65 protein-coding genes and 3 pseudogenes (1 of these 68 only partly in view) are annotated in these 56,108 nt (G+C 49.1%); 15 read left to right on the forward strand and 53 right to left on the reverse strand.

What is annotated here, in order from left to right; all coding sequences use genetic code 11:
• The 4 genes from FH968_RS01790 to FH968_RS01805 all read left to right on the forward strand — a co-directional run.
• Positions 1-1,114, forward strand: partial view of a PqiB family protein gene (locus FH968_RS01790; RefSeq protein WP_139876665.1) — the 3' end only. Its footprint begins 1,520 nt before the window's first position; the window shows 1,114 of its 2,634 coding nt (coding positions 1,521-2,634); the start codon falls outside the window, past its left edge; it ends in the stop codon at positions 1,112-1,114.
• Positions 1,115-1,186: 72 nt separating this feature from the next.
• Entirely contained in the window at positions 1,187-2,629 is a 1,443-nt protein-coding gene (rsmF, locus tag FH968_RS01795) for a 16S rRNA (cytosine(1407)-C(5))-methyltransferase RsmF (RefSeq protein ID WP_139876666.1), read from the forward strand.
• A gap of 111 nt (positions 2,630-2,740) precedes the next feature.
• Positions 2,741-2,980: a YebV family protein gene (locus FH968_RS01800; protein ID WP_139876667.1), complete on the forward strand. Its 240-nt coding sequence runs from the start codon at positions 2,741-2,743 to the stop codon at positions 2,978-2,980.
• A 106-nt stretch (positions 2,981-3,086) separates the two neighbouring features.
• Complete coding sequence (locus tag FH968_RS01805; protein ID WP_139876668.1) at positions 3,087-3,278, forward strand: YebW family protein; 192 nt, start codon at positions 3,087-3,089, stop codon at positions 3,276-3,278.
• A gap of 2 nt (positions 3,279-3,280) precedes the next feature.
• Here the strand turns inward: FH968_RS01805 and FH968_RS01810 are convergent, their stop codons facing one another.
• The 4 genes and pseudogenes from FH968_RS01810 to FH968_RS24120 all read right to left on the reverse strand — a co-directional run.
• On the reverse strand, positions 3,281-3,925 hold the full coding sequence (locus FH968_RS01810; RefSeq protein ID WP_139876669.1) for a metallophosphoesterase: 645 nt from the start codon (positions 3,923-3,925) through the stop codon (positions 3,281-3,283).
• A 55-nt stretch (positions 3,926-3,980) separates the two neighbouring features.
• Entirely contained in the window at positions 3,981-4,508 is a 528-nt protein-coding gene (locus tag FH968_RS01815) for a GNAT family N-acetyltransferase (RefSeq protein WP_139876670.1), read from the reverse strand.
• A gap of 419 nt (positions 4,509-4,927) precedes the next feature.
• Positions 4,928-6,418, reverse strand: coding sequence for a SulP family inorganic anion transporter (locus FH968_RS01820; RefSeq protein WP_139876671.1), 1,491 nt, complete (start codon positions 6,416-6,418; stop codon positions 4,928-4,930).
• 148 nt (positions 6,419-6,566) lie between these two features.
• A pseudogene (locus FH968_RS24120) lies at positions 6,567-6,788 on the reverse strand (transposase); the annotation flags it as partial.
• Between the two features lie 84 nt (positions 6,789-6,872).
• Between FH968_RS24120 and FH968_RS23790 the strand changes: the two are divergent.
• Positions 6,873-7,013 (forward strand): annotated as a pseudogene (locus FH968_RS23790) (IS4 family transposase); the annotation flags it as partial.
• A gap of 46 nt (positions 7,014-7,059) precedes the next feature.
• Here FH968_RS23790 and FH968_RS01830 read toward each other — a convergent pair.
• The 3 genes from FH968_RS01830 to FH968_RS24125 form a co-directional block, all read right to left on the reverse strand.
• Positions 7,060-10,401, reverse strand: a complete 3,342-nt coding sequence (locus FH968_RS01830; RefSeq protein ID WP_139876672.1) for an autotransporter outer membrane beta-barrel domain-containing protein — start codon at positions 10,399-10,401, stop codon at positions 7,060-7,062.
• Positions 10,402-11,454: 1,053 nt separating this feature from the next.
• On the reverse strand, positions 11,455-11,643 hold the full coding sequence (locus FH968_RS23600; RefSeq protein ID WP_189388975.1) for a hypothetical protein: 189 nt from the start codon (positions 11,641-11,643) through the stop codon (positions 11,455-11,457).
• Positions 11,588-11,995, reverse strand: coding sequence for a conserved phage C-terminal domain-containing protein (locus FH968_RS24125; protein WP_139876673.1), 408 nt, complete (start codon positions 11,993-11,995; stop codon positions 11,588-11,590). The genes FH968_RS23600 and FH968_RS24125 overlap by 56 nt, the downstream gene beginning before the upstream one ends.
• A gap of 39 nt (positions 11,996-12,034) precedes the next feature.
• Between FH968_RS24125 and FH968_RS01840 the strand changes: the two are divergent.
• The 4 genes and pseudogenes from FH968_RS01840 to FH968_RS01855 form a co-directional block, all read left to right on the forward strand.
• A pseudogene (locus FH968_RS01840) lies at positions 12,035-12,322 on the forward strand (tyrosine-type recombinase/integrase); the annotation flags it as partial.
• Between the two features lie 329 nt (positions 12,323-12,651).
• Positions 12,652-13,320, forward strand: a complete 669-nt coding sequence (locus FH968_RS01845) for an SOS response-associated peptidase (protein ID WP_139876674.1) — start codon at positions 12,652-12,654, stop codon at positions 13,318-13,320.
• A 453-nt stretch (positions 13,321-13,773) separates the two neighbouring features.
• The gene (locus tag FH968_RS01850; RefSeq protein WP_139876675.1) at positions 13,774-14,547 is read left to right on the forward strand and encodes a hypothetical protein; all 774 of its coding nucleotides are present in this window, start codon (positions 13,774-13,776) and stop codon (positions 14,545-14,547) included.
• A gap of 246 nt (positions 14,548-14,793) precedes the next feature.
• Positions 14,794-15,318, forward strand: coding sequence for a hypothetical protein (locus FH968_RS01855; RefSeq protein ID WP_139876676.1), 525 nt, complete (start codon positions 14,794-14,796; stop codon positions 15,316-15,318).
• Between the two features lie 181 nt (positions 15,319-15,499).
• Here FH968_RS01855 and FH968_RS01860 read toward each other — a convergent pair whose 3' ends face one another.
• The 46 genes from FH968_RS01860 to FH968_RS02085 all read right to left on the reverse strand — a co-directional run bounded on the left by FH968_RS01860 (position 15,500) and on the right by FH968_RS02085 (position 53,634).
• Positions 15,500-16,879: a reverse transcriptase domain-containing protein gene (locus FH968_RS01860; RefSeq protein ID WP_139876677.1), complete on the reverse strand. Its 1,380-nt coding sequence runs from the start codon at positions 16,877-16,879 to the stop codon at positions 15,500-15,502.
• Positions 16,872-17,411 (reverse strand): SLATT domain-containing protein, encoded by a 540-nt coding sequence (locus FH968_RS01865; RefSeq protein ID WP_139876678.1) that lies wholly within the window; start codon positions 17,409-17,411, stop codon positions 16,872-16,874. The genes FH968_RS01860 and FH968_RS01865 overlap by 8 nt, the downstream gene beginning before the upstream one ends.
• 337 nt (positions 17,412-17,748) lie before the next feature.
• Complete coding sequence (locus FH968_RS01870; protein WP_139876679.1) at positions 17,749-19,017, reverse strand: Y-family DNA polymerase; 1,269 nt, start codon at positions 19,015-19,017, stop codon at positions 17,749-17,751.
• 2 nt (positions 19,018-19,019) lie between these two features.
• Positions 19,020-19,439: a translesion error-prone DNA polymerase V autoproteolytic subunit gene (locus FH968_RS01875; protein WP_139876680.1), complete on the reverse strand. Its 420-nt coding sequence runs from the start codon at positions 19,437-19,439 to the stop codon at positions 19,020-19,022.
• Positions 19,440-19,920: 481 nt separating this feature from the next.
• A complete protein-coding gene (locus tag FH968_RS01880; protein ID WP_139876681.1) occupies positions 19,921-20,580 on the reverse strand; it encodes a hypothetical protein in 660 nt (219 codons plus the stop codon).
• A 380-nt stretch (positions 20,581-20,960) separates the two neighbouring features.
• Positions 20,961-22,940, reverse strand: a complete 1,980-nt coding sequence (locus FH968_RS01885) for a tail fiber protein (protein ID WP_189388956.1) — start codon at positions 22,938-22,940, stop codon at positions 20,961-20,963.
• Positions 22,867-24,015, reverse strand: coding sequence for a hypothetical protein (locus FH968_RS01890; protein ID WP_139876683.1), 1,149 nt, complete (start codon positions 24,013-24,015; stop codon positions 22,867-22,869). Before FH968_RS01890 ends, FH968_RS01885 begins: the two co-directional genes overlap by 74 nt.
• A 43-nt stretch (positions 24,016-24,058) precedes the next feature.
• Positions 24,059-24,928 (reverse strand): DUF2612 domain-containing protein, encoded by an 870-nt coding sequence (locus tag FH968_RS01895; protein ID WP_139876684.1) that lies wholly within the window; start codon positions 24,926-24,928, stop codon positions 24,059-24,061.
• On the reverse strand, positions 24,921-26,126 hold the full coding sequence (locus FH968_RS01900) for a baseplate J/gp47 family protein (protein ID WP_139876685.1): 1,206 nt from the start codon (positions 26,124-26,126) through the stop codon (positions 24,921-24,923). Before FH968_RS01900 ends, FH968_RS01895 begins: the two co-directional genes overlap by 8 nt.
• Positions 26,126-26,473, reverse strand: a complete 348-nt coding sequence (locus tag FH968_RS01905; protein WP_139876686.1) for a hypothetical protein — start codon at positions 26,471-26,473, stop codon at positions 26,126-26,128. The genes FH968_RS01900 and FH968_RS01905 overlap by 1 nt, the downstream gene beginning before the upstream one ends.
• A gap of 2 nt (positions 26,474-26,475) precedes the next feature.
• Positions 26,476-27,078 (reverse strand): Gp138 family membrane-puncturing spike protein, encoded by a 603-nt coding sequence (locus FH968_RS01910; RefSeq protein WP_139876687.1) that lies wholly within the window; start codon positions 27,076-27,078, stop codon positions 26,476-26,478.
• Entirely contained in the window at positions 27,075-27,977 is a 903-nt protein-coding gene (locus tag FH968_RS01915) for a hypothetical protein (protein WP_139876688.1), read from the reverse strand. The genes FH968_RS01910 and FH968_RS01915 overlap by 4 nt, the downstream gene beginning before the upstream one ends.
• The gene (locus FH968_RS01920) at positions 27,970-28,287 is read right to left on the reverse strand and encodes a hypothetical protein (RefSeq protein WP_223271258.1); all 318 of its coding nucleotides are present in this window, start codon (positions 28,285-28,287) and stop codon (positions 27,970-27,972) included. Before FH968_RS01920 ends, FH968_RS01915 begins: the two co-directional genes overlap by 8 nt.
• Positions 28,238-28,945, reverse strand: coding sequence for a phage baseplate protein (locus tag FH968_RS01925; protein WP_139876689.1), 708 nt, complete (start codon positions 28,943-28,945; stop codon positions 28,238-28,240). The genes FH968_RS01920 and FH968_RS01925 overlap by 50 nt, the downstream gene beginning before the upstream one ends.
• The gene (locus FH968_RS01930) at positions 28,945-30,576 is read right to left on the reverse strand and encodes a glycoside hydrolase family 104 protein (protein ID WP_139876690.1); all 1,632 of its coding nucleotides are present in this window, start codon (positions 30,574-30,576) and stop codon (positions 28,945-28,947) included. The genes FH968_RS01925 and FH968_RS01930 overlap by 1 nt, the downstream gene beginning before the upstream one ends.
• 39 nt (positions 30,577-30,615) lie before the next feature.
• On the reverse strand, positions 30,616-31,035 hold the full coding sequence (locus tag FH968_RS01935) for a superinfection immunity protein (protein WP_223271259.1): 420 nt from the start codon (positions 31,033-31,035) through the stop codon (positions 30,616-30,618).
• Between the two features lie 267 nt (positions 31,036-31,302).
• Positions 31,303-31,692 (reverse strand): hypothetical protein, encoded by a 390-nt coding sequence (locus tag FH968_RS01940; RefSeq protein WP_139876691.1) that lies wholly within the window; start codon positions 31,690-31,692, stop codon positions 31,303-31,305.
• 3 nt (positions 31,693-31,695) lie between these two features.
• Positions 31,696-32,094: a hypothetical protein gene (locus FH968_RS01945; protein ID WP_223271260.1), complete on the reverse strand. Its 399-nt coding sequence runs from the start codon at positions 32,092-32,094 to the stop codon at positions 31,696-31,698.
• Between the two features lie 12 nt (positions 32,095-32,106).
• Positions 32,107-33,360 carry a DUF3383 family protein gene (locus FH968_RS01950; RefSeq protein ID WP_139876693.1) on the reverse strand — a complete coding sequence of 418 codons (1,254 nt, stop codon included), beginning with the start codon at positions 33,358-33,360 and terminating at the stop codon, positions 32,107-32,109.
• 6 nt (positions 33,361-33,366) lie between these two features.
• The gene (locus tag FH968_RS01955; protein WP_139876694.1) at positions 33,367-33,906 is read right to left on the reverse strand and encodes a hypothetical protein; all 540 of its coding nucleotides are present in this window, start codon (positions 33,904-33,906) and stop codon (positions 33,367-33,369) included.
• Positions 33,903-34,322, reverse strand: coding sequence for a hypothetical protein (locus FH968_RS01960; protein ID WP_139876697.1), 420 nt, complete (start codon positions 34,320-34,322; stop codon positions 33,903-33,905). The genes FH968_RS01955 and FH968_RS01960 overlap by 4 nt, the downstream gene beginning before the upstream one ends.
• 3 nt (positions 34,323-34,325) lie before the next feature.
• On the reverse strand, positions 34,326-34,793 hold the full coding sequence (locus FH968_RS01965; protein ID WP_139876700.1) for a hypothetical protein: 468 nt from the start codon (positions 34,791-34,793) through the stop codon (positions 34,326-34,328).
• A complete protein-coding gene (locus tag FH968_RS01970; protein ID WP_139876702.1) occupies positions 34,790-35,257 on the reverse strand; it encodes a DUF4054 domain-containing protein in 468 nt (155 codons plus the stop codon). Before FH968_RS01970 ends, FH968_RS01965 begins: the two co-directional genes overlap by 4 nt.
• A 38-nt stretch (positions 35,258-35,295) precedes the next feature.
• A complete protein-coding gene (locus FH968_RS01975; protein WP_139876704.1) occupies positions 35,296-35,616 on the reverse strand; it encodes a hypothetical protein in 321 nt (106 codons plus the stop codon).
• Position 35,617: 1 nt separating this feature from the next.
• A complete protein-coding gene (locus FH968_RS01980; RefSeq protein WP_139876707.1) occupies positions 35,618-36,580 on the reverse strand; it encodes a major capsid family protein in 963 nt (320 codons plus the stop codon).
• 25 nt (positions 36,581-36,605) lie between these two features.
• The gene (locus tag FH968_RS01985; protein ID WP_139876710.1) at positions 36,606-37,145 is read right to left on the reverse strand and encodes a hypothetical protein; all 540 of its coding nucleotides are present in this window, start codon (positions 37,143-37,145) and stop codon (positions 36,606-36,608) included.
• Positions 37,145-38,320, reverse strand: a complete 1,176-nt coding sequence (locus tag FH968_RS01990) for a DUF2213 domain-containing protein (protein WP_139876712.1) — start codon at positions 38,318-38,320, stop codon at positions 37,145-37,147. The genes FH968_RS01985 and FH968_RS01990 overlap by 1 nt, the downstream gene beginning before the upstream one ends.
• Positions 38,321-38,335: 15 nt before the next feature.
• Positions 38,336-39,226, reverse strand: coding sequence for a phage minor head protein (locus FH968_RS01995; protein WP_223271261.1), 891 nt, complete (start codon positions 39,224-39,226; stop codon positions 38,336-38,338).
• Positions 39,174-40,592: a DUF1073 domain-containing protein gene (locus FH968_RS02000; RefSeq protein ID WP_139876714.1), complete on the reverse strand. Its 1,419-nt coding sequence runs from the start codon at positions 40,590-40,592 to the stop codon at positions 39,174-39,176. The genes FH968_RS01995 and FH968_RS02000 overlap by 53 nt, the downstream gene beginning before the upstream one ends.
• A 4-nt stretch (positions 40,593-40,596) precedes the next feature.
• Positions 40,597-42,240 carry a phage terminase large subunit gene (terL, locus tag FH968_RS02005; RefSeq protein ID WP_139876717.1) on the reverse strand — a complete coding sequence of 548 codons (1,644 nt, stop codon included), beginning with the start codon at positions 42,238-42,240 and terminating at the stop codon, positions 40,597-40,599.
• Positions 42,237-43,247 carry a terminase small subunit gene (locus FH968_RS02010; RefSeq protein WP_223271262.1) on the reverse strand — a complete coding sequence of 337 codons (1,011 nt, stop codon included), beginning with the start codon at positions 43,245-43,247 and terminating at the stop codon, positions 42,237-42,239. Before FH968_RS02010 ends, terL begins: the two co-directional genes overlap by 4 nt.
• A 395-nt stretch (positions 43,248-43,642) precedes the next feature.
• Positions 43,643-43,828, reverse strand: a complete 186-nt coding sequence (locus FH968_RS02015) for a hypothetical protein (protein ID WP_139876719.1) — start codon at positions 43,826-43,828, stop codon at positions 43,643-43,645.
• On the reverse strand, positions 43,809-44,087 hold the full coding sequence (locus FH968_RS23795) for a peptidase (RefSeq protein ID WP_139876721.1): 279 nt from the start codon (positions 44,085-44,087) through the stop codon (positions 43,809-43,811). The genes FH968_RS02015 and FH968_RS23795 overlap by 20 nt, the downstream gene beginning before the upstream one ends.
• Positions 43,972-44,364 (reverse strand): DUF2570 domain-containing protein, encoded by a 393-nt coding sequence (locus FH968_RS02025; protein WP_139876723.1) that lies wholly within the window; start codon positions 44,362-44,364, stop codon positions 43,972-43,974. The genes FH968_RS23795 and FH968_RS02025 overlap by 116 nt, the downstream gene beginning before the upstream one ends.
• A complete protein-coding gene (locus FH968_RS02030) occupies positions 44,361-44,876 on the reverse strand; it encodes a lysozyme (RefSeq protein ID WP_139876726.1) in 516 nt (171 codons plus the stop codon). Before FH968_RS02030 ends, FH968_RS02025 begins: the two co-directional genes overlap by 4 nt.
• Positions 44,866-45,183 carry a hypothetical protein gene (locus FH968_RS02035; protein WP_223271263.1) on the reverse strand — a complete coding sequence of 106 codons (318 nt, stop codon included), beginning with the start codon at positions 45,181-45,183 and terminating at the stop codon, positions 44,866-44,868. The genes FH968_RS02030 and FH968_RS02035 overlap by 11 nt, the downstream gene beginning before the upstream one ends.
• Positions 45,184-45,255: 72 nt before the next feature.
• On the reverse strand, positions 45,256-46,305 hold the full coding sequence (locus tag FH968_RS02040; RefSeq protein ID WP_139876728.1) for a site-specific DNA-methyltransferase: 1,050 nt from the start codon (positions 46,303-46,305) through the stop codon (positions 45,256-45,258).
• A gap of 154 nt (positions 46,306-46,459) precedes the next feature.
• Positions 46,460-46,651 (reverse strand): TrmB family transcriptional regulator, encoded by a 192-nt coding sequence (locus FH968_RS02045; protein WP_139876730.1) that lies wholly within the window; start codon positions 46,649-46,651, stop codon positions 46,460-46,462.
• Positions 46,652-46,917: 266 nt separating this feature from the next.
• On the reverse strand, positions 46,918-48,696 hold the full coding sequence (locus FH968_RS02050; RefSeq protein ID WP_139876732.1) for a DUF4209 domain-containing protein: 1,779 nt from the start codon (positions 48,694-48,696) through the stop codon (positions 46,918-46,920).
• The gene (locus tag FH968_RS02055; RefSeq protein ID WP_223271264.1) at positions 48,696-49,385 is read right to left on the reverse strand and encodes a bacteriophage antitermination protein Q; all 690 of its coding nucleotides are present in this window, start codon (positions 49,383-49,385) and stop codon (positions 48,696-48,698) included. The genes FH968_RS02050 and FH968_RS02055 overlap by 1 nt, the downstream gene beginning before the upstream one ends.
• Complete coding sequence (locus tag FH968_RS02060) at positions 49,382-49,672, reverse strand: Ref family recombination enhancement nuclease (protein ID WP_139876734.1); 291 nt, start codon at positions 49,670-49,672, stop codon at positions 49,382-49,384. The genes FH968_RS02055 and FH968_RS02060 overlap by 4 nt, the downstream gene beginning before the upstream one ends.
• A gap of 1,233 nt (positions 49,673-50,905) precedes the next feature.
• Positions 50,906-51,622 (reverse strand): DUF1627 domain-containing protein, encoded by a 717-nt coding sequence (locus FH968_RS02065; protein ID WP_139876737.1) that lies wholly within the window; start codon positions 51,620-51,622, stop codon positions 50,906-50,908.
• Positions 51,619-52,671: a conserved phage C-terminal domain-containing protein gene (locus FH968_RS02070; protein ID WP_139876739.1), complete on the reverse strand. Its 1,053-nt coding sequence runs from the start codon at positions 52,669-52,671 to the stop codon at positions 51,619-51,621. The genes FH968_RS02065 and FH968_RS02070 overlap by 4 nt, the downstream gene beginning before the upstream one ends.
• Positions 52,672-52,693: 22 nt before the next feature.
• Positions 52,694-53,047 carry a DUF4222 domain-containing protein gene (locus FH968_RS24130; protein WP_370451452.1) on the reverse strand — a complete coding sequence of 118 codons (354 nt, stop codon included), beginning with the start codon at positions 53,045-53,047 and terminating at the stop codon, positions 52,694-52,696.
• Complete coding sequence (locus FH968_RS02080) at positions 52,947-53,378, reverse strand: toxin YdaT family protein (protein WP_139876744.1); 432 nt, start codon at positions 53,376-53,378, stop codon at positions 52,947-52,949. The genes FH968_RS24130 and FH968_RS02080 overlap by 101 nt, the downstream gene beginning before the upstream one ends.
• 10 nt (positions 53,379-53,388) lie before the next feature.
• A complete protein-coding gene (locus FH968_RS02085) occupies positions 53,389-53,634 on the reverse strand; it encodes a YdaS family helix-turn-helix protein (protein WP_139876745.1) in 246 nt (81 codons plus the stop codon).
• A 106-nt stretch (positions 53,635-53,740) separates the two neighbouring features.
• Here FH968_RS02085 and FH968_RS02090 point away from each other — a divergent pair, with 106 nt between their 5' ends.
• The 6 genes from FH968_RS02090 to FH968_RS02110 all read left to right on the forward strand — a co-directional run bounded on the left by FH968_RS02090 (position 53,741) and on the right by FH968_RS02110 (position 56,101).
• The gene (locus FH968_RS02090) at positions 53,741-54,127 is read left to right on the forward strand and encodes a helix-turn-helix domain-containing protein (protein WP_223271265.1); all 387 of its coding nucleotides are present in this window, start codon (positions 53,741-53,743) and stop codon (positions 54,125-54,127) included.
• A gap of 364 nt (positions 54,128-54,491) precedes the next feature.
• Positions 54,492-54,809, forward strand: coding sequence for a hypothetical protein (locus FH968_RS23610; RefSeq protein ID WP_189388960.1), 318 nt, complete (start codon positions 54,492-54,494; stop codon positions 54,807-54,809).
• 87 nt (positions 54,810-54,896) lie between these two features.
• Positions 54,897-55,037 (forward strand): hypothetical protein, encoded by a 141-nt coding sequence (locus FH968_RS23615; RefSeq protein ID WP_189388963.1) that lies wholly within the window; start codon positions 54,897-54,899, stop codon positions 55,035-55,037.
• A 3-nt stretch (positions 55,038-55,040) separates the two neighbouring features.
• On the forward strand, positions 55,041-55,232 hold the full coding sequence (locus FH968_RS02100) for a DUF1482 family protein (RefSeq protein ID WP_139876751.1): 192 nt from the start codon (positions 55,041-55,043) through the stop codon (positions 55,230-55,232).
• 207 nt (positions 55,233-55,439) lie between these two features.
• Positions 55,440-55,769 (forward strand): hypothetical protein, encoded by a 330-nt coding sequence (locus FH968_RS02105; RefSeq protein ID WP_139876754.1) that lies wholly within the window; start codon positions 55,440-55,442, stop codon positions 55,767-55,769.
• Between the two features lie 83 nt (positions 55,770-55,852).
• Positions 55,853-56,101 carry a hypothetical protein gene (locus FH968_RS02110; protein ID WP_139876756.1) on the forward strand — a complete coding sequence of 83 codons (249 nt, stop codon included), beginning with the start codon at positions 55,853-55,855 and terminating at the stop codon, positions 56,099-56,101.
• Positions 56,102-56,108: the final 7 nt, after the last annotated feature.

Below are 56,108 nucleotides of genomic sequence, written 5' to 3' on the forward strand. Positions count from 1 at the left end.
TAGCCTCAGTGATTTGCCAACCACAACACTCACATTAACCGCCGCCAGCTTGCCTGATATTCAAACGGGTTCCGTCGTGCTGTACCGTAAATTCCAGGTGGGTGAAATTATCAGCGTGCGTCCTCGCGCTAATAGTTTTGATATCGACGTGAATATTAAACCGGAATATCGCAACCTTCTCACCTCCAACAGCGTGTTCTGGGCGGAAGGTGGTGCGCGCGTCCAACTCAACGGTAGCGGTCTGACTGTTCAGGCCTCTCCACTATCGCGTGCCTTAAAAGGGGCGATAAGCTTTGACAACATGAGCGGCGCGAGCGTCGGCCTTAAAAACGGCGATAAGCGGATGTTGTATGCATCCGAAACTGCCGCACGAGCTGTGGGCAGCCAGATTACGCTGCACACTTTTGATGCCGGAAAGCTTTCTGCGGGTATGCCGATTCGCTATCTGGGGATTAACATCGGCCAGCTCGAATCACTCAACCTGACAGCTTCGCGCAGCGAAGTAGAAGCCAAAGCCGTGCTCTACCCTGAGTTTGTTGAAACGTTTGCTCGTATCGGCACACGTTTCTCGGTTGTCACACCAAAAATTTCAGCCTCTGGGGTCGATAACCTCGACACTATTCTCCAACCCTACATTAACGTTGAGCCGGGCCGTGGTGCACCGCGTCGCGATTTTGAATTGCAGGAATCGACCATCACCGACTCGCGCTACTCCGATGGCCTGAGTGTCGTACTGGAAGTTCCTGAAGCCGGGGCTTTGAACATCGGGACACCGGTGCTGTTCCGCGGTATCGAAGTGGGTACGGTGACAGGATTAACGCTCGGTAATCTCTCTGATCGTGTCATGGTCGGTTTGCGCATCAGCAAACGCTTCCAGCATCTGGTGCGCGACAGCTCGGTATTCTGGCTTGCATCAGGCTATAGCCTTGATTTTGGCCTGACTGGCGGAGTGGTTAAAACGGGGACCTTTAATCAGTTCATTCGTGGTGGCATCGCATTCGCAACGCCACCAGGTACACCGTTGGCACCTAAAGCTGAAACCGGTAAACATTTCCTGCTAGAGGAAAGTGAACCGAAAGAGTGGCGTCAGTGGGGTACTGCTCTACCGCGTTAACTCCCACGCCCCGGTGTCTCACCGGGGCGTTTATGCTACACTCCACCCTTCATTTTTTTCTGGACTTCCTTCGTGGCTCACTCTCAAACCGCCTTTCTCCCACAAGCCTTTCTTGATGTTGTTCGCGATGCGCTCCCGGCAGGCCAAACACTCGACAGCTTTATCGAATATTGTCAGCGCCCGCTGCGTCGTAGCCTACGCGTTAACACACTCAAGATTTCGGTCAGCGACTTTCTAACACTTGTCGCCCCTTACGACTGGCATTTGACGCCGATTCCATGGTGTGCAGAAGGGTTCTGGATTGAGCGGGATGACGAAGAAAGTCTGCCACTTGGTAGCACCGCAGAACATCTAAGCGGCCTGTTTTATATTCAGGAAGCGAGTTCCATGCTGCCGGTTGCAGCCCTGTTTGCCGACGGCAATCAACCAGAACGCATTATGGATGTTGCCGCAGCCCCGGGTTCAAAAACCACGCAAATAGCCGCCCGTATGGGTAATCACGGTGCAATCCTTGCCAATGAATATTCCGCCAGCCGGGTGAAGGTGCTGCATGCAAATATCAGCCGTTGTGGTATCAGCAACGTAGCACTAACACACTTTGATGGCCGGGTATTTGGTGCCGCATTGCCAGAATGTTTCGACGCTATTTTGCTGGATGCCCCATGTTCAGGCGAAGGCGTGGTGCGTAAAGATCCCGATGCGCTACGCAACTGGTCGCCAGAAAGTACCACTAGCATTGCGGGTACCCAGCGTGAATTGATTGCCAGCGCTTTCCATGCACTCCGTCCTGGTGGCACGTTAATTTATTCAACCTGCACCCTAAACCGTGAAGAAAATCAGCAAATTTGCCAGTGGCTGCTCGACGAATGGCCTGATGCAGTTGAAATCGCACCGCTTAACGATTTGTTCCCTGAAGCAGAGAAAGCCATTACAGCAGAAGGTTATCTGCATGTATTCCCACAGATTTATGATTGTGAAGGCTTTTTCGTTGCCCGTTTGCGTAAAACAGCATCGGTAGAAGCCCTTCCTGTGCCGGGCTATAAAGTCGGTAAATTCCCATTTGCGCCACTGCATGGCAAACAAGCGGCTGAAGTTACTGCCGCTGCTAAACAATCGGGAATAACCTGGCAAGATGACCAACAACTTTGGCAACGAGACAAGGAAATTTGGTTATTCCCAAAAGAGATTGTTTCTTTATTTGGCCAGGTTCGTTTTTCACGGATTGGATTGCGCCTGGCTGAGCAGTACAACAAAGGCTATCGTTGGCAGCACGAAGCGGTTATCGCTTTAGTGCCGGGAGATTCCCCGCTGGCGTTTGCGCTCACTGAGCTTGAAGCTGATGAATGGTATCATGGGCGTGATATTTACCCTGAGGTGACACCGTCACTTAACGAAGTTATTGTCACTTACCAAGGACAACCTCTTGGTCTGGCAAGAAAAGTAGGATCACGATTGAAAAACAGTTACCCGCGTGAGCTTGTCCGTGACGGAAAACTGTTTGCATCCAGAGGCTGATGGCCTAAAAAATAGTCGTCATGATGTTTGCAGTTTTTGTACGTTTGTCTACGCTCTAAAGTGGTGGCCTTACTGGTCATACCACATGTACGCAGACCCAAGGAGAGCTAGATGACGAGAACTAACGTACGAATAGGCATCTTCGAAATTGATGATGCTGAATTACATGGTGAGCAACAAGGGGATCGAACGTTGAGTATCCCTTGTAAATCTGACCCAGACCTGTGCATGCAACTTGATGGCTGGGATGATGAAACTAGCATTCCAGCCGTTCTTGATGGAGAACATTCAGTCCTTTACCGTCAACATTACGACCAAAAATCTGATGCCTGGGTCATGCGTCTTGCATGATTCAAATGAACCCGTCGGCCTGGCGGGTTAATTAATCTGGCCTGATTACCCTTCTTCCTGTGACTTCCCCTACAATTAAGCCAAACGGTGCAACTCAGAGGCGTCAATGTTTGCGTTGGTTTTATTTGTTTGCTACCTGGACGGTGGCTGCGAGGATATTGTGGTAGACGTGTTTAATACCGAACAACAATGTCTGGTTGGGATGGATGAGCAACGGATCCGCTATGGCGGATGCTTTCCGGTAGAGGATTTTATTGATGGCTTCTGGCGTCCGGCTCACGAGTATAGCTCGCTTTAACCTTATTGAACCTGCACCATGGTCAGCTTATTACCGAACACAGCTCCGGTATCAATGTAGTATTGATTATGAAAATGGCCGGCCTCTTTTAGTGGTGTATGCCCAAAGTAGAATTCATCTGCGCCGTCGATATCTTCGCCTCGTCCTTGTAAATTCTTGTTGAGACGGTCGCGGCTCCAGACCAGCAAATGCTCATCAACAGGCTGATTCCAGCTGTAGTGCGATGCGGGATAGTCGGCATGGGCAATAACCAGTGTCTTACCGTGCGTGTGCAATTCAATCACCAACGGCAAATCACGGCAGTGTAATATCGCTTGCTGCACGTTTTGCTGGAGTTGTTCGGGTAATTCCCGATACCAGTCACCCCCATTCATTTGCCAGAGCATTCCTTCACCTTCGTCCAGCGCTTCTAATGCCATCTCCTCGTGATTGCCCTTCACCGCTTTAAACCACTTACTGCCGAGCAACGCCAGACAACCGGGGCTGTTTGCCCCGCGATCGATAAGATCACCCACCGAAATAACCAGATCCTTGTGATAATCAAAATGTTGCAGTTTGAGTTGGCTTATAAAATCAGGAAGGCAACCGTGTAAATCCCCAACAATAAAGACATGACGCCAGTTTTCACCGTCAATTCTCTGATACATACTGCCTCCACTTTGTTTATTTATTGCTCAATTATAAACCAGTGGGAGGCAATGGTTAGCGCTGAGGTCGAATGAACATTTTTATCTGCTTACCGTGGTATTCGACATAATGCTCAAACTGGAAGCCAAATCGTTCGGCCAGGTGGATGGAACGCAGATTATCGTCATCAATAATGCAGCAAACGGGCATGGTAAATTCACAATCAGCCCATTGCAAAATGGCACTCAACGCTTCGTTTGCATAGCCTTTGCCGTGTACCGACGGAATTAACGACCACCCTGCTTCCGGGAGTTCGAGTGCCGGTGTCAATTCGCGATGTGCATCCTGAAAACCAAACGAGCCTATAAATCGCCCTGAATTTTTTTCAAATACTGCCCAATATCCGTAACCAAGTGCCTGCCAATGGCCGATATAACGCAGCAGCCTTCCCCATGTCATTTCCGCCCCTTGCGGCTGTCCACCACCAATAAATTTCACCATTTCTGGATCGGCCCAGCAGGCAGCTAAATCTGTGAAATCGTCCAGAGTAAAATGCCGGAGAATTAAACGCTCAGTTTCCAGGCGAGGTGCTGCATTAACCATGACCTTTTCCTTCAATATATTAATTACGAAACATTTTTAAGTTATTCTGCCGACATACAGACTACGACACAACACGCATAACGAGAGAAAGAACCGCAGGAGTTGGGCAGGAGAAAACAGACTGAAAAATAGAAAAGGCTGCAAATCTGCAGCCTTTAGAGAGGTGATACGAGTTATCTGGTAAATTTTTCCGCTTCTTCAAGCGATTCAATACGGCTTACACCCAAGAGTACTGCAGTAATCTTTCTACCAAGTACCCACCAGTTTACTATCGAGGATCAGTTTCAAACTTTCTGGCACCTCCGTTTCACTCTGGAACTGGTACTAATCTAGCAGCACTGATGATGCAAAAGTAACGGCAGATTCACAGTTTTGTCATCTGATGTTCAAATATGTCTTTTCATCGCCAAAGCTTGTAATCAGACCTTACCGCTTAGCCGTTCATGGAATTTACTGCTGCGCACATCCAATCCCAATATTTGCACTTTACTTTCATAACGTTGATAGCGGTTTTCGATAGCATCAAGCACCGCTACCGTCGACACATCCCATATTTGCGCCTGAGACAAATCAATAATGACGTTCTGCGGATCATCGGCATACTGGAAATGCTCAAACAAATCGTTACTACTGGCAAAGAACAGCGGCCCGACTACCTTATAATGAACTGATTTTCCGTCATCAGATAATGTTCTTTCCGCGCGTACCACGTGAGCGATTCGGCGAGCAAAGAGAATCATTGCAAAGATAACCCCACCAACCACACCAAGCGCCAAATTCCCGGTTGCGACCGTGACCGCCACTGTAGACAACATCACCAGCGTTTCCGGCAGAGGTATTCTTTTTAATGTGGCTGGCTTAACGCTATGCCAGTTAAGCGTTTTCACCGCCACTATCATCATAATTCCCGCTAAAACTACCATCGGGATCATTGCCATCAATTCACTCAAACCGGTAACTAACAGCAACAGTACCAAACTTGCGGCAAGTGTCGAAACTCGCGTGCGTCCTTTGCCAAGTTCCACATTAACCATGGTCTGACCAATCATCGCGCAACCGGCAATACCACCGTAGAAACCCGCAAAAATATTGGATAACCCTAATCCCCAGCATTCACGACGCTTGCTTGAAGGAGTGTCGGTCAACTCATCAACTAATTTGGCGGTCAATAAAGACTCCATTAGGCCAACGAATGCAATACTCAACGCACAGGGCCAGATAACCCGTAGCGTATCCAGATTCAGTGGCACTAACAGTTCCGTTAATCCTGGCAAGCCAGCAGCCATTGTCCCCGAATCCCCCACCGTCGGTACTGAAAAACCCATGCCTATGCACAAAGTGGTAATGACAATCACCGCCACCAATGGCGACGGAACAGATTTGAACACTCGCGGGAGGAACAGAACAATTGCCAGCGTCAATGCGAACAACCCCCAAACCAGTGGGTTATTTCCCCAAATATGTGGCACCTGCGCGAAGAAAATCAGAATGCCGAGTGCATTTACAAACCCGGTCATCACAGAAAGTGGTATATAGCGCATCATGCGAGCAAGCCCGCTGACACCAAACAGAATCTGTATCAACCCAGCAAGCAATACGGCAGGGAAAATGTATTCAACACCATACTGATGCACCATCGGGCCGATGACTAACGCCACTGAACCTGCGGCGGCAGTCACCATCGCAGGGCGTCCGCCAAGAAACGACATGGATAAACACAACACGATGGAAGCAATCAGACTGACTTTCGGGTCAACACCCGCGATAACTGAAAATGAAATAATCTCCGGGACTAACGCCAATGCGGTTACCACTCCAGCAAGGGTTTCCCGAGCAAACAGACGTGGGCTACGCAAAACATAGGCGAGAGAATTTTCCCGGTTATGTGCTTCAGTTTGGGTTGTGGTCATAATTATCGTCTTTGCAGGTTTATTGTTATGAATGGGGGGGCTGAACGGGCCGGACGTGATTGTACAGACAGGTTAGTAAGGATACTAACTAAAGTGATTGTCGCTTTTCATTTCTATAGCGAAGAGGGTTGAAGCATTCTTTAGCAGGTCATTGCCGCTTTGCAACTGACAAACTGCGTTTCAAGTTCCTGTGCTCGCCGTTGTTCAGGTGTGATAGCACTGACGGTCGGGGTATCCCCCTGACTTCTCCACGATACTGACGTAACCAGCCGTACAATGTTGAAAGACCAATATTCATTGTTTCAGCAGCCCAGGGCACCGAATATTTATGCGGAAGAACAAGATTGACACTTTCTTGTTTGAACTCATGGGTAAACGTTTTTTCACATTCTCACCTCGTTAGTATTGCTCATCATATCTCTAACAAAGTGACCTGTTTGATTAGACCATTACAAAGCATCGTAGGGTAATATCGTTGTTAATACTTGCGGAGAATGTATTCAGACATTCCCCGCAAATATTAACATCAGTGTCACTGGATAAAGCCCTACAAAAATTACAGCGGCTATATTCAGATATGATGCTTATCTACTGATAGTTACTGGGGATCCCTCAGGGGGAAACCCCATTCAAATTTCAATTTAGAAGCTGTACTTCACTCCAACCATCGCGGCTGCGTCGTTATAGCCTTTATCACCGACCTGAACGCCGACATTACCCCACAGATTCAGGTTATTATTAAGCTGCCCCTCAACACCGGTTTTGATTTCCCCGATATCGCGTGCACCACTCTGATAAACGCTCTCGCCATCCATTCGGGTGCCGAAGTCATTGGTGTTATGGATCCAGTTAACTTCTACAAACGGCTGGAAGGTTCGGTTTTTACCATCATCAATTTTGTTGTGGCCCTTCAGGAAAGTACGCACACCCAGACGCGTTTGGACATTACCGTCACCTTCACCATTCACACGAGTGCCGTTACTTTCACGGTGGTCATCTGCCTTAACCCCCATCCAGATAGCTTGCGCCTGAGGCTGGACATACCACTCATTCAGAGAACCCTGGCTGCCAGTATATTCACCCAGTTTGTGGGTGTAGCCCAGCTCGATGGATGCGGTGATGCCACTGGATTTGTAGGACTCACCCTGAATATCCTGGCCTTTCACATCGTTGTTGAACCAGCCGTATTGCGCCCAACTATCAACATAGGTCCCTTGATAGGTTTCGTCGTTTTCATACCAGGTGGCGTACAGGCCCGCACTGTAACCATTCACAGAACCTTTGGAATGATATCCGGTAACTTTGGAGTGAGTGTTGCTGCTGTTATTACCGTAACCCGCCATTGCCCCAAGGTGCAGACGTTGCAGACCATCGCCGCTCCACTGCGCCAGATCGCCGCCCAGTTGCACGACGTAACGGTTGCTCTGAGTGTTGAGCTGGCCGCTGCTATCTTTCCAGTTGTTATGCCCACCAACCTGGCGCAACCACAGACTGGTGACTTTCTGCTCACCGGTTAGTGCGTCGGTGTACTGAGTTTCCCCCAGACGGTCATGCAGTCGGGTGACAAACATGGTATTAGCAGCAGCAAGGTTCGCGGTATAGCTGGCCGATTCCGGACGAACGACAGGAGTACCTTGATGTCCTGACTCAGGTGTCGTTGGTTTTGATGGCTCAAGCGGAGTGAGTGGCAATTCTGTTGACGGCTCAATCGGTACAATCGGTACAATCGGTACAACCGGTACAACCGGTACAACCGGTTCGATTGGCGGTTTATCCCCCATACTAGTCAAATACCAGTTGGCCCCTTTTTGCACCAGGTTGTAATCATACGCCCCGGCAACAATACGTCCTGATTTGGTGAAAGTACCGTCAGATAGACCTTTCACATCAACAAGTTCGATGCCTTCAACTGTTTCCGCGCCATGGCCACCGATATTGCTGATCTTCATGAAGGTGTTGCCAGTGGTATCACCGTTGACCACCAGTTTATCTGTCACAGAAGCGTCATCACCCAAAACAGTGTTCATCACCAGAGTGCCGTCCTGCCCGTGCCAGTTATTGGCGGTCAGGGTGTGCCCGGCTGTCATTGGTGAAGTGGTTGGCTCAGCATAATTTATCGTACCCGCCAGGTTTACGTCGTCGACCACAGAGTCACCCGTCATGTTCCAGGTACTGGGTTTATCGATGTTTACATCGGCTGGGTCGATCTTGCCGGTTAGCGTGGCACCGTTACGCAGAGAAAGCGCGCTGTTGTCTTTGCCGATGATATTACTGGTTAACTGGGAGCCACCCTTACTGCCATCAAGCACTAACTCGCCGCCATCGATATGGGTGTCACCAGTCCAACCTGTTTTGCCGGTCAGCGTCAGGGAACCGTCACCGGTTTTAGTTAGGCTGCCTTCAGAAGTGCCATCGACAATATTTCCGGCGTAACTGGAATCATCTGCGGCTGTCACATTGTTGACGGTCAGTGTTGCACCATTCAACTGAACTTCCCCCCCGGTACCGCCAAGACGGTTCACCCGTTGGTTATTGCCGTTCAAATCAAATACGCCACCATTGATATTCACTTCATCGCTGCTGGCAATGCTATCAACTTCATCAGTACGCAGCGCACCTGCGTTGATGGTCGTTTTACCGGTATAGGTATTTGCGAAAGCTAAAATGGTGGTGCCATCGCCTTGTTGGGTCAATGAACCTGTGCCTGAAATCACACCTGAAAGCGTGGTTTCCGTTGGGTTAGTGATGACAAATGCGCTGTTGTTGAGGACGTTACCGACGATGGTGCCTGAAGTGCTGCCATCACCCAGTTGCAGAGTACCGCCGCTGATAGTGGTGCCACCGGTGTAAGTATTCGCGCCAGTCAACACAGTCGTGCCACTGAGGTTCTTCACTACTCCCTTACCTGAAACTTTCGCAGAAAGAAGGTAATTTCCTGAGGTGTCTGAGTGGTTAAACACCAGCGCATTATTTGCATTCAGCAAATCAATTTTTGGTGTTCCCAGCGTGCCTGCTGAAGTGGCAGGCGACCCTTCTTCAGCGCCGATATAAATAGTGCTGCCATCGCCCGCTACATTGATGCCATCTCCAGCTACGACGCGGCCTTGATCGGCAACGACCAACTTCCCGGTACTGTCAGCGAGGCTGCCATCCTCGGAGTTAAAACCGATGGAGAGTGTGCGATCCGTTCCAAGATCCCAGGTTGAGCCTACGCCAGTGATGGTCGCATTGCCTGTCGATCCCGCGGATGTGGCAATACCACCGCCATTACTGTTGATGGTGCCACCTGTTGAAATATTTAAGGTGCCAGTTCCGCTGCCACCCACATTCAATGGACCATCAGTAATCGTCAAATTGGAGCCATTTCCTGCGACATTCACGGTACCGTTAGCATTTGCACCATGGCCAAGAGTGGACGATGAGTTGGAGATCACTTTCCCACCGTTGGTGATGTTTAGTGTTCCAGTACCGTTGGTTCCGACGGTTATCCCGGAACTTGGGTCTACATTCACAATTAACTGAGAACCTGCGCCATCAACGTTGACCACACCGGTTCCACCATCATTCTGTCCGATGTTTATAAACTTAGCGTAAGCTTCGCCACCGTTCTTAATATCCAGCGTGCCATCACCCCCCCCGCCCACAGTTGTGGTTCCGCCGCCACCTGGAAGGTTAGAACTGGCGACACTGTCGTACCAAGTGCCACCATCAATGGTTAGTGTTCCTTTATCGCCGCGACTGTAACCCAGTACTGAACCCGAACTCTGACCCGAGGTATGCCCTGAGGCAACAGTCTCACCCTGGTTGATAATCAGCGAGCCAGTACCGCCATTACCGATAAATAAGGCATCCGGGTTTTCAGGAAAATCAGCAATGGTTTCATCTTGATTGATTGTTACGGCGTGGACTGCAGTAGTACACAGCGAGACTGCGATAAATAAACCCAGACCTTCGCGTGATACCGCTTTATAAATATACTTCATACGATTTATTATCTCGAAATCTATTATTAAAAATCTAATAGATTGGGATTCATTCCCATGTTTCTGGTTGCAATAAATGCAATTCCTAATTATATAAAAATGAGCAAAAGTCAGTATCCGAAGACACTGCTTGTTTAGTTTTCATACAACTCATTACTCATTAATGTATCATTTCAAACAGAGAGAAGGGAATTGAGTGCCAGTATTATTAATTTTAGATAAGTGTAATCATTCAAATTGGTTTAAGAAGTCAGGATAAACCCTTATCTGTTATGGTCTACATTTTTAACCAATTTCAATAAAATAACGATATTATCTTATGATCATTAATTTAATTAAGATGTTGATTTTAAATACTTTTATTTATTCATTAAACAGCAAATTATTGATGGGCAATCATCAGGTGATACTGCTAATTTTAAAACAGTTTCTCTTGGTAAAAATTTAGCCTTATTGATTTAACTTAAGCGCATCGGTGGAAGTTTTTATTTACATGCAAGTCGTAGTATTTTTAAATTATTGTTAAATGATAATCATCTCATTTCCCGTATTGACTATTTATTCTCCTTTTAATCGTATATATAGCTTAAAAACCATAATTTTATAGTGGAGTTATGGTTTGGCGGGAACAAATTTGATCATGAAATAGACAATGGTGATTAATATTGTTGTTTATTTGTTCATAGATGAGCGGGAAATAATCCCGCTTGGTTAATACCGTTTCAATGAAATAAAGAAGGGTGTCTGAGACAACACTTTTCACATTTTGGTGGAGTAAAAAGATCACAAATCTCTATGCTTGTCTCGATTTGTGGGGATGTCTCAGCGCTCCGGCGGTTTTTTAATGCTTATCTGTAACAGTCGCTAGTACCCGTTGGGCTTGATCAAACTCTGGAATGTAATGATGTTGTGAGGATTTTGCATATGACATTATCCGCAAGCTGGATACACCTCACTTTAGCTGGCTTGCTGTAGGTATAATTATTGGCAATTCTCCTACCCTGTAACCCAATATGTATTCGTCTAAGCTTTTTTCATCTGCATGATACAGCTCTAATTAACCTGCAATGCCGCTACCTGCATGGCATGGTGAGAGACATTTCGCTTTGTGCATTGCAACTTCTCCAGCGCACGCACCTTATGTGATGACAACGTTTTCTCAGACAGCATAAATTTCGCGCATAAGTCAACCACTGGTATGCCCGGAAAAACTGCTTTCAGTACTTCCAATACTGTTTTCATCATTTTCTCCAGAATCAGACGCTGGCCATGTTAATTTTTTCGTTGTCGTGGATGCGCTGGGTATTTTCTTACCAGAGCTTGTCCCAAATACGTTTGGCAGCGTCCGGGGACATATTTTTGATGTCTGCCGTGGTCGCGGAATTACGTGTTGCAATTTCAATGACGCTTTTTTCAGGATGTTTACACTTGAACCAAGAAAGCGTTTGCGAGCGAGTGGCCGATACCCCTCGAATCTTTCGAAACTGAAACGTGTCTTAGGGCAGAGGTATCGGGATATTTTGAAATCTTTAACCCAGAGTTCCGCACGGTGATCGATAACCAGGGTCAGCTCGTCAGCAACGTATTTCCCCACTGGTACGTGCCGGACAAATCACGACCATTCGTCAGCAGCCTGGCGAACCGTTGTGATTTTCTGATTAGTTCTGGCAGAAGAAAAAACAGCGTTGACGGCAGTGTCAATCTTGATGGGTTAACCAAAGGATTTGTGAAGGCAAGAAATGCTTCTGGAATTGAATTTTCTGAACAACCGCCGACCTTCCACGAGATACGGAGTCTGGTCAGTAGATTATATGAAGCGGAACACGGGAAGGAATTTACTCAGAAACTTTTAGGTCATACGACTCAAAAAATGACTGAAAAATATTTGGATTCGAGGAAAAAGGAGTTTATGTTGTTATGAGTCTATTAAGCGGAAACTCGAAAGCCCGGATATTAGTTCTCAAACCGACTCACGTAAGCAATTGTTTTAAAACATATATAAAAAAAGACCGAATACGATTCCTATTCTCGTCAAACACCATTAATATCATTTAAAATCAATGCGTTAGGAAACAAACTCACCATTCTTTTCTCTTGAAAGCATGTTAATTCATTTCAGCATAATCAAATACTTGGCATTTTTACCGTAACCTTTCGTGGAATTTTCGAGATAACTTCGCACCGATCCAACCCACCTTCTGCTCTAATAACTTTGCGTAATCTATACTTCCATTTTAATTGGAGGTGACCATGTGCGGACGTTTTTCCCAGTCCCAAACACGTGAAGATTATCTTTCCTACCTTGCAGATGAAGCTGAACGTAACATTCCCTACGACCCCGAGCCTATTGCTCGTTATAACGTCGCGCCCGGCACTCGGGTTTTATTACTTTCTGAACGCGACGAAAAGCTGCATGTTGACCCTGTTCACTGGGGTTATGCACCCGCATGGTGGGATAAAACCCCGTTAATTAATGCCCGTGTTGAAACAGCAGCTACCAGCAGAATGTTTAAACCGCTGTGGCAACATGGCCGCGCTATCGTTTTTGCTGACGGTTGGTTTGAATGGAAAAAGGATGGCGAGAAGAAACAGCCCTACTTCATTCACCGCGCCGACGGGAAGCCTATATTCATGGCCGCCATTGGCAGCACACCATTCGAACGTGGTGATGATGCAGAAGGGTTTCTGATAGTGACTACGGCTGCGGATAAGGGGCTTATTGATATTCACGACCGTAGGCCATTAGTTTTGTCACCAGAAGCTGCTCGTACGTGGATGAGACAGGATATTGGTGGGACGATATTGGAGGATCTAGTTGTACAGGGTGCTGTTGCAGCAGATAAGTTTGCCTGGTATCAAGTTACACGCGCTGTGGGGAATGTAAGGAAGCAAGGTTCCGACCTTATAAATCCTATATAATCTGAACATGTAGCCCTAAAATCGCTCAGTCACTAAAACCACTATGTTTTCTACACATTTCAAAATTTTAGTTCACCATTCCACTTCCCCATTCTACGCAATGAAACCTATTTATTGCCCCTAAAACTGTCCTTTTCACCCGTTTATAATGAATTACTGCTCCTAAAATGCCCCCGGCTTTGGCGCTTCGCTGGGCTTGAACTCATGAAAACTCTGAGCCTAGTTTTTAACAACTTTCGAAAACGATCCAGTTCTCACGAGCACCCAGACTCACTCAGACACTCTTTGCACTCTGAGTACAATCAGACCTGATAGCCAGTAGTACCATTAGCGGACATTGTTAATTCCTCACTGCATCATTCATAGGGGCTGATTAGTGGGTGCTATAAAGTTGCCAATCGACAGAACTGTGTATAGCTTATGCCTCATGAATTAAGCGACAGGCGTTATGATATGGATATTAAGGAGTTTCCACCGGGAGTCATCGAACATCTTGGCTGGTATGTATATCGTCTGATTGACCCAAGAGACGGCAGTACGTTCTACGTAGGAAAGGGAAAAGGGAATCGTGTATTTGCTCATATGCGTGGCGAGGTCATAGCGGTTGATGACGACGAGTTACTGAGTAACAAGCTCAAGCAACTTCGAGATATCAGATTAGCCGGTCTTGAGGTTATCCATGTTATCCATCGACATGGTATAGCTGACGAAAAGACCGCATACGAGGTTGAAGCTGCACTCATAGACGCCTATCCCGGTTTGACTAACATCATGAGCGGTGCTGGCAGTAATGAGTTTGGTGCTGCGCACATCAAAGAGTTAATCGCTACATATCAGCCTGAAACAATTGTATTCCAACATAAGACCCTGATGATATCCGTTAACAGGACTTCCAAAGATATTGACCTCTATGATGCCGTACGTTTTAGCTGGCGTGTCAGTGTTGAACGCGCCCGTAAGGCTGAGGTCATACTGGCGACAGTAAGGGGAATCGTGAGGGGCGTATATGTCGCTGATGAGTGGCTCAATTCAACCCGTGAGAATTTCCCAGAAATGCCTTCATGGGACGCGGAAGACGAGTTTGAAGCAACCCAAAGTTCTCGCTCTGGGTTCCGGGGTAGGCTGGCATCTCCTGAGATCACACAGCTTTATCTCGGTAAGAAGATCCCTGATGACCTCAGAAAGAAAGGCGCTATGTCTCCTGTGAGATATTCACCAGGATTTTGATTTCTGAATGGGGCAGGATTCGACTCAGAGTCACTTTTCTCTCATGACAGGCTTCTCCTGCCAGAAACGGACATTATTACCAATTTTTTGGTGTATTACTTCAATGTTTCTACGGTTTCTAGATGATTTATTTGATACGATTGAAGACTCAATAAAAATTTGCATTTATAATTCATTACAAATTAATGGGCGCACTAACAGTGCCCACTGGGAACTCCAGCCATTAATCAAATGATATAGGTCACCATGGATACTTCAGAACACTGTAAAGAAGTTTACGCATACTTTGGCCTTGCCATGTATAGGGCCCAATGTGTTGAGCAGTCAATAGTACAGTTACTAATTTTCTTTGATTTCTTTAAAGAAAATGTGCCTAAATTCCGCACCAGTGAGGAGTGGGAAAAGGACTTCGATAAGTTTGATAAGGTGTTATCAAAAAAAACAATGGGGAGTCTTTTAGGTTTAGTAAAAGATCTAGGAATGTTAGACAATGATATTGAAAATATACTTTCTTTAGCTTTACAAAAACGAAACTGGTTAGCTCATGAGTATTTTGTTGATCATGCTTTAGACTTTATAAATGAAGCTGGTAGAAATAAAATGCTTAAAGAACTTGAATGTACTATCGAGATATTTAATTTGGTTGAAGATACATTGCAACCTATTTCCAGTTCTGCTGCACTTAAGTATGGGTTAACTGACGAGGCTTTGGAGGAAATCAAGAGAGAAATGTACAAATCTGTTGAAAGTGATTTTAATGCAAACAACTAGTCTGTTTTTCATTAACAATGAGAGGTTACACCGGAAAGAAAAATAGAAATAGTTATTAATATTTATAGCCTGACGACAGGGCCACGCCAACTGCCCTGCCCAAAATTAAATACGCAAACCTAATTTTTTATACATTGGTTGCAAAACAAATATGCGAAATCCATTAATGTTCTTGAGTACATTAAGAAAAGCCAGAAATGTCCTGCTCAAGTTCTTTGACAGATGTTGAGATCTTGTAATTAAACATTCTAGTAACTGATGCATTACTTAGCTTATTAACCTCTTCTTTCCCAATCCATAAAGAGACAATCTCTCTTTGCTGTTCTATTGCTAATGAATCAAAATTGGGAATATATCGATGAGAATCTTTATCTCCACGCTGCCATTCATAGTATGTTTTGATCAAAGACTTTGGCCTGATATCCGTCTCTAACCCAAAGCGTTTAGTTAACTTTCTTATTGTGTGATTAACAGTTCTGAACTGAACGGTGTTTGATACTTGAGAAAAATAAGCCACCCAGCCCATACGTTTCCCATTAAAAATACAACCTGTAATACGCAAGTTTATCTTCCATTGACAGTACGCTATTGCTCGTTGCTTATCTCTCTTATTATTAGCTTTAGATAAAGCATGTCGATAGGCAGTAAATATTTTTGCAAGTGAGGATTCAAATCGAAGTATGCTATCCTTCTTTATTCCAATTCCTTCATTATTTACTTCATAACCTAAGAAGTTAAAGCTTTCACTCAATAACCCTACTTTTGATTTTGATTTTGATTCAACGCTATCTATTGGATGAGGAGAAAGGCCAATACTTTCCAGTTTTTTCACAATAATGTTGGCCATTTCAACTGCTCGGCCAGTCGGAGTTAATATGAGTATGTCATCAACATATCTTTTATACCAGATATCAGTAACAAGGTTAATTTCAGTATCGACATTTTGCAATGCAATTTCTGCCAATACATTAGAAATGGACAATCCCTGCGGTACACCAATGCTATTTTTAATTACGCCCTTGCTCCCTTTCGTCTCGCTTACTGTAGGGGTAGAGATAGCATTGTAAATTAATCCTCTGAACTCGGCTTTTCTGATTTTATTTTTTATGGAATCTTTAATTAATGCATGCGGAATTGAGGGGTAGAAGTTCTTAAGATCAATTTTGGCATACTCAGAGTACAGGCCAGAACTTATAGACTCTTTAAGTGACTCAATCACAACCTGAGGTAGCGAAAGCTTTGCACTCGGGAATACATTGATTAGAGCATCACATAGTGCTCGAAGAGTAATTCTATCCCGCACCGTCGGAATCGAAATCTGTCGAGGGTTTGAATGAGCGCCTTTAGAAATCAATTTTTCTTTGTAAGCAGTGAACTTATAGTTACCATCAACTACCTTTCTCACTATCAGGGCTATTTCATCCGCGCTGTTTTTTTCGAAACCACTTGGTCGTACACGATCTATACCAATTGCACCTGAGTCTTTAATCTTATCAAAAAATATTTCCTTAAGGTGTTTAGAAGTAAAATATCGTTTAAAACTACGCGCTGCACTACTCATAGAGGAACAATCCAACGATAAAAGGGGCCAGATATGCAAATGCTAACATTATATATTTAACAAAAAAGGCAGCATAAACATGTATATATTCTGTCCACTTAGGAGATCGAGATATTAACAGTGAAGAATTTTTCACGCGGAAAATTTTGTCATCCATGTCATTATGATTATCTACTTCATTTAAAAGTTCGTCATATTTTGTAATATCGGTATCCATTACCGATCCCCTAGAATTTATTACATTATAAAGATGCTGCAATGCCAAGTAATTATTACGCATATTCATTGCGCGACCACGGAAATTTCTGTTTGTAACAGATAATGACACACCGAGTAATGCAATTGACAAAATTGCGCTAAAAATATCAGTATCGCTACCCAATAAATTTGGGTAACGAATTACAACCACAGCCAAAGCAACCCCTAAAACAGCGTACCAAACGAGAAGAAATTGGGAGTGTGTATCCATCCACTCTAATCGATGATATGCATGAATTCGCGCCTTATAGGTGAACCATATTTTGTCCTTCATGAACATCTCCGTATGAAAAGAGAGAAGAGAGACAGGGAAAATTGGAAACTATTGAACATCCCGAAGGGATCAGTGAGCCGAAGCTCAACAGCTTACGCTGTTCTTTATCAGAGCCGCCCTTACCATAAGTAAGAGGAAGAACCTGCCTCTCTTCCGTCATTTATAACACTGATGAATAGTATTAATCAACATAATATCAAAGCTTTAATCTATTATTTATTAATTTAGTTGGGATAGTTTAATGGGATCTTTTTTGTAGCATTACTAATAAACTGCAAGGTAGATTTAACGTCTGCTTCTCGCTCTTAGCTGACTTTCAGTTCTAAGTTAATGCAAGCTAACGAACTACCAGCAAATCCGCATAGCGTGTTGTGTATCGCGGCGACAACATTTTTCTTTTCATCTGCCACGGTTGCTGTATGCCCTGCCCCGCAAAGTACAGCGTGCAACGACCCTCTTTACGGTTGAGCTGATCCAGTACCTTCATGAGTGGCTCGCTGTTCTTTCGCGGGGCGTTGTCATCAAACAGATTCAACTGAGCAATCCCCTGACTGAAGAAATCACCGAGCATGATGCCCGCCTTCTGGTAACGGTGGCCATCCTTCCAGATAGCATCGAGGCAGCGCGTCGCGGCGGCAATAATATCCCGGCTGTCCTGCGTGGGTGTCAGCAACGTTACAGCCACCTGATTACCATAATAGGGCTCGTTAAGTGCAAAGGGGCTCGTCTTAACGAATGCTGAGATGTGCCGACAGAACTGGTGTTCACTCCGGAGTTTCTCAGCTGCACGCGAGGCATAACTGCAAATCGCCTGGCGCATCTGTTCATACTCCGTGATCCGTTCACCAAAGGAACGGGAACAGACTATTTCCTGTTTTGTAGGCGCAAATTCTTCAAGCCCCAGGCAAGGCTCGCCGCGCAGCTCGCGCACGGTACGTTCGAGCACGACATTGAAGTGTTTACGGATAAAACGGACATCAGTATCCGCCAGCTGGAGCACGGTTTTAATCCCCATCGCCTCGAGCTTCTTCGTTATTCGCCGCCCCACTCCCCAGACTTCATCAACCGGCAACGCTGCCATCAGTTTGCGTTGCTTATCAATATTCGACAAATCAACGACCCCACCAGACTCGGTTTGCCATATCTTTGCTGCGTGGTTCGCGAGCTTGGCCAGCGTTTTGGTTTGCGCAATGCCTACACCTACAGTCAGGTGGGTTCGCTTCAATACGGTTGCGCGTATCTCCTTGCCAAATTCCCGCAGGTTCCGGCAATTACGCACGCCCGTCAGGTCGCAGAAGGCTTCATCAATTGAGTATATTTCGCAGCGCGGGGACATTTCCTCCAGCGTGGTCATCACCCTGTCGGACATGTCAGCATACAGTTCATAATTACTGCTGAAGCAGACAACACCATACCGGCGGAACAAATCCTTTTGTTTGAAGAAAGGCTCCCCCATTTTGATATCCAGTTTTTTGGCTTCAGCACTGCGCGCGATAACGCAGCCGTCATTATTCGAGAGGACAACAACAGGACGGCCTTTCAGGTCAGGCCTGAATGCCGTCTCGCAGCTGGCATAGAAAGAGTTAACATCGCAGAGGGCAAACATATTCAGCGCGCGGATTTAACGATGAACGTGACCACGCCGAATATCTCCAGCTCTTCTTCACTACCAATAATGATAGGGCTGTAGGCGCTGTTTTGAGGATTAAGCTGAACGGTCGGGCGCAGCTGTAATGTTTTGGCCGTAAACTCTCCGCCCACTGCCGCAATAACGATATCGCCATGCTCGGCGGTGCGGGAACTGTCGACCACCAGCAAATCCCCGTCGCTGATCCCACCATCTGTCATTGAGTCACCTGCCGCTTTGACGAAATAGGTCGCGCTCGGGTGTTGGACCATCAGCTCATTGAGATCGATACGTTGCTCTACGTAATCCTGAGCCGGTGACGGAAAACCGCACTGTACCAAATCACTGAATAATGGAAGCATTGCTACTGGGCGCAATTCAGCAGGTTTATAAATTTGCATAATAAGTAACCACTGGACGATAACTGTATTTATATACAGTATTAATATCCTATCCCCAAATCAAGCTCGATCCCGGTGTAAACTCAGTCAAGATGGGGGTTACAGCACAAACTTGATTACCAATGAAGGGCTTACGGGCTTGTAAATATTTCATCCATGCCTGGCAACTTACATCAGTGTTCACCCCACTCTGAAAAGCCAAGTGCAAAGGACTCGTGAGTGAAAAGACCTGCAGAACTGAGTAACACGACTTACAAGGCTACGGTAAGGATCCATGTCAGCTATGAGCGAGGAGCTGACGTCATATGTAATTTATAGGAGCGGTTATAGGCTGACCTGAGCAGTGGGAAACGGATACAGCAGCACCTGATGTCCCAGATGAATCTGGGACATCAGGTATGTAAAAAAGAGATGGGGATCTAGGGGGGCCGTAGGTTTAAATCAGATGAAAACCTGCATGAGGCGCGAATAAACCAAAGGGTTAGTCAGAAAAAAGCCGAGCATAATTAATAACCCTCGACATAGTCATCTGCTGACCATTATCTCCATTTGCTTTTGGAGCCTGATCATCTGGTTTCTTCTGCGGCTGTCCCGCTTTAGAGAGCGAGGCTGCCGGATTGAGCTGGGCATTCTGTCTCATATTCATTATCTCTAAGTACCTGTTATGGATTATCTTTAATGTTTCTTGTAAATTTAAGCAGTATCGATTCTTAGCAAAATCATTAACCAAGGGAATGTTATTGAATTCCATTCCGTTGCGACCCCAAGTTGCTCTATACACTTTTCCGCCAGATAACGGATCTCGCCTGTATGCATATTGTATAGCACTTGAGACTTTACACCTAACCGATGACGCTGAAAACCCTTTATAACGTCTCTTTTTCCTGAGTTTTTTTTCAGTATAGTAGATGCATTCAGCAGCAAACATCCCTCCAGACGAACCTAAATCATAGGCGACCGACTTACGTCTGACCTGAACCATGGGGGGCGTGTACATACCTAGCATGATACTACCTGTACTTTTCTCAAGGACGACCGTACCGAAGAAAAAATCATCCACATCCATATACAAACTCATCAGGCTGGCGTATTGATCGCCAGTTATCACTTTCAGCTGAAGCGCTTGCATAAGTGCTATCATGGGATGATCTCCACACATAAAAGAGACAGCCTCGTGCCCCTTGAAGTTGATGTGGATTGCCTTCTTTTCAAGAACATCCCTTCGCTGACGCCCATCAGAAGACCATTTCCCATCACATGCGGCAAATTCGTATTCACGGTATATCGTTGTTGTCATAAGAAAAGCTGGATTATTTGAAATCGCTGGAAATATAACACAGTTAATGTACCTTCAGCCAATGAGACCTAGAATAAAACGCACTGAGGAATCTATCAATGCTCGCACCAGCATAAGTGAGTTCGTCGGACGTCTACGCTACTACGTTGGCTAATACACCTAGGGGCTAAACTTCCACTTCTGGTACACAAGCAACATTCAGGTTTCAATCCAGCCCCCTCACATCAATACTCACCCCATGCTGAAAACTCCAACGGCTCCCCAAATGCAAAGCGCCGGTATTCTTTGTCAGAGTTGTATGGCCAGTAGAACTGTCGACATGCACCTTCATCCACGCCCGTCCCCACAACACGTAGCGCACCGGCAACCTCTTCCGGATAGTTGAGCTCTGCCGTGGCGCTGCTGCTGACGTTCTGAAAGTAGTCACCCGGTACCGTCAGGCTGTTCAAATCTGTCTCTGCCGGTAGTGAATCTTTCGCCTGTGGCACCGCGCCAACGTCTGCGGCTTCCAGCGAATCCTTTGTGGCCAGTTTCCCCAGACCCAGATTGTCCCGCGCCTCTTGCTGGTCCTCTTCACCTGCGTCTGCAATCTCAGAAAGATTGGCATCAATGCGTAAATACTCCTCAACCACTTCAACCGGCAGCACCTTTATGGTTTTAGAGGCCACCACCCCTGAATACACCCCTGTCACCGAAATCGTGGCGGTACCGGCTCCCCTTGCCTCAACGTCCCCTTCTATGAAGGTTAAAACAGACGAGTCGGACGAGCTGTACTGAACGCTCTCGGTATAGTTGGTTGGCGTGAACGTTAAACCTGCTGTAATGCTCTCCCCTTCGTTCATTTTGTCAGGCACGACGAGCCCGATTTTTGTCAGCCAGATATTCTGTGTGACGATGGCGGTGCCGGTGACGGTTCCATTATCTGTTTTCACCGTCGCAATAACGGTCTGCTCACCGGCTTCTCCCGCGGTTGACGTATACATGCCCGATGCGTCAATACTACCCAGCGTCGCATCCGCAATGCTCCAGGTGATGACATACCCCCCGGCAATCGATGCGGGCAAAATGGTCCCGGTGAATTTTCGTAGTGAACCGGCCTGTATGGTTCCGGTGGCAGGCGACACCACGATAGCGGTCGGGTACTCAGCGCCGTCCTGTTCTTCCGCCTGGTCCGTTTTAATGATGTACATCGCCGCGATATTTCGTGGGCGTGTTTCGGCAGCACCTTCCTCCGATGTACCCGCATTCGTGGTGATACGCGTGTACTTCCCCGGCCAGTAAACCCCGCGGATAACCTGCGGACCGGTCAGACCATCGTTTGAGCGTTCCAGTGGTGCGGAGTGGCTATGTTTTTCAAACGCGCTGAATTGCTCACTGCCAATCCCACGTCCCCCATCCGGATCAACGCCTGCGCCATTATCCCAGGCACGAACAAAGCGGCCTCGCCAGTCAGGCACCTGTCCTGCCGGGTAAAGTTTAAAGAGTTCGGGGTTGTCCGCCGTATTAAACGCCTGGCCATTGACCTCGATCCACCCGTCAGGCGGCACCGTTGCCCCCCACATCACAATTGCCCCCACGGGCAGGATAAAAGGCGTGACGGAAGTATTGATCGACTCCTCAATTTTATCCTGAAGCTCATCGGTCACTTTCTTCAGGCGGCGCGGGGTAATAATCAGCACCCCACTCTGGCCTGTCGCTGTGTCAGCATCGCTCGCTTCCGCGTAAATAAACTCCTGCCACTGGGTGGTATCACCCCCCGGAACGGCGGTGTTCCCGTCGACCAGAGAGACATAACTTTTAAAGGCCACGTCAGCGGTTACCCGGTAGCGCACCACGGTGCCCACACCATAAGCAAAAGCGGCCCCGCCATTATCAGCCGCGGTAATAAACTCAGGGAAGGCTCCGGTCTGGTACTGACGCAGCGCGACAGTGATAGCGTTGAGAATGCCGTTCATCGCATCACGCTCTACCGCTTTGGCATGAGCGTCAGCATCCATATCTTTTTCGTAATCCAGCCCCCAGCCTTCGTTAAAGCTGACTGTGCCATCCGGATTATTGGTTTCTGATATTGCAGCTTTATCCCCATTTGCTGCCCAGGGCGTTCTGAAAAAGTGTTGTTCCATATGATGATTAATCCATGCCGTTTTGTGTGAGGGTTGTTCCAACCACCATTTGAATGACAACCCTGAACGGTAAGATTGCATTAGGCTCCAGGATGACTTCCTGTCCATCTTCGAGGTTAAACACACGTTTAGGGGGGCCACTCATAATGACGGCAAAGGTGACTGTGGCGGTCGTGGCCGTAAATTTTAAGTGGGTCTCAAAGATTTGATAAGAGATGTATTTGTCGTTCACATCGAAATAATAATTCTCAGGTTTAAACCTTAACAGACTATAAAGCCCGACCCCTCCCAGCGCGGTCATCCCCACAGGGTTATTGAGGGTTAATTCAAACGTATAACGTTCAGCCCCACCGGGTAAGAGTGTGCTCTTGTCCAGCAAGTCGGTTAACGATGCCGTACTCACTTTGGGGATGACAGGGTGGGCACCATTTACAAATAATCCATCACGGTTCTGCTTAATAATATTCCTGTCGGCGGGGTCAAGAACAACGGATGCATTGCCTTTAAGCCATTCAAGAAAATCCTCCTCAGTCCCTTCATGACCCGCATCAAGCCAAATCTGGAACGCAGATTTTCCGTCATCGCCACCTTCACCATCTTTTCCTGGTTTGCCCTGCATGTAAGCCAGATATGCGGTTTCACTGGTGTCGGCCCCTTCCGGTTGCGCCGCAGCCCATACGTCATATGCAGATGCCCCGGTATCACCGTCTTTCCCTGTTTCTCCTGGCTTCCCTTGCTGAAACTCAAGATAGGCTTTCTCAGACGTATCAGCGCCCCCGGGTTGTGCTGCGGCCCAGATGACATAGGCGGATTTTCCAGGGTCACCCGCATCCCCGTCTTTACCGTCAGTCCCTTCTTTTCCCTTCTGGAACGCGATATAAGCGGCTTCGGAGGTATCCGTTTCGTCGGGCTGGGCATCGACCCAAAATTGATATGCAGACTGGCCATCAATACCGGAGGGGATAAGATCTCTTATTTGCTCAATCGTCGCGTGCCGGGTTTCATTACTTTGCACTACCGGGAATAATTCAGAGCCTGAGAGTTTTTCTGCCGGTGTCAGATTGGATATTTCGACACCATCATCACCAACGCGACAAATAGCGGAAATACCTGCAGGCAAAACGCGTAAAGGTTTGCGCTTTCTTTTTCTTTCCATTAATTAAGTCCAACCTGAATGTAGATTGTTAAAACACCGGAAATTACGGTGATAATTTAATGCTGAGAGGTTCTGATTCCAGTTCCAGCGCCTGGCAGTCGAACTGAATCAACATGACTCGGGCAACCGCTGTCACCGGCGCGACAATATCCCTGACGCTGAAAGCGCCTTCTGCATCAGATACGACATGTTTAACGGACTGGCTACCGTCTGCCGTGGTGAGAATGACCGCCACGTCCTGATCGCCAACGCTGAGGTCATTAACGATAATCTGGCCACTCAATACGCCTCCCGCCCAGGCCAGCGTTATCGACCCGTAGTAATACTGCGGAGGTGTGCCGTCGCCATACCAGAACGGCGCACGGCCAAAATTGTTGTTGAACCGGCCAAAGCCAAAGGGTTTACGCTTAATCACCCGGTGCTTCAGCATCCCAACCCCCTGTGGTCGGGGTATCAGGTCGTAATCTTCCACCAGCTGCTGCACGGCGATGCTGACCGTGTCTTCGTGCCACACCAGGCGCATTGTCATGTCCTGCGCATCGAGGACGATGGCCTGAACATCGAGAATGTAATCCGCTGCAGCCTTCACATCATCGATGGTGGCGATCCCGTTGTTCTTGCAGATTTTGGCCTTAATCATTTTCCGGTACAGCGCATCATCCACTTCTGCCATGACACACCCGGGATAAAAACGTCCCACCGGCCTCTTACGGTACCCGGCGATACGCCCACAAATATTCAGCTGTTCCCCCTCGGCACTGTCGATATGAAGAATGCGCCGTACCTTATCCAGCTGCGCCGCAAGGTCAGACTGAATGATGTCCGGAAGCGTCAGTATCCACTGCAGGAGTTTGGGGGCGTTTCTGTACTGCAGGTAAATTCGGGACGTGGCTTTCTTGCGGTAATCAAACATAGTTAACCTGGATATTTTCCGGGCTGAAGACACCGAGCTGATTGAACGCGGCTGCAATCACCCCTTTGGTAATATCGTCAGGGCTGGTACCGATAAGGATACTGCTGACGTAATCATTACCCGCCACATAATGGTTAACCGGCGTATAGAGACGCCCGGCAGCCAGCGCCTCACCAATACGAAAGCCCTGCTTTGCAAAACCGCTGGTTTCGTCGAAGCCGACCAGCGTGTAGTCCACCAGGTCCCCTTTGATTTTCTCCTTCTCATCCTCACCCAGCGTGCGGGTGCTGATATTCACCTGCACATAGACAGTGACGTATTCCGGGCGGAAAAACGTAATATTCACCGGCTGCTTTTGAGGGGTGAACGCGTCGATGCTGGTTTTGTTCGGGAAGGTGTTATGGCGATTCAGGCCGCAGCCCGGGTTTTTGTGGGTCGCCATGGCCAGCACAATATCTTCCATTTCACCGCCATCGATGAACACCGCCATGCTGTGGCCATAAACTCCATGCTGGTCGATTTCTGAATCCGGATTCTCGTAAACCAGCGACTGCTTTACGCCGGTGACGTTATCCAGTGCAGCACGCATGTTGTCGATTTGGTTGTTGCCGGGCAGCGCAACAGAGTAATTGCGGCGTACCCGGAAGGCATTGTCACTTTCTTCGGCCCGACCCAGACTGGCGCCACTGGTGTTGATTACCGAACGAATGCGGGCGACCGGTGAGGCAATGATGGTCAGCGTGCCGGGGTTTGCCCCCTCAGCGCCCGCTGTCGTACACGTCACGCTCACGGTGGCCTTACCATTGCTGTGAGTTATCACTGCAGAATCGGTTCTCCACAGCGTGCTGCTGACGCGGTGACGAACCAGGGTACCGGCAGGGATTTCGATAAGACCATCCCCTTCAAACTCCACCACGTCCGTTGAAAAGCTTTCAGGCTTACGGTGCAGACCGGCAAAAGCAGCAATCTGATCGAGCTGCTGCCCGACCGCTGAGTTGGGGTCCGTCGAGTGATAGGCGTTCACCACTTCCTCGTCGACGTTCGCCAGCGCTTCTGACCACGCAGCAATCGCCAGGCCGTCCGGAGTTTCCGGGTCGATATTCCAGGCACGGTCTACCGCCAGATACTTCTGGCTCACCTCTTCTTTGTACTCCTGCAGGGTTTTACCGGTGACCCCATACTTCGTAATTTCGGCCATCACACATCCTTTTCAAACAGGAATTCGAACTGCTCGTGATTGATATCCGTCAGGCTGGCCAGCACGGTGAATTTGCGCTTTTTGGTGTCGCTGTTCATCTGGAAGACATTGATGGCCATCACCCCGCGGGTGGATAAAATGCGCTGCTTGATATTCGCCTCCGCAATGTCCCGGGAGGTTTTGCCGAGGATGCTTTGAAACCACGGCGTGCCGTCGGTCGCATCCAGAAAGTACTCCCCCAGAAAAAGACGAAGCCTGCAAATGCAGGCCTGTTGAGTTTCGGTTTTGCCGGTGACGAAGGGGTTGCCACTGGTGGCGATATCGCCGTCCTGAAAATTTCGGATCATGTTTACTCCGGTGTATTGGTTTTACTCCCGCCCGATTCAACGCCGCCATGCTTGTGTGTGCTGCCAACATTCACACCGTTATGTTTTAACCCTCCTGCTCCCAGTTCGAGTGTCTGACCACCGGCTGACATTTTTATGCCCCAGCTGGTCAACTGCAGCTGTACTGAACCATCGGCATGACTCAGGCCAATACCTTCAGTTGGTAGCCCGGCAATACAGGTGGCGCGTGAGCGATAGCCCGGGGCAAAGAATGCATCTGATGCATCAAACATCCGTGCATCGAGAGGACGCACCGGCCCGCCCTGTTCAAGCCAGTAATCAACGGAACGGTGCGAAAAGTGGATATAGCCTTCAGTACCTTCAGGTAGCTCATGAAACACAGACCACTGCGCAGTGCCAGCGAACTGCACGGGAACATGCTCGATGTGCGGCAGGGATTTAAAATCCCCCTTGCCTTCATGCCGTTGAATACCGCATTCCACAACAGCACGCTGCAGGTCGGGGTCATAGCTGATAACTTTGCCCGGGAGGCCAATCATCATGTCCCACAGCATTGCTGGCTTGAGCTCTTTCAGTAGTGTGGTAAAGGGATTTGAGTCATTCATCCACTAATCTCCTGCCGCCACTGACAGATAACGGTGGTTTTCCAGTTGTTGCCCCATAGCGCACCTTCATGCAGCGTGCGCAACACGGTGAACTTGCCAGTTTTTCTCTGCTTATCTGACAGGTCCTGTAAATCGGTGAAATACGCACCGCTGAAGCTCAACGTCCAGAAGCTGGATGTCACATTCACTACATCTCCCGGTTGGATCTCGTGATTGAGTTTTATATCGACTTCCATGGAACTGGCATACCAGCGAGGTATCCCCTCCATGCCATTCAACGCACTGATTTCATGTTCAACCCAGTCACGGGCAGCACCCTCACGTGAAATGACGGTTTTAGTTGGGGTGTGGAGCCAGGAGAAATGGAAGAAGTTCTTAATCTGATCAAGCAGTTCACGGCACAACTTGCCCCCGCCGTTATAACCGATAAGCAAAACCGGCAGATCGCTAAAATCACCAATAAACTCCACCGGCGCACCAAACCCAGCGGCCAGGTCGCGGATCACGTCTTTGTAAGGCGTATTCTCACCCCATGCCTGAAAAGATAACGCGCTCCACTGCTCTGATGCGGAATTGCAATACAGCGATATGCAGGTACTGACACCATCCTTAGAAACCTGCACGCTGTTTATTCGCCCGGTGAATATCATCCCTGCATTTTCTTCATACCCTGCCACGAGCTCGACATGGCCGTAATTGTTACCCATGTCGTTCCGGGTCTGTATTAGCTCTCGGGCTTTCGGTGAGATGCCAAAGATGCTGATCTTCGCCGTGGCATTGGTATGTTGCGGGAAATTATCGACCACGTACCTCACCTCCATCGGCGGAGCATAGGTCAACACCTCGCCGCTGGTTGTCGTTATTGTCAGTAAAAAACTGCGCCCAAAGAACTTACTCATTCGGGATCCACTCCAGTTTATTGTCCACCCCAAGATTACTGATGGTGGGGGTCGCGCCGCGTAGCACCAGCTTTCCCAGGTTGTTATTCAATCCCGCCAACAAATCCACGCCCGGATGCAGCGCGCGACCGCACGCCACCGGTTGCCCTTGTTCATGGATATCCACGCAGAAATAGCCGTAGAGCGTCAGCCAGCGAAGGCGAATGACCAGATAATGGTCGCCAAGTTGAATACGGAATCGGCAGTAAGCGCTACCGCGGCTAAGGGGAATTGACTTGAATGTTGTCCGGGTATGGGGGGACGGATTCACTTAGTACCTCCTCAGGTATAACTTCTCCTGCTGATATCTCTTTTTGCCCCTGGGTTGTTGCTGAGTCGCTCCACGGTAGATTGGCGTTCGTTTCCGCTACGCTGTCGTGGATGATAGTGAGCTGCAGCATATCGACCACGATGATCAACCCACCTTCGGTTTCCTTATCGGTTTCTGTCCGGGTATTGGTGATGATGCAATTTTTGTAGGACGCACCACGGCTTGCCACCAGATCAAAGGTTTCATGATTGCGCTGGATGGTACGCAGCTGTTCGAGTAGAGACTGAGAACGTGTTGTTCCCTGCCCATTTTGGTATACAGCCAACCCAACGCTGGCCGCGATACCAGTCAGTGCAGCCAGTCGCCCTGAAAGCAAACTTGCCGCCATGCCAGCTGTCAGGCCTCCACCGATATCCAGGAGTGGTTGCGCCATTTCTTCCTGTTGAGCAATCAGTCCGCGGTACCAGTTATCAGAAACACCAATCTCCATCGAGAGGGTCAGTGAGCGCGTCACCGCATTGTCATGTGCCGTAGCCGCCGTTTCGAGAGGGAACTCACTGACATCCGTCCTGAGTTCGGTACTCTCTTTCAGCAAGGCATCGAAATAGATGTTCCCGATTTTGGGTCGGTTACGGGTAAACATTCCGGTTATGGCCATCAGAATTTATCCGTTTTATGGAGTGCGAGGGCCTGGCTCAGATCGGTCGTGGTTTTCTGGTCCATTCGGCGCACCACTTCGTCGGCGTCAGCGCCGCCTGCCTGCACCGTGTTGTGATTAACCTGGTGAATAGTGACTTGTGAACCACCAGCAGACGACATGTCAGGTACCGAATTCGCCGTAGATTGGTACCCCGCCAGCATGTCCGGTGCCTGATTATTCCGTAGCCCCGTCCAGACATTTTTGAGATTGCTCGTCGCGGCCTGATAGTTACCGCTTTTGATATTGTCACCCTGTCCGGCACGCTCAGCCAACCAGAGTGCCGCTTTGTCCTGATTTGCAGGTGAGAAATCCTGAAGCCCAAGGGCCTGCCGGGCATCGTCCCAGGAGGATGCGGTAATCTGGTAACGACCGGCAGCCGAAGTACGCGAGCCGTTATGTTCAAAGTATTGCCGTGGGTGATCGTTGAAATCGCTGAACTGATTGCCACCATAGAGGGTCTGGTAACCATTATTCGCCTTACTCGCCGTCCCTTCGGCCCTGGAGATAATATCCAGATACCCCTTTTCGTTTGCCGACATGCCCCCGTTCTCAAGCTGGTCCATATAAGCCGTCTTCCAGTCCTTCACACCTGCTGGTAGTTCTTTTCCGGGATTGTTCTTTTGCCAGTTCTTGATGGGGTCGCTCATGGCCTGAGCATCTTCTTTCTCAACGAAAGCATTCCCGGGAGCAATAATACCGAGGATGGTGGCAATCACAGGATTAGCCAATAGTCCCGCTCCAAACGTAGATGCAGCCTGTCGGCCAAACAGTGACGCCGTTATTTTCCAGGCACCGCCCGCAGCACCCGCCCCCATGAGATAAGCCACAAGTTTGGTCTGATCCGGAAATTTCTCCATAAGATCGTTAATAACCTGAATGATACTTATCAATGGGCCCAGCAAGTCCTCGCCAATCCCTTTCCGGAGATTTTCAAAATTCTGCGATAGATCGGCAAGTTCACTATTTAAGATGGCTGAGTTTTTGATTAACTCCGGGCTGGTTTCTTTGTACAGTTTTTCAAACTGCTCATTGATATCTTTAAAGCTACTGCCCCCAACCTCCATGAGTCGCGTAAGCGGGTCGTTATCCCCGGCACCTAATCCCCCTCTCAGGGTCCTCTGCTGGTCGTTGTTCATCTTTGAGTATGACTCGACCAGATACTGAACGGCATCCTGACCATTTAAACTGGCGAATTCGGTAGGGTTGAACGCCCCGTTCCAGTACGCCTGGTTATTCAGTCGTCCTTCTCTGGCTGCCTGCTGTATAGACGGGATTTTCTGCGCAATGCTGTAGGCGGCCCCGTCATCAGTCACACCCACTTTTTTCAACGCAAATTGCAGACCCTCAACCTGCTTTGCAGTGAAATTGGTGATGCGACCAAGACGTTGGATTTCGTTAATTTTGGTACTTAAACCGAAAGTAGCCGAGTTGAAGCCCAGCCCGACACCAGCAGCAGCCCCTAACTGGAGAAAACTCGACTTCAGACCGTTGATTGTGTCGGTTGCCGTTCGGAAGCTTTTGGCATCAACATCTAGCCCAAGTGATACCAGTAAGCTGTCCACAACATCCGTTGCGCTGCCCTGTGCCATAATTCCCTCCATAAAAAAACCGCCGAAGCGGTCTTGTATTTACGTCTTGGTTAAGTCGCTATTACAGTATCGACATTTTATTGCATCGATTTTTATTTCCTCAGAACAAAAAGGACATATCTTAGTCGTCCATGTTAATGCGGATTTCTCCTTAACTTTATTCTTCCCCGTAAATGACCAGATAAGCGCAATTATCCACCCTAAGGCAGTCCACCCCAGAAACACGTTTAAAACCCATATAGCCTTGCTGTCTTTGTGGCCACGATTGGATGCATTTATTGCCGGGTAAAGATAAGCAGCCAACATAAAAATTAAAATTAATACGCTCATTATATTCCCGTCAAAGTACTTATTCAGTACATCACGGAAAGGAAATATAACCAGTGAAAAACAGTAGGCCAGAACCAGAAATAGAAACACACCAAATAAAAATCGAAGTGCCATTTTAAGGTTATTCATATACCCTCCATGTAAAAATATCATTTTCCAACTTTTTAACATCGAAAGTATAAATATAGTGTTAATGAGATATGGATTTACCATGTTGACATTAATTACTGACCTATTTCCCATTTTTGCTCTCGATGGTTGTCAGTATTTCATCAAGGGCATCGTTCATCTCCTGAACATCCTCAATGCTATAAGTCCCGTCCAGCATTTCGGACCAGGTGGCCAGCGGGGGACATATCTGCCCTAACCCTGTACAAGGACGCCACAGGAACCAGTTCAGCGTTGATTTGCTGTCTTCTGGTTTCCCCCTCCTTTTTCTTCCGGTTTGAGCTGCCAGAAAGGGCCAATGTTTTCTTCCACCACGCGTCCCAGTAACACAAGAAAGAGATGGATCTCATCCTGGAACATGTTCTCTGCTACCGGAACGGTATCGGTACTACGAATGATCCCCCCTTTCCCGATTGCCAGTTCTGTCAGCCGTTGAGTCGCGCCCATGTTTAGAGTGGATAACGTGGCCGCAATAGTCATGTCACCGACTTTTTTATCCATCAACGGTAAAAGACTATTCTGGCTGATGATATTCAGGATCTCGAGCTGGTCGCGGGCCGGTGCTGTGTCGCCGGTGTAGAGAACATTGTTTACTGTAATTTCAATTTTTCGTGCCATAAATCAGGTTTCCTCGCTGTCTGCAAATTCAAAGGTAAAGGTTTCGTCACTGGCGCTGGTCTTGCCGCCACGGGTCATACTGCCGCGTTGTGTCATCACGCCGTCAAAGGCCGCGACATACTCATCCGTTCCGCGCTGGCGGAAGGTAAAGAAGAAATCCACACCGGACTTTTCTATCGCCAGTAGCTGGCGCACCTGAACACATCCCGGCATCAGGCTGATGGAGAGGCGTTTCGGACGGGTTGGGCCGTCGAGACGCACCGAGGTTCGCCCAATACCGCGTTTTAATGTTGCACGGGCATCAATATCTTCAATGGTGACCGGCGGGTCCGTATCCCCAAACTCATCAATTGGCAGGCCGTTGATGGTCAGGTCAGCGTGGCTGGCGCCGTAGTTCTTCATTGCCATAATCCGTTACTCCACGGTGACGTTCATTTCCGCGACATGACCGGCACGGGCCAGAATGACGAGGATGGAGGTGGGCGGGAATTCACGTTTCTTGCGCTGCGCACTGGAGAGTTTCAGCACGTCCTCCGCTTTTGAGAGAATGACAAAACCGAAGTTTGTCGTTTTCTCATCACCGGTGGCTTCATCGATAAACGATCCCTGTCCCAGCACGCCGTTGTTATAGAAGCGCTTGAGGGTATTCGTGACGACGTTAAGCAACCCTTCGTAGCCTTTCGGTGTCAGAGGGCGCTTGGTGCCCACGTTGGCGATGTAGTTATAGCCATCCACCTGCAGGTGATTCTTCAGCACGTCCAGGTTAATCACATCATCGATAAACTCCCCATACGAGGACATCGACTGGCTGTTGATCACCCGGCAGGAATCCATTTCCCCGGCCAGCTCAACGGGTGTGAAGAACACACCCTTTTTCGCTTTCAGCGCGTTGTAGCCGCTGGTTTTCAGCTCATCCCCATCGATGCCGGGCAATATCTGGTATTCCGCGGTAATGGCCGTGTTCAGGCCGTTGGGCCGGAATTTGTTGAATGCCGCAGCAACCTGCACCATGGAATAGGCCTGAGAGGGGTCTTCGTCGATAGCATCCTGCGCACGCCAGCCCGCGAACATATGACGATTGCCTTTGGCTTTAAGCCGGGACAGCACATCGCTTTTGCTCATCGGGTCCAGTGCGGCTTCCTCGCTGGTTGTGAACCAGACCGGATGACTGGTCGCATCACTCCAGTCACTGAGCGCAATCACCGCCTCGGTCAGCATGTCGGCATTTTTGAAGAAGTAGTGATAACGCCAGGCCTCTTCATCGGCTTTACTGGCGGTGGCCACCAGGCTCTGATCGTCAGGGTTTTTCATCCATACGCTGAGTGTCGCCGGTCGGGGGATTTGAGCAAAGTAGCGCGTGGCGATGAGGTACACGTCACTGTCGGTAGAAAAGTCCGCGCCCAGTTCAGTGACACCGGAGTAATCACGCCAGCTGTCGAAGGGAAACGCCTCGCCACGTAATGTCATCGGTGACTCGAGGACGAGAACCTTATCCGCCTTTGTTTTCAGTTTTTTGCCGTTCTCCGCCAGCAGTGGCGTTTTACTGGGGTCAGATAACAGATCCGCCGCATCCGCAAACACGAAAGCACTGGAGAAATCTGCGTATCCAAGCCCGGTGGCGGTCAGGATGATATTGACCGGGATAATGTTGTCTACCGAATAAGCCATCCGGCATTACTCCTCTGTAATGAGTTCAAGCGAGAAGCCGGCTGCGCGTAAAACCTGGCTGCTGACTTCCTGATTAATGAACATGAAAATGTCGGCCTGCCAGCGTGGCTGGATACCGGCCTGAAAGTGGGTGCTTAAGTTGCGGGGGTTGCTGACGTAGCGAAAGCCGAGCTGATTGAGGAAAAGGTAATCGCTGACCGGTGAGCGGAAATTGGCGTTATGCAGCAACATAGCTGCCTGAGATGCGCCCTCGTTATAAAAGTTTACCGAGATCATAAACTCCATCGAGGTGGCGGTGATTTCCTCCAGGTCTTTCCAGTTCTCACCCAGCGCAGGGTCAAACGCCTCCAGCGCATCGATATCCTCCAGCCACTGCGAAGGTTGCCCGTAAGCACGAACCGGTATCGGGTTATAGGTGGCGTAGAGACTGTTTCCTGCCGGTGGTGCACGGCCCTGATCGGCCAGCACGATCCTCTCTGTTCTGATACCCGAGCATATCGACACCAGCTCCTGCAGCAGACAATGCAGCTCGCGGATATCTCTCATGGCACCGGCACCCTGATTATCTCCACCACAGCACGGCAGAAGTTGCGCCACGGGCGATTATCCGCAGACATCACCCGCCAGCGCCTCACCGCCACCCCGTCGTTAAACTCCAGCTGGTCCCGATACTCACCGCTTTCATCCGGCATCAGATAGTTCACGCCATCGTTAATGTGAATGGAGCGGAAATCAGACAGCGCAGCGACGCCCCCCTGACCCACTAATAACGTAATCTCGCGCCACTTTGCGGGCTGGACGTTCACGCGTTTCAACTCGGTACGCTCACCCTCCTGTTCCTGCCAGGTTCCTCCGGGGCCAGTGTAAGCACCGTCCATGTGGATGAGGAATATCCCGCCCTTTAATTTGGATTTAAACGTGGAATCGACATGGCCACGCATATCCAGACCATTTCCGAACATGGTTTAGTCCTCCACGACGTGGGTGATTTTGCTTCTCAGAATGCCTTTATCAATCAGTGGCGTGGCACTGCCCTTACGTTTGATGGTTGATGGCGCATTAGGTGGCGCAATACCGGTTTCGATAGCCTCCTGGCAGTAACCCACTGCGCGGGCGCCCATCTGGTCCAGCATCTGGAACGCAGATATCTCCCCCCGGACAACCTGCCGGGATAGCGCCGCGAATCCCTTTTTGATGTTGTCCGTATTCTGGCGAAGGGGTACCCGCAGGAATGAGCGCTCCGGGACGCGTCCATTGGCCGACCCGAACTCCTGCACCGCGCCGATGACCACGATGGGAACGCCATCGTCATAATTACCGGTGCCTGCAGGTAGCCCAATCAGCACACGCTTCTTGCTGGTCAGCCGGTCCTGGATCTGCTTGAGTTTCTTCGCGAGCTTTTCCCCACCGCGAACCTCAGTATTAATATTCATACGATGGATGGCCCCGCACTGGCACGACTGCGCAGACGAAGGAACTCAACGCCGTACTGAGTCATGGGTAAATCACCGTCACGCGTCAGGTCATTGGCCGTCACTGACGGCACAGCGAAGGACGTCGATTCATCCCCCACACTTTTAGACGACACGGCGTAGAGTGCCCCGGCGTCTTCTTCCTCTTCAGCCCGCTTCCACATGATTAACCTGTGAGCCGCATACGCGTACATGCCCCGCGCCTTAATGGTGGCTGGTTTAGCCCGGTACACTTTCCAGCGCGGCCCGGTTTCAGCGTCGGCTTCCTCCAGCGCCCGGACAATCAAATCATCTGGCCAGCGTGTGGAGTCGGCAAACGCCGGGTAGTAAGCGCGGAAGTTCGCCACAATCTCGGGGGTTATCTCGACAGAGTTACGCCCCGTACGTGGGGAAATGGCGTGCGGGGGGAAAAATGGGTTAAACATTTTCTTTCTCCCAACAAAAAGCCCACCGGGTGGTGGGCTTAGTCTGCCTGGTGTTGCCACTCATCTATTTTTTTGAGCAGCGTCGCTTTACTGGTGTTGGCATGGGGCTTCTCACCGAAAATGTTCTGATAGCGAAGTCTTACGGCATCAATATCGTCTTCATCGTCATGCTGGCCACCCACTCCCCCGGTATCCTTCATGCCGGTCCCGCCGATTTCCAGATAGCCGTTTTTAACCCAGGGATGCTCCGTCAGGTCACCATTAAACGACAGCGATTTGCCCGGTCGCAGCGTGATGCGCTTTTCATCATCGTCGGTCAGTACCACCGGTGATTTGGTCCAGTTAATGATTGTCTGCATATCAGAGCCCATCCACATAGTGAGCCGCGGAAGGAATACGCCATTCAGTGCCACCTGAACGCGTAATGGCCGGGACTTTGAAATTGACGTTATCGGCGGTCGCCGGTGCCAGGAATTGCAGGGGCATCACATCGTGACCTTTGACCACTTCCATATCCTTACAGTAGGTCATCATGCGGTCGTCTTTCAGTGGCGTGTCCTGCGGGTTGCCACTGTCATCGAGTAGCGAGGCCGACAGCAGGATATCGTCGGTAAACGCCATGTCTTTGAAGTTCTCACGCAGGAACTGCAGCAGCGTGTAGTTCGAGGCGTTGTGGGTGGACAACATGGTGCGCTGCAGGAGCTGCATCTGCTCCGGAGGCAACACAAAATCAGACGGGCGATAAACGGTTCGGGTGTTATGCAGATACACCTGGTTATAGGCATTACCGAAGAAGTCGATGATCGGCTGAGTCCCGTTCTTCGGAATATCTGCCACCAGGGCTTTCAGCGTGGCTTTTGCCGCCTCACGGGTCACGTTAGCACTGGTATACAGTCCTTCCCCCACACCACGGCCCCAGAGATAGGTTTTATTCAGACCCTGCTCGGTCACATCACGCACCGCGGTCGCCCGGCGCGCATCGAGGGGGACATCGTATAACTGAGCACGACCAATTTCTTCGAGCGTATAGGTGTAACCCAGCGCAGCGGTTTTGATACCGTGCCAGCCCTGACTGGTGGCGATATCCACGGTCGGAACATCAGTGGAGTTCGGACCAAAGAACTGCAGCTCACCACGAGCATCGGTGGACTGGAACATGACCACTTCCACCCAGTCTGCCGCAGAGTTGTCGAGCGGGACCAGTTCGGTGTATTTCAGCTGCGGGTATTTCTTTTCGTAGACGTGCGATTCAATGTGCGCCGCCTGTTGCACCAGAAAGCCCAGTGCAGCGGTCGGGGACATATCCATAAAATTACGTGGCATGGTGTTCTTCCTCTTCTTTTAAATTTTACTGTTCTGGTGGCGGCGGTGGAGTAGCGCCGGCTTCGACCGACAGCAGACCGTGGACGCGAATTTCCCCCACAGAACCGGCTTCAACGTCATCCACCCAGCGCACCATGTTCAGCTCGACGCCCTTACCTCCGGCAGTCAGTCGGCCCAGGTTATCGTCTTTGGCATTCACAATGACTTCCACCACGTCACCGGCGAGCGCACCATCCACGCACAACATCTTGATGGGTCCGTCCTCAATGACGGAGGCAACAAAATCGACGCTGTAACCGCTGGCATAAATGGCCTGCTCGTTGGGCATCGTCGGGCTGGCCTGCGCCTGGCTGCGTACCGTGAAACCGATAATGTCGCTGGCGACTGTTTTCGCCGTCACCGGCGCGCAGCTGCGACGACCGGCACCACGAATGACTGCCCGGCCAAACGGAATAAAATCGCCCTCAACCATGCGGGAGATGATTTTGCACACCTCAATGGTGGCCACCTGCCCCTCAAAGGCGTTACTGCGGAAAATATCAAAGCTGTCCTGAGCAATAGCCATTACTTGTCTCCTGCTTTCTTGCCGTAGCGCTCATCCAGGAAATTCTGACGGGCGTTGACGCGCTGCTGATTTGCATCACCGGTGTTGCGGGTCATGGCGTTAGTCATGTCTTTTGCAAAACGGCGATGTGAGTCGTGGGTCTTGTTGTCGTTGTCGTCCGGATCTTCGTCCTCTTCCTTGCGCTCTTCTTCAGCATCGAACCAGGCCGACACATAAACATCCGGTGCTTTTTGCCAGCTGTCGTATTTACGGCATGTGATACCCGCCTCATCCAGCGCACGGCGTTTAATCACCATCGGGTTCATCGAGTCGCAGGCGAACTTCTTACCGATAATTCGGCTGGCACCGGTGAGCGCATCGACCACCTGGTCGACACGCGCCTGAATGGCAGCATCGGAGGTTTTTTCTTTTTCCTCCTCCAGTTCGTCGTCTTTTTTCTCCAGCTCAACGTCCAGACTGGCGACCTTTTTCTCCAGGTCCTCTTTTTCTTCATCGCGGGTGCGGATACGGCTGACCAGACTGTCCAGCGTGGTCTGAATAAGCGTGGCCGTCGCCTGGTCTGCGACGTCTACGCGAGCGCCGCTATCAAGGGTGATGTGTGGCATTGGGGGGTTCTCCTGTGGTGTTGAATCAAACAAACGCGCCATACGGCCAGCGCGGGCGCTGTCACATAACGCGATATGGTTGATGGTGATATCGGTCTGGATAAATTCGTAAGGGGTGCCGTCCGGCGCGATCCCCGTTTGCGGGAGGTACTCAGAGCTGTAGCCTGCCGAGAGTTCGGCGGTACCGGCATTAACCGCGTCAATCGCGTCCTGTGCCTTAATCAGCATGTCGACCACGACATACTCCCCGGACTGCCGCCCTGTGGACGTTGCATGACCTACCGACACATCTTTAAATGTGCTGGAATCAACAAAATCATCAGGGTGATGGACGGTGATATCTGCGTTGTCATAGCTGGCGAGACTACCCGCCTTAAAAACTTCCTCCGGAGGGCGGTAGACATTAATCAAAGTGTCAGGCGGTCTGTCCACTAACCCCAGCTCTGCCGCCGAGTACTGCTGAATGCCGGAACGGGCCACGCGGCCAGGAACCGACATATAGCCGTTATCGAGGATAATTCGCTGAGAGTCGACGCGGAAAGACTGCCTGTCGGTAACCGTTGCCCGCATGTCATTTTCCTGTGGTTATGGGTAATCGAGCCCCTGGATTTGTGGGATGCCCACGCACCTGCAGTTGATGTGCGCACGCCCAGGGTAAAGATGAGTTTCGCCGTTGAACTGTGCGCCACGGGACCAGAAATAAACGCCCGGTCCGTAGCCCACATCAGCACGCGATATCACGTAGCATTTGATTTTGGCTTTAGGGTACTTCCCTGCAGGGTTGCCGCTCACCCTCGTATCCTGTGACGTTGACCAGCGGAAGCGGTTGATACCGGCGCTACTCTGCCGCACGCGGTTGGTGTCGCTCTGAATTTTCAGCGTCTGGTCGCGGGCAATTAGCGCAGCACGCTTGTAACTGGCACCGGTCACGCTTTGCAGGTTGCGCGTCAGGGTGGACAGACTGTCACCCCGTCGGATGCTTTCCATCACCTGCTGCTGAATGTCGTCAAAATAATCAGACGAGAGTGATTTAATCAGCCCGACGTTTTCCTCAACCGCGAGGTCGAAAAAATCGCCCAGCCCTTCCCGGGTGATCATCCCGCCAATATCCACGCCCATCGCCCGGTTGATTTGCTCAACGAACGCCGCCGAACTTTCCGACTCTGCCCGACTCACCACGCGTTCAGCCATCCGGCGCTGTTGGAAACCAAACGCATCAGCATAGAAACGCTCAGCGGCGTGCAACAGCGTGGCCCGGATGAGGTCGGTCAGGAAACTGTCAGCGGTATAGCGTCGGGTTGAAACAGCATCACGGGTAACGGACTGATAACGTTCCAGCACCGGCACCAGTACATCCTGCACGCTGCTGGCCATCAGGCGGATCATGCCGCGCAGCTGGCCGTTATAGAATTTCTCTGTGTCGCTATTCAGTGCCACCGGCTGGAGCGGTCGGCGGTACTTTGACGTCTCCAGCAACCGTTGTTTCAGCTTCTCCGAGACTGAAGTGGAAATCCCCGTCTCGCTCTGCCTGTTCGTCCTGCTCAAGCTGGGTAATAAATTTATCGTCGATGGCATACTGGCCGCCTTCTTTGAGTTTTTTCGATACAACGGAGCGCGGCACCACCTTCTGCTGAATACGCAGTTCGTCGGTCTGGGCTTCTGCCAGATTGCGGTCGGACACTTCGGCTTCAGTCGGAAGCGCCAGTGGGTTGAACTCGAATTTCACGTCATCGGGCAGGTCACCCAACGCGGAACGGATAATCACTTCATCCAGCGGACTGAAGAATTTGCGGTACTTACTTTCCTGCTCACCCCGGATGCGGTTGTAGTAGTTCTTTGAGTCACCCTCGCCGCTGTCACCAAGCCCTTTTGACTGCACGCCAAACAAACGGGTCATAGGCTGTCTGGCGGCGCCTGCGGTCCACTCCATCAGCACCGCGAGAATTTCCCCCAGACCGCCGAAGGAGATTTGTTTACGTTCGTAGGTTTCTTTGCTGTCCAGCAGCGCCAGGCGGAACAGCGACTTCATCATCCCGAAGTTAAGGAAGCGCGTCGTGATTTCCTCGTCCATGTCACCGGAGGACAAATCGGTACCGAGATTGTCCCGCGAGATAACATCGATGTTGGCTTCGCCAATCAGTGAGGCAATACCGCCTTTCGCCGCAGCGGAGTCCTTAATGTCTTCAAGAGAGCGCCGCAGAATGCTGTCATCCCATCCGGCATTCATTCCACGCAGACGCATAGGCAGTGCGGCACCCGAAGCCATGACAAAGTGGCTGTGGTGAATCTCCTGAGTCCCGGCGTTCACGCGAAAACTTTCTGCCCGCATGTAGTTCTCTTTCAACGGGTCATTGAGGTTATACGTTGAGGGGGATATCAGGGTCCGGTCGAGTACCACCAGATTTTTCAGCGACCCCTTTTTGATTTTATCCCTCTCCAGCGGTTTGGCCGGGTCCTGGTCTGTCATCATCAGCACACCGGCCCCACCGTAAACGCCCGCCCAGGTAAATGCCTCCTGGGTTTTCTCCTGCAGCTCGTAGCGCTTTTCTGCGTCACTGATAGCTTCCGCTTTGCCCCCGGTAAATCGCCGCCATTCTCGTGTGGCATCCTCGACCGGGTGATCCACAACGGCGCGGGCTATCCAGTTCTCCAGATAGGCAGCCTCCATTTCGAAGTAGTTATTGAAGTTGTTGAACGAACTGAGAGAGAAGCGGTTATAAGAGCGGCGGTCCCGGTCAGTACCCAGACCGGTTATCACGTTGGCCAGACCGTCGAACGTGGGAACGATGCTCCCGTCATTCATCATCTTCACGCGGGGTTTCCCGCCGTATTTATCTGTCATGTCACTAGTTCCATCCTCCGTAGCCCGCAGACAGGCCAGAGATAAGTTCGGTGTCGATTGCATCCATAAAGGTGTCGAGCATGTCGTCGTTGGCGTGACTGTCGTCTGCTGAGAAATCAGCGCATTCAGCCAGCGCCGGTAATACCCAGTCGGTCCGCGCCGCCATCGTGCCATCGTGATAGCGCACGTTATCGATTCGACGACCGTCTTCAGTCATCAGTGCAGGGATGAATACCCGACCTGTTTTAATTTCCGGGATGACGTTCAGGCAGCGCACCAGTTTGTTCTGGCCAGCGCCACGGGGAATTTCTAACAGCGGGATGCTTTTGCGTTTTTTGAGTGTGGTGATTAAGCCCTGACCGGCCTGTTTATCCTCGATACCCATCTGACGTAAGCGAGCTGGCTGGCGTGGATTGGTGGGCTTCCACTTCTCCCAGAGTGTTATCGCCTGCTGAAGCAGGTCTTCCGGGTCCCAGCGACCACGCACTGAATCGATGATGTAGAGATTGCCGTCTACTCCCACACCCACCAGCGTGAAGACGGTGTAATCGTTGTAGTCCTCAACTTTGCCTGAGTTGGTGTCCACGTATATTGCGCGATGACGCAGCACCGGCAGCGTCTCATAACGCTGAAACCAGGCCGTATCAATCAGGCCACCAGACAGCGCCCGTGGGTTTTGCATGTACTGAGAAAGAAACGTGTACTCATCGCTTTCCCAGAGTTTGAGTAAATCCCCGATGTATTCGTTTTCTGGCCAGTACGACCAGTAGCGCACACCGGCAACCACCACTGACTCAGTATTTTTAACCTGAGCCCAACACAACGTTCGCCAGCGTTCCGGCAGACTGTCGATGTACTCTTCACTGACCAGCGCCGGGATCGCCACATGGTGAAAATCCACACCCATGCCGCCGCGCAGCATAAAGCCAGTGGCGTCGTCCATATGCAGGCGCTGTTGTATCGAGACAAAAGGTGTGGGGTGAAACTGGGACTTATCACCACGGCGTGAGCGTATGGTGTTGACCAGCAGACGGTTGGCTGTATCGCGCCGGGATGCTGAGAACATGTCATCAGCTTTGTTGTAGTCATCAAGAAGGACGAAACCGGAAAAATCAGGCCCGGCGTACCCTCCACGGCCACCCAGAATTTGTCCACCGCTGGAGCGGGAAACCGTCTGGCCAACATTGCGCAGTTTCTCGTTGACGATCTCCCATTCATCCGCCTGATTGATGCCGAACTTACAGGGCCAGAGCTCCTGATACTCCCTGCTGTTGATGATGTCCCGGGTTCGACGGCTGTTACGTTTTACCAGTGAGTCAGCATAGGAAATATTCAGGTTTCGAAAGCGGATAAGTTCTTCTGTCTGCACCAGCATATTGATGTAGGCGGGAAGGTGAATCGAAAAGAATTCGGTTTTGGTGCCACCCGGGGGGATGTTCACTATCAGGTTGCTCGGTTGCAGTCTGCCCGCAATCAGTTCATCTATCTTTGAAGCCATTAAGCGGTGATGCCAGTTAACCATCATCCGCTGACCGCCCAACAACTCAAACCACAACCTGGTAAAGTTTAAAAACGATTTCTCAGACCGGGTTTTAACAGCAACACGCATAGGAAAGTCTAAATCTTCCCACTCCAGTATTTTCATCAGTCGAGATCCTTAAGACCATCTCCCAGCTGTGTCTGGGCATTGCGGTAATCATTCGGGGAATAATCGGTCACGCCTCGTTTAGCGATCCCGCTACCAGTACCCGACTTTTTCGCTTCCAGCAGTTTCAGCAAATCTCGCCTCGCAGCTTCCTGGTTTGCCATGCGCATTTCTGTTCCATGCTGTGTTTGTTTGATACCGGCATACAGCCAACGTGCGGGACCATCGAGCTGTGTGGTGTCTGCGACAAACAGCTGCGCTTCCCCTTCTCCATTGCATTTAGGGCATTCGGGATTGGGGTACGCCGTCCCGACGAAACCGATACCGCCGTACTCGGGTTCATGCTTACCGTCTTCGCTGGCCTTTTCAGCCGCCTTATCAAACTCCTCAATGTCCCGCCAGAAATACAGATGCCGCTCTCCCCAGCAATAACGACAGTTAAGCCGCCGGTACTGAACAAGCTGGTTGGGGTCTGCGCTGGCAATGGAGGAGAGCTGATGAATGATTTCATTTTCGGTAAGCGACAACCGACGCTGGCGCTGGTCGCGAAGAAAGCGAACTGCGCAGCTAACCCTGGCATTTCTAAGCATCCGGGATGCGTTGGAGTGCGCAGTTGCACCCTCTCCCTGATAGCCTGCCAGGCGGTATGCTTCGACAAGAGCCTTGCCCTCTGCAATATACTCAGCGAATACTCTGTGACGCTCTGAGAGCCCCAGTTCATCAGGGATGCTGGAGAAATTATTGGGTTCGTTAACAGTCGGCTTTACCGGGAGTTCGGGCTTGTCTTTTGGTGACCGTCCGGGGTTATCCGTACCTGTAGATACTGCGCAGTTGCGCATTTTCTTCTGCGCAGTTTTTTGCGCACTCTGTGCAGCAGGTTTCTTGATGTATCGGCGAGCCGTTGCGTAATTCAGTCCCTGCGATTCACACCATTCGCTCGGGGAAATGTTCGTTCTGGCGTGGTCGGACAGGAACCGCTGCTGAAGAGCCCCCCAGTCCGGTTTTGCCATAATTCTGTACCTGAAGTTAAAACCATTAAAAAAGCCACTCGTAAGTGGCCTTTGTGATGACTATTGATTATTTTTCAAGCCAAGCGGATAGTCATTTAACACACACAAATAATGAGCCTTTATATGTCTATCAAGCTACCTATTAAGTTTGAAATTTTTAATTGCTGGTACACCCTTGCCACCGTATACACCTGTCTCACGGTGAGCAGACAAATTGGGGACAACTATTTTGGGGGCTCAAATATTCCTTGGATATTTGGTGTGGCCTTTCTACTGGCTATATCCTGGCTGTCACGCGGTATGCTTCAGCTACTGAAGCAACACGTTTCAAGCGAACAAAAGTCGCCGCAGTAAACCATTATCAAGCCCACCCGTAGATGAGCGTTGTAATGGCTTCAGGTACTGGCTTTTAAAGCAATCTCATTACCATTCACTTCAAAATCCAGCGTCTGGCTAGCATGCCCTTGTTCGTGGATGTAGAAATGCACCTTTCCGTCGCCCAGATAAACTCGAGCGTGAAGGTCGATATGACCTGCTTCAAAGGCTTTCTTCATGAAACTCTCAAGGGTTGGCTTTTCCATCGTTCTTTTCCTGTTTGATTAACTCAATTTGACGGATATCCGCCTTGTCGCGATTGCACTGCCCCAGTGCTGCCAGCACGCTAACGTTTAGGTCAAGGCTTGCGCCCCATGTTAGCGGGTCAGGGATTGCGGGTTGTGGCGTCTCAGCGGTCAGGCTGGCTGGTAGAGGTACTGGTGGAACTGTTACGTAAACTGTCCGCGTAGTCGTGCAACCGCTTAGAAGCACCAGCAGGAACAGCACGGTTAGTGCAATCATCATTCGCAACAGCCACTTTGATATCAGCCTGGGCTCTCTGTGACTCCAGTGCGATTTGCTGCTTAGCATGCTGGTTTGCCTCCAGAACGGTGTTAGTAATAGCGACAATACGCAGAACGTTGGACGTGATAGCTTTGGCTGATTCCGCATCCTGAATAGCTTCATCAGCACGCTTCTTTTCGTCCTGATATTTGCTGTGGTAGTAGTCAGCTGAATAGACCAGACCACCGGCCAGACAAATCACGAATAGCGTGAGCAACAACTGGAAGCGCATCTTCATAGACCGTCCAGGCAGAGTTGTTTCTCCGCATCACGCCGCGTGACCAGCCCCGTCAATTTGACGCCCCCTGCATATACCCAGCGAGGAAACTGATTACATGCATCCACATACTGGCCACTGCGCAGCATCTGGAAGATAGTGGACTTCTGCATTGAGCCACAGCCGGCATTGAACGTGATTGAAGTCACCGCAGAGAAAGTGTTGTCTGAAAGGTTTTTGCCGTTCCCGTAACCATTCACACAACGCTCAGCATCCTGGATGTTCTTTTCCCAGTCGCTGGCGATTTGCTTATCCGTTTTTCGGGTTCCCGGCTTCACATTGTGGGTGTTGCCAATACCGTCGGTACTGACACCTGCAGGGCAAACATACGGAGCACGGCGGCAGGATTCAGCATTACCGATAAGCTCCAGTCCTCGCTCGTTTGTTCGGATATTCCCTGAGCTCAGCACAATGGCAATGATTGCCCCGACCGAGCAGACAATCCCGGTGGCCCCTACTTTTTTATTTAGCATGGGTGCTAATCCTGTTAATGGCATCCGTTACGACCTGCACGCTCGATGGACGTTCATCAGGCGGGAGCTGTCGAACGTCCTCGAAGTATTTCTCCAGCAACTCAGTCCGTTTCTCATCTTCTTTATGGCGTTTGTGAGCATCCAGCCGACCAGAAATAAATGAAGCCAGTGAGAGAACCACGCCGACCAGACCAAAAATCATGAACACGAGGTCCTGAGTTGACAGCCCCAGCGCTGCCGATAAGGCTGCAAGCCAGGCAAATAGCTGGGTTAAGGCATTACCTGATTGTTCATTCATACGATGCATGTCCACACCTCCGTTGTCGGGGTGCTGTGTGAAAGTAATAAAAAGGCCCGCCGAAGCGAGCCTGTGTGATTTTTATGGTTTAACTACCCTGCCCTTAATTTCCTCAACTGTCTGGCTAAAGCGTTCCTCTTCAAGCTCTACACCAATAGCGCGTCGACCCAGCTGCATGGCAGCCTTTATGGTCGAACCCGACCCCATGAAGAAATCAGCAACAACATCGCCCGGCCGGCTGCTGGCGGTGATAAGTTGCTGCAGCATATCGGCTGGCTTTTCGCACGGATGTTTTCCCGGATAAAACTGAACCGGTTTATGTGTCCATACATCGGTATACGGCACAGCCGCCGAGACGGAGAACGGGCGTCGCAGCACCTTGTATTCTTCCACCAGTTCGGAATATTTTCGGGTTAGCGCGTGGTACTCAACAACCAGTTGGTGGTGTGGAGTACTCAGCTCGTTGTGCAGGAATTTTTCCCGGGCAATCGAAGTGAACAGGCACTGAAGTTTTTGGTAGTCCGCTTCGCTGGGTAACTGCCACTGGCTGGCACCGAACCAGTGCGAAACCATGTTCTTTTTACCCGTCGCTGAGGCTATCTGCGCCGACGTCACGCCCAACGCCTGGCGTGCATTGCAGAAGTAATCAATCAGCGGGGTCAGAATGCAGCGCTTTGTCTCGTCACACTTAGAGGAATAGCCATCCGGTTTATATGGTCCGGCGTAAGGTTCAGCAAACAGAATGCGCTCGGTCGCCGGGAAATACGCCCGGAGGCTTTCTTTGTTGCAACCATTCCAGCGACCATAAGGTTTGGCCCAGATGATGTGATTCAGCACGTTGAAGCGCTGTCGCATCAGCAGTTCGATATCAGCCGCCAGACGATGGCCACAAAACAAATAAAGACTTCCGGCGGGCTTAAGAACGCGCCAGAACTCAACCAGGCAGCTATCCAGCCAGCGCAGGTAATCCTTATCCCCCTTCCACTGGTTATCCCAGCCGTCAGGTTTCACCTTAAAATAAGGCGGGTCGGTAACAATTAGGTCAATTGAATTTTCGGGAAGTGAGGAAAGAACGTGCAGGCAATCAGCGTTGAATAAATCAGCGCTGTTTATATTCACAGTATTTTTCATGGATCAGTAAGCGTCCGTCTGCTAGGCTCCCCCTGCTTTAGCGCTAAAGCGGTGGGCCCAGATTCGCTTGTGACCTCTTTACATGAGCGAATGACTGGTGGAATGCTACCAACATCCATCAGCCGCCCATTTCACAACAAGAAAGCCCCCTCAGTTACTGGAGGCGTGTGTAGCATCCCCTCTGGCAGTCCGATAACCCCGCCATCACAAGTTGAGTCAGGATCAGCTGACAACATGCCTGGGATAAATTCGTGTTCTGCGCAATTTCACCAACGCTCGCCGGTTCACTCGCCAGTGCGTTATAAACCTTCGTGGCTTTATTGGTCATATCCTGCTGATTTAGCATGTTTTTGTTCCCGTCTACGTGTGTTGACACACATGTAACTCTTAACAAAACACCCAGCAAGAAATGAATGCAGGTTTGTGACCACCAGCGCTTTTAGTGAACGGTAAACGCAAAAAACCCGCACTTGGCGGGTTTCTGTAACTTTGGCAACATATCAAAATTAGCCCTCACGATGTCATAATGTGTCGGATTTTGCAAGTGCTTATGAGGTAGCATTTCGCAAGACAGCAGAACCTAGATACTATCAATTCACAACATAACTCCCACTAACCTTCTGTATTATATTTCTCTTTCCACGAAGATGAATAAGGAGCCATTATAATAAACAAAACCAACCACCAAAAATATGCAGCTGAAAAACCTCTGTAACTTGAAGATGGTGCATAGCCATGTGACATTTGATTTCTTAAATCTCCATATATCTTATCTAACAAGATGATCTTAAGCTCGCTAGTTAGATTAACTCCTAGCCGTTCAATTATGAAGGAGTGATTAAGCATTGCTTTAATCCCATCTCTTTCTTGCGACCCATCACCATGGAGTGTCGATGGTTCTTCTCCACTTTGCCTTACCAAATAGCGAAGCGAGTTTTCCACCTGCGGAATTAACAAGTGACATGCCGTCAAAAAATCTTTTTCAAATCCAGCTAACAGACCTTTGATAAAAAACTCCTGATGCCCATCAGGAATAAAAGGATGATTATTACAAAAACACTCGATGCCAGAATGTGTAATGTAAAGCTTTTTATTTATCTCATTTAATGCAGGAATAATTTCCCCTTCAACAGAAAGTTGATGATGTATTTGTAAATTTTTCATCATTTCTTCCCAGCATTTACCACCAACGTCATCTTCACCAGGGCCTTCCCCACCAGCGACAACAGCAGTGGTCATACCTTGATGATCTAAGTGCTTAGAACCAAACATCCAAGTAAAGCTTGAGGGCATTCTCGTGAGCGTTTCATCTTTAAGACGGACCAAATCAACAGGCTGAGAAACAGTAGCAAACCTGAAGATGATATCTTGAAAATCAACACCTTGAACCCTTTCAACCGCATATTCTACGAGTTTGGAGATATCTTGTTCTTCCGAAATATAACGACCAAGATGGTTGAGAGATTCAACCTGGTGCTCTCTCATTTCTTCATATAATTCTAAGCGCTGTTTTTTAGTCCCAGGAACTTTAGCAAGGGCATCAATTGCTTTCAGCAGTCGCCCCGAAGTAATTAGCCCTGTTTGTTCATTTTTAGCATATTTGACATGGCAATCTGATAGGGCTTTCCAACAGGAATTTTCTTTTTCCTTATCACGTAACGACAACGAAACATCAATAGCTATTTCGTAAGCACTAATTGCGCCATCAAACCCGCCAGCCTTTTCAGCAAACTCAGCTAGCAAAATTAATTGTTCATAGTTCCATTCATCAGAGTTAATCCCAAAATTATTACATAGAGCAAGTAGTTTTAGGGTGTAATAAAAATTACCACCCGCCTTACTCAATTCAAACTCATGAAGTAACAATTCCGACACCTTATTAAATAAATCTGGCCTTTGTTTTTCTCTGCGAAACATATTACTTAGGCGTAAAGCTCGTTCAATACGTTGAAATGTATAACCACATGATTCAGAACTAGATGCTAGCTTTTTTGCTGATTCCAAGTATGAATCAATTGCAACATATGCATTAGTAACTCCGCCAGTTTTTGTGACCCACAATATATCTGCCAAACGAGCTCGTAATTCAGCATTTTCTATTTTTATATAATATTCATTTAGAATCTGAAGTTGTTCTTCTCTGAAATCTTCTGGGAGTATCCCTCTGCGTCCTTCAAAAACAAACTTTGGTTTAAATGGAGATTGAGGAAGAGATGAATCAAAATATATTGAACATGCAACCCTAAGCAAGCAAAGTTCGGGATTTTCCTCGTAAGCGGCAAGTGTCATCTCTATTTCTGTAAACAGCCCGCAATTTGTTCCAGACAGGATTTTATTCAAATCAAGATGTTCAAACCCATCCAGTGAAACTTCAATCTCTTCTAACCGCATTATAAGCCCTCTTGATAATCAGCAATTTTTTTATAACACTCACTAACAGTGAGTTCTACTTCGCACAACGCCTCCATATCAAGTGAGCGTGCTAATTCCTTTAACACAGTCCAGGCAGAAGCAAAGTTGGTGTACCAAGTGTCACGATGCACACTCATTAAACTGGCTAATGTAGTAGCAGCATACTCCTTGTATTGGACATTTTTGTTTTTTGCTGCAACATCTTGAACGGCCAGCCATGTAAGGGCTGCAAGACATTTTCTCAGCCTAGGTGTGTTTTTACTACTATTAAGAGCGTGATATTTACTCCACAAATGTTGGCAAATTATCATTTGATGTGAATAACTTAGGTCATTACCATAACAATACATCACCCAAGATTTTTTACTCTCATTTAATTTTAAAATTGCTCGTCGCCAAGTGCATAAAGCAAACTCATCTTCACGCATTGGCGGAGAGGGCCGGCGGCGACTGCGGGTTTCCATCACATACAAAGCTGAGTTATCCGCCTTTACTTTGCGCCCCCCTTCCAGCTCAACTTTATGCATGAATTGCCGTGGGTAGATATTCTTATCCGCAGGTGGATGTTCCGCAAAAGCTTCAAGCTGCCCTTTCGTTCCTCCGGAATAGTCTGCCAGCGCACTGGTGAGTTCAATTCGCGCATACTCGAGTAACTGTGAGTTGATCATACGTCGACTCCCAGCTCTGCATTCATCTGCTTGAGCAGGCTCCGTTCGGTACCGAAGTTCGATTCCCATGTGCGCTTTCCGGCATGGATAGCAACACCATGGCCGCCGGTGCGGTGATGAGGATGACATAGTGGGATCGAAGAATAGTTATCGGCACGTTGGGACATACCCTGACCGCTACGAACGTGGTGAATTTCAGCCGGTGTTTCGCCATAGCCCAGATTGCGGCAGACGATACAGCCTGTGGAGGCTATACGGGAAAGGTGTTCGCGTTCTGCTTTTCTCACTGTTCACCCCCATGGGCAAACACTGAACGCAAAAATACACTGGCGCCAGAATACGTCAGTGACAGGAATACTAGGTTTCTTTGATAGTGCGCCATCTCGGTCTCCGATGGCGCGATAAGTGTTGTCAGTTGTTCAGGCTGACCCCTGCATTATACTTGATACCAGTCCTTGTTTGCAGCGTTCTCGCTAACTATCTGTCTATTGGATTCAACACTCATGAGGATGTAGCCGACGGGTATGGGGAGTACAACATAAGTGCCATCAGGGCGGGAATAGACTTCGTAACGTCCAGGAATACGGATAGCGTTTAGCACTTTATTCTCATTCATAACCAAAACCCAGATAACAATCAAGAACCATGACGAGATACTAAATTTAAACTCTACGATAATTTATTTATTCAGGATTTTATCTCGCCAGCATGGATTGCATTCTTACCCTGTGACTCTGGTTTGTAAATTGACACGCGTCAAATAACGCCAGGTTGCGCAACATATGCGCATAAAGCCTCTTTTCGAGGCCAAATTGTTTGATACATACACATTCCCTCCCAAGATGCCCTGAAATGCTCAAATGCCTTACGAGGTAACTCTCATGCACCCTGCGGTAAAACTAATCAAATCAGAAATGACTAAACAGAAGATTACGCTTCTCCAAATCGCCCATCTAAGTGACATATCCTATAACCGGGTAAGAAACTTAATGTCCGGACGAACGGCAATGACGCTCAAAGAGAGAGATAGCATCTGCACTATTCTGGGTGTGTCACCGATAAACTTTCTCATTACTCGATCAGATTTAATTCGCGGAGTGGATGAGTTATATCTCGATATAAGCTGGATGGCTCCAGAGCTTCGATGTACTGCTATCTCATTTTACAAAGAGCTCAGAAGACAGTTTGAACTGAATGCCATGGACAGTAACAGTTAGCGATACAGCCCCGGTCGTAGGCCGGGGCATTTGCTGAGTAATCGGGCAGAGACTCACGCACTAACTAACCCCCAGCCCGTCATATCAATGGTCACCCACCTACTCCCATGTCGTTGTTCCATTCCTGAATGACCGCTGCCCGGGCTTTTGCTTTATCCGGACGACTGTCGTTGTGTATTTTCGCCACGCGATGGCAACCGCAGTTGCACTTCAGGATAATCTGGCGCCTTACGAGCCCACCGGCGCGACGCTCAGTGAAAAAAGGCCGGGTCCCTTTCGGGCATAATTGAATATCAGCATCGGTCATTCAAGTAATCCCAAAGAGCGTTGCAGGCGAGCCTGATTGATGACTGCAACACGAAGTTTTTCGAGCTGCACTAACCGGCATTTAGTTTTACGGATTTCACTGGCCACAACTTTGGGTGTCATAACCATTAGCTGCTTTTTCTCGTGAAGCAGCTGCGGTATGGAATCAACGAACGAACTGGTTTTCGCTGCATTCGTCGCGACTGGCAGAGTGTCGGTTTCGGTAGCAGTTTCGACAGTTTCTTGTTCTACCTGAGTACCATCGTTGCAGCTGAGCGAGAAGTGAAAGACACTCCCTTTTTTCACTCGCGTAATTCTCCCTTTGTTAACCCCTCTCGCTAGTGTGGACGCCACCCCCCTTACCGTTGTGCCTGTTAGCGCGGCCATCCTCTCCGTAGTCAGAGCACCATGTTCATTCATCAGCGCGGCCAGTATGGTTTCATTGATTTTTATGACAACTGGGGCCACTGTCGGCTCTGTGGTTTTTACCCGTTTCGGATACGATCTTTTAGGCGCGTTTACAGGCGTGTCGCTTTGCTTCACACCACTGTCAGCCGTCAGTTGCCAGTATCCGTTAACCTGACTAACTTCTCCGCCGTCTTGATGTTCGCGGAGCATATCCAACAACTCCCTCACATCGATTTTCAAGCAAGCAGCCATTTCGCGTGCCGTGGCTTTCCCCATTTTGCTAAGTGCTTCAAGAATGTTTTTCATACTCGTTCCTGTTGAATTCGCTCCGATTGATCGGCCCAGATCCTGTTCCAGACCCGCCTCGATGCTTCTGGTGAAAGCTGGCCGGCATTTGAAAGTGATGCCTGTTTTCTGACATTGATTTCGAGGACAGTTTTTACGATCAGATCCGGACTCTGCCCCAAAAATCGCCGGTAGGCCTTGTCCCGTTCTTCGTGGTCAATGTCGGGCACATTTCGTGGCGGGCGCCCTTCTGTTTCCCATTTGCGCGCCAGCGGCAGGTAACCCTCGAAATTCTCCAGATTGAACATGGTCGACGGTCGGAGGTATTGGCCCATCTTTGGGTCGCCGTCCCAGCAGTCGGTCAGATAATCCGTCACCAGGATTAACTCCCTCGCAACGTATTCGCCCTCCAGCAACCCGGTAATAAATCCCATCGTCGTTTTCCCCTCCTGGAACTCAGACCGGGTCGTTCTATTCAGGTGACTCAAAACCAGCAAGGCCGGATCATCAAAATCGTCAGGCTGCTCGTCTGCCTGACAATCTCTCTGTGTAGTCTCTTGTGTATTCTCTGAGTAATAACCTGTAGGAAAGTTTGCGGGATCCCCGCAAACCTGTTCGGGGGATCCCGGCATACTTGTTTGCGGGGTTGCCGCAATCTTGTTTGCTGGAATCCCGCATACTTGTTTGCGAGGTTGCCGCAATCTAGTTTGCGGGGTTGTCGCAATCTGGCGTGTTTCCTCGGTTAGCTCGATGAGAAGAGCTTCGAGACGGTCAGAATCTATCCGGTAATGCATGGTGGCAGGCACACCTTTGAGGCTCTCCTCAAGAACGCCAATAGAAACTAGCCGTTTGCGTGCAGTTTCCTGCTCTGCACGACTCAAACCCGTTTCACGTGCAATCTCGACCTGCGTTTTATAAAGCCATTTACCATCCATTCTGTTGTGCCAGTAGACGAACTGGGAAAGCAGAACCGCACCTACCGGACCCACTTTGATATTCCCTGCACGCAAGCGGGCAAAAGATGGCTGGTAAGCGATAGGCCTGTCGAGCAGCTGAATTAGTGCGCCCATCTAAGCCTCTCAAAAGTCACAATCACTCCCGAACCTCTGCGAATTTCCGTTTGAACTGTTCGCGGCTTAATTCACAGATCTCCCCATAGCCCTCGAGCATGTACATCACGGCCTTAATGGTTACAGCGTGGACCTTAACGACATGCCCGTAGTGGTTTTGGTAACACTGTCCAGGCAGCGGATTAGATTCACTTGCTGCAGGGACATGGGCTCGAGTATCTCTCTGTAAAACGCTGCGAAAGCGGTCCTGCAATCTGTTCATACCCATCTCCAGATCAGTGCAAAATCTCTGCTGCCCCATTGGCGACATAACCACTGGAATAGTGATTGACCACATCAACAACTGTGGCTGCAACATAAGCATCCGCCGCATCATCCAGGGCCGTTCTGGCCATTTGGATCGCACGGAACTCCATTGAGTTGGCCAGCACCAAACGTGCACTAAGCTGTCGAGGTAACGCATTAAGGATTGCGGGCAACAGCTGGCGAACCTTCGCTTTTGCTTTGTCCGTGTCACTATCCAACCAACGAAACAGGTTTTGCTGGTTAACATGGCCAGCACCGGGTTCGTTCACCGGCAGCAGCCGAAGATCTCCGCCCCCAAGGAGAAAATATTCAGTTGCTACAGCGCGCCCAACATTTTCACGATTGATACCAACTGCCCATGTGCGAATAACATCACGAACCAATTCATGTTTGATTTGCATAACTCAGTCCTTAAACGTTCGCAGCGTTATTCTGTGATTCAGATGGCAGGCCCGAGGTTGGTGTGGGATGAAGATCCGGTCTCAATTCGTGAGGTGTAACGCCGGTAGCTCTGTAAATCGGCAATATCCAGTCAGCTGGAACTACACCCTTATAGCGAATGACCCATCGATTTACCGTCTGTGGCCATGTACCTATGAGCTTTGCCAGTTGACGTTGGTTTTTAGCGACTTTAATCGCCGCTTCTAATCCGTTCATAAATAACCCTAGTATTGACAACGAAAACAATCATAAGCATTTTGCTTATAAAGTGTCAACACATTGCGAATTGATGGAGTGTAAACACATTGTTTATACTTTGCGTATGAAAACTATCGATATGAATGATGTGCCGCTCATCACCCAAAGGCTTAACGAACTCGTAAAGAGCAAGGGTGTCTCGAAGGCCGAACTTGCCAGAGTGGCAGGGGTGAGCCCGCAGTCAGTCAATGGCTGGTTTAAAAGAGGCAGCATCAGTAAAGAAGCTGCTGCCAAACTGTCTGCTGAATACGATGTATCGTTATCCTGGCTGCTGGGAGAAGGTAAGCAGGAAGGGGAACTCACAGCTGAAGAGCAAAGACTACTCAAAGTTTTTAATCAGTTCCCTCCCATAGAAAGAAACAACATGCTGCTTGCTTTTGAAATGAGACTTCAGGAACTACGGGAGTATTACTCCAAATACGTTAACCCTGGCTCCGATAAAAAAGACTAACTCCCCCACATCTCTCACAAACCGCCGTCAGGCGGTTTTTTTACGCCTAAAATTCAACAACGTAAGTATTAACCTTAAAATTAATGACAGCTTTTTATTGATAAATATAAGCACGGTGCTTATAGTGACCACATCAAGCAACGCGATAACAACGGCGCGATAAGTGTTAAACGTTCAGCCAGCCTGGCTTAAGGGCAAACAAGGGGGGGGTACGTGATGAGCAAGAAGGAGCTGGTAGATGTATTCATACGTCAGACAGCCGCCAATTGGGAAACGGCGTACCGCTACATGGAAGAGGCGAACTGGAGCTTAAGCAATGCTCTGTGCTTTTACCGATGTGACCAGAACGAAAAGCGGAGCTGAAATGAAAATTCTGACTATCAGAGTGGCCGATTACTTTTTCTGCAGATTGTGTAGTGAAGAAATAGACAGGAAAAGGAAGGCTCTATACGAAGCGCTGTTACCTTCGCTTCAGGCGGCCTTCCCTGCAGAAGCTGATTTACTCAGCGTCTTTAACAGCCATTTTTTTGCTGAACTCAAAGACTACATTTTCTTCGATCACTTCGTGGCAATCAGCACAAGACATCAGCCGTATACCCTCAGGGGAATAGTCTTGGGTGAAAAGTTTAATACGCTTACCACGGCAGTTAGGGCAAATGGGTATGATTTTGTCAGTCATTAGTTTTCCTTACTTGGTTTGAACTCCCGTAAGGATACCACCGAGCCTGAAGTGATAAAAAGACAGGCACATCAACCAAAGGAGAAACTCATGGTTAAGCCCTATCAGGATGTGAAAGTTCTCGACCTACAATACCTGCACGACCAGCACAGCGCCGAGACTGTATGTGATGCTGACAAACAACAAGCTGAAATTGACTCTGAATCTCACGAACATCTAACAACCTGGTGATTTATGACCGGAACATTATTCGCATTAGTTTTAACGACGTATTTAACCACTGGAGAGGTGCAGGAGTCGGTCATTGATGTTTACCCAACTTATTCTGAATGCATGAAATCATCCAACGAACTGCATATTTCGGGAAATTGTTACCCGGTAGACGGCATAGTTAATATGAATGGCGAGGTACCAGCGAGGTTATAGATGGACTTGGACACAGTGAAATTAATTGCAGGGAATGTCTGCACCCTATTATTCCTTGTATATATTTACTTCATCGGCTTCTTTATGCTGGAAGTTGATTCCTGTGATGATGAGTCTGATAACCGCATAGAGTGATTTACCCAATTTAAATTCATGCCATTTATTTGGCAGGGAATTCCGCAACCTGAACAAAGAGAATGATATATTATGAAAAAACTAAACCTGTTAATTGAATTGCATCTTGAGTGCGTTATTAAATCACCAACTAAGGATGTTATTGAAGCTTCAATCGGTGACACTATCCTTGGCTTTATTTCTATCGAAAAGGACAATGATGCCGATGTGCATTGCGTCACCCCCTTTACCAACAATGGATTAATGGATGAGGTCCATTGTGTTAGCTGTGCGCTGAAAGACTTAATGCAGCACTATTCTGGGCTCGAAAAATCTAAAATCGACTTAGTTGAAACCGAAACTCGCAGTTCCAGTTCTTTCGCTGGAGTTCTGGCCGCAACTGCCTTTATGACATCGCGCTAAACCTTGCGCCCCGCGAAGCGGGGCATTTATCAGTATGTGCACTTACGTAGTGTCCAGACTGATAAATCAAACCAGGAGCGATGATGTTTAATCCAGAAGTCTTCACGTTAAATCTAATTACCGGAAATGTAGCCGAGGTTATCACATGTGAAAACGTGTTTGCGTATGTAGCTTTTGATAATACGGGTAACGCACAAGTTAAATTCCCGGAAGGGATCACGCATGAAAAATTCGAAACTAATGGAGCTGCTTTAAATGAAATAGCTCGAATTTGGTTCCTTATTTTAGATGCAGAAGAGTTATCTAAGAAACGAATTGAGGTGCATAAATGAAATATTG

The sequence above is a fragment of the Buttiauxella sp. B2 genome (assembly GCF_006376615.1).
Taxonomy (GTDB): Bacteria; Pseudomonadota; Gammaproteobacteria; order Enterobacterales; family Enterobacteriaceae; genus Buttiauxella.

Excerpts from the sequence above, each read along its gene's own strand:
- FH968_RS01800 (WP_139876667.1), top strand. The coding sequence starts at position 2,741 with ATGACGAGAACTAACGTACGAATAGGCATCTTCGAAATTGATGATGCT.
- FH968_RS01805 (WP_139876668.1), top strand. The coding sequence starts at position 3,087 with ATGTTTGCGTTGGTTTTATTTGTTTGCTACCTGGACGGTGGCTGCGAG.
- FH968_RS01810 (WP_139876669.1), bottom strand. The coding sequence starts at position 3,925 with ATGTATCAGAGAATTGACGGTGAAAACTGGCGTCATGTCTTTATTGTT.
- FH968_RS01815 (WP_139876670.1), bottom strand. The coding sequence starts at position 4,508 with ATGGTTAATGCAGCACCTCGCCTGGAAACTGAGCGTTTAATTCTCCGG.
- FH968_RS01820 (WP_139876671.1), bottom strand. The coding sequence starts at position 6,418 with ATGACCACAACCCAAACTGAAGCACATAACCGGGAAAATTCTCTCGCC.
- FH968_RS01830 (WP_139876672.1), bottom strand. The coding sequence starts at position 10,401 with ATGAAGTATATTTATAAAGCGGTATCACGCGAAGGTCTGGGTTTATTT.
- FH968_RS23600 (WP_189388975.1), bottom strand. The coding sequence starts at position 11,643 with ATGAAAACAGTATTGGAAGTACTGAAAGCAGTTTTTCCGGGCATACCA.
- FH968_RS01845 (WP_139876674.1), top strand. The coding sequence starts at position 12,652 with ATGTGCGGACGTTTTTCCCAGTCCCAAACACGTGAAGATTATCTTTCC.
- FH968_RS01850 (WP_139876675.1), top strand. The coding sequence starts at position 13,774 with ATGGATATTAAGGAGTTTCCACCGGGAGTCATCGAACATCTTGGCTGG.
- FH968_RS01855 (WP_139876676.1), top strand. The coding sequence starts at position 14,794 with ATGGATACTTCAGAACACTGTAAAGAAGTTTACGCATACTTTGGCCTT.
- FH968_RS01860 (WP_139876677.1), bottom strand. The coding sequence starts at position 16,879 with ATGAGTAGTGCAGCGCGTAGTTTTAAACGATATTTTACTTCTAAACAC.
- FH968_RS01865 (WP_139876678.1), bottom strand. The coding sequence starts at position 17,411 with ATGAAGGACAAAATATGGTTCACCTATAAGGCGCGAATTCATGCATAT.
- FH968_RS01870 (WP_139876679.1), bottom strand. The coding sequence starts at position 19,017 with ATGTTTGCCCTCTGCGATGTTAACTCTTTCTATGCCAGCTGCGAGACG.
- FH968_RS01875 (WP_139876680.1), bottom strand. The coding sequence starts at position 19,439 with ATGCAAATTTATAAACCTGCTGAATTGCGCCCAGTAGCAATGCTTCCA.
- FH968_RS01880 (WP_139876681.1), bottom strand. The coding sequence starts at position 20,580 with ATGATAGCACTTATGCAAGCGCTTCAGCTGAAAGTGATAACTGGCGAT.
- FH968_RS01885 (WP_189388956.1), bottom strand. The coding sequence starts at position 22,940 with ATGCAATCTTACCGTTCAGGGTTGTCATTCAAATGGTGGTTGGAACAA.
- FH968_RS01890 (WP_139876683.1), bottom strand. The coding sequence starts at position 24,015 with ATGGAAAGAAAAAGAAAGCGCAAACCTTTACGCGTTTTGCCTGCAGGT.
- FH968_RS01895 (WP_139876684.1), bottom strand. The coding sequence starts at position 24,928 with ATGTTTGATTACCGCAAGAAAGCCACGTCCCGAATTTACCTGCAGTAC.
- FH968_RS01900 (WP_139876685.1), bottom strand. The coding sequence starts at position 26,126 with ATGGCCGAAATTACGAAGTATGGGGTCACCGGTAAAACCCTGCAGGAG.
- FH968_RS01905 (WP_139876686.1), bottom strand. The coding sequence starts at position 26,473 with ATGATCCGAAATTTTCAGGACGGCGATATCGCCACCAGTGGCAACCCC.
- FH968_RS01910 (WP_139876687.1), bottom strand. The coding sequence starts at position 27,078 with ATGAATGACTCAAATCCCTTTACCACACTACTGAAAGAGCTCAAGCCA.
- FH968_RS01915 (WP_139876688.1), bottom strand. The coding sequence starts at position 27,977 with ATGAGTAAGTTCTTTGGGCGCAGTTTTTTACTGACAATAACGACAACC.
- FH968_RS01925 (WP_139876689.1), bottom strand. The coding sequence starts at position 28,945 with ATGGCCATAACCGGAATGTTTACCCGTAACCGACCCAAAATCGGGAAC.
- FH968_RS01930 (WP_139876690.1), bottom strand. The coding sequence starts at position 30,576 with ATGGCACAGGGCAGCGCAACGGATGTTGTGGACAGCTTACTGGTATCA.
- FH968_RS01935 (WP_223271259.1), bottom strand. The coding sequence starts at position 31,035 with ATGAATAACCTTAAAATGGCACTTCGATTTTTATTTGGTGTGTTTCTA.
- FH968_RS01940 (WP_139876691.1), bottom strand. The coding sequence starts at position 31,692 with ATGGCACGAAAAATTGAAATTACAGTAAACAATGTTCTCTACACCGGC.
- FH968_RS01945 (WP_223271260.1), bottom strand. The coding sequence starts at position 32,094 with ATGAAGAACTACGGCGCCAGCCACGCTGACCTGACCATCAACGGCCTG.
- FH968_RS01950 (WP_139876693.1), bottom strand. The coding sequence starts at position 33,360 with ATGGCTTATTCGGTAGACAACATTATCCCGGTCAATATCATCCTGACC.
- FH968_RS01955 (WP_139876694.1), bottom strand. The coding sequence starts at position 33,906 with ATGAGAGATATCCGCGAGCTGCATTGTCTGCTGCAGGAGCTGGTGTCG.
- FH968_RS01960 (WP_139876697.1), bottom strand. The coding sequence starts at position 34,322 with ATGTTCGGAAATGGTCTGGATATGCGTGGCCATGTCGATTCCACGTTT.
- FH968_RS01965 (WP_139876700.1), bottom strand. The coding sequence starts at position 34,793 with ATGAATATTAATACTGAGGTTCGCGGTGGGGAAAAGCTCGCGAAGAAA.
- FH968_RS01970 (WP_139876702.1), bottom strand. The coding sequence starts at position 35,257 with ATGTTTAACCCATTTTTCCCCCCGCACGCCATTTCCCCACGTACGGGG.
- FH968_RS01975 (WP_139876704.1), bottom strand. The coding sequence starts at position 35,616 with ATGCAGACAATCATTAACTGGACCAAATCACCGGTGGTACTGACCGAC.
- FH968_RS01980 (WP_139876707.1), bottom strand. The coding sequence starts at position 36,580 with ATGCCACGTAATTTTATGGATATGTCCCCGACCGCTGCACTGGGCTTT.
- FH968_RS01985 (WP_139876710.1), bottom strand. The coding sequence starts at position 37,145 with ATGGCTATTGCTCAGGACAGCTTTGATATTTTCCGCAGTAACGCCTTT.
- FH968_RS01990 (WP_139876712.1), bottom strand. The coding sequence starts at position 38,320 with ATGCGGGCAACGGTTACCGACAGGCAGTCTTTCCGCGTCGACTCTCAG.
- FH968_RS02000 (WP_139876714.1), bottom strand. The coding sequence starts at position 40,592 with ATGACAGATAAATACGGCGGGAAACCCCGCGTGAAGATGATGAATGAC.
- FH968_RS02010 (WP_223271262.1), bottom strand. The coding sequence starts at position 43,247 with ATGGCAAAACCGGACTGGGGGGCTCTTCAGCAGCGGTTCCTGTCCGAC.
- FH968_RS02015 (WP_139876719.1), bottom strand. The coding sequence starts at position 43,828 with ATGGAAAAGCCAACCCTTGAGAGTTTCATGAAGAAAGCCTTTGAAGCA.
- FH968_RS23795 (WP_139876721.1), bottom strand. The coding sequence starts at position 44,087 with ATGATGATTGCACTAACCGTGCTGTTCCTGCTGGTGCTTCTAAGCGGT.
- FH968_RS02025 (WP_139876723.1), bottom strand. The coding sequence starts at position 44,364 with ATGAAGATGCGCTTCCAGTTGTTGCTCACGCTATTCGTGATTTGTCTG.
- FH968_RS02030 (WP_139876726.1), bottom strand. The coding sequence starts at position 44,876 with ATGCTAAATAAAAAAGTAGGGGCCACCGGGATTGTCTGCTCGGTCGGG.
- FH968_RS02035 (WP_223271263.1), bottom strand. The coding sequence starts at position 45,183 with ATGCATCGTATGAATGAACAATCAGGTAATGCCTTAACCCAGCTATTT.
- FH968_RS02040 (WP_139876728.1), bottom strand. The coding sequence starts at position 46,305 with ATGAAAAATACTGTGAATATAAACAGCGCTGATTTATTCAACGCTGAT.
- FH968_RS02045 (WP_139876730.1), bottom strand. The coding sequence starts at position 46,651 with ATGCTAAATCAGCAGGATATGACCAATAAAGCCACGAAGGTTTATAAC.
- FH968_RS02050 (WP_139876732.1), bottom strand. The coding sequence starts at position 48,696 with ATGCGGTTAGAAGAGATTGAAGTTTCACTGGATGGGTTTGAACATCTT.
- FH968_RS02055 (WP_223271264.1), bottom strand. The coding sequence starts at position 49,385 with ATGATCAACTCACAGTTACTCGAGTATGCGCGAATTGAACTCACCAGT.
- FH968_RS02065 (WP_139876737.1), bottom strand. The coding sequence starts at position 51,622 with ATGAAAAACATTCTTGAAGCACTTAGCAAAATGGGGAAAGCCACGGCA.
- FH968_RS02070 (WP_139876739.1), bottom strand. The coding sequence starts at position 52,671 with ATGGGCGCACTAATTCAGCTGCTCGACAGGCCTATCGCTTACCAGCCA.
- FH968_RS24130 (WP_370451452.1), bottom strand. The coding sequence starts at position 53,047 with ATGATGCGGCGGATGCTTATGTTGCAGCCACAGTTGTTGATGTGGTCA.
- FH968_RS02080 (WP_139876744.1), bottom strand. The coding sequence starts at position 53,378 with ATGCAAATCAAACATGAATTGGTTCGTGATGTTATTCGCACATGGGCA.
- FH968_RS02085 (WP_139876745.1), bottom strand. The coding sequence starts at position 53,634 with ATGAACGGATTAGAAGCGGCGATTAAAGTCGCTAAAAACCAACGTCAA.
- FH968_RS02090 (WP_223271265.1), top strand. The coding sequence starts at position 53,741 with ATGAAAACTATCGATATGAATGATGTGCCGCTCATCACCCAAAGGCTT.
- FH968_RS23610 (WP_189388960.1), top strand. The coding sequence starts at position 54,492 with ATGAAAATTCTGACTATCAGAGTGGCCGATTACTTTTTCTGCAGATTG.
- FH968_RS23615 (WP_189388963.1), top strand. The coding sequence starts at position 54,897 with ATGGTTAAGCCCTATCAGGATGTGAAAGTTCTCGACCTACAATACCTG.
- FH968_RS02100 (WP_139876751.1), top strand. The coding sequence starts at position 55,041 with ATGACCGGAACATTATTCGCATTAGTTTTAACGACGTATTTAACCACT.
- FH968_RS02105 (WP_139876754.1), top strand. The coding sequence starts at position 55,440 with ATGAAAAAACTAAACCTGTTAATTGAATTGCATCTTGAGTGCGTTATT.
- FH968_RS02110 (WP_139876756.1), top strand. The coding sequence starts at position 55,853 with ATGTTTAATCCAGAAGTCTTCACGTTAAATCTAATTACCGGAAATGTA.